45 protein-coding genes and 5 pseudogenes are annotated in these 52,167 nt (G+C 67.9%); 27 read left to right on the top strand and 23 right to left on the bottom strand.

The annotated features are described in order from the left end of the window. Nucleotides 1-312 precede the first annotated feature (312 nt). The gene (locus tag ACIRU3_RS42245) at nt 313-1,425 is read right to left on the bottom strand and encodes an NAD-dependent epimerase/dehydratase family protein (RefSeq protein ID WP_404068737.1); all 1,113 of its coding nucleotides are present in this window, start codon (nt 1,423-1,425) and stop codon (nt 313-315) included. Between ACIRU3_RS42245 and ACIRU3_RS42240 the strand changes: the two genes are divergently transcribed. Continuing rightward, nucleotides 1,406-1,861: a MarR family winged helix-turn-helix transcriptional regulator gene (locus tag ACIRU3_RS42240; RefSeq protein WP_404068734.1), complete on the top strand. Its 456-nt coding sequence runs from the start codon at nt 1,406-1,408 to the stop codon at nt 1,859-1,861. The two genes, ACIRU3_RS42245 and ACIRU3_RS42240, sit on opposite strands and share 20 nt — an antisense overlap. A 355-nt stretch (nt 1,862-2,216) precedes the next feature. Here ACIRU3_RS42240 and ACIRU3_RS42235 read toward each other — a convergent pair whose 3' ends face one another. Then, complete coding sequence (locus ACIRU3_RS42235; RefSeq protein ID WP_404068731.1) at nt 2,217-2,735, bottom strand: hypothetical protein; 519 nt, start codon at nt 2,733-2,735, stop codon at nt 2,217-2,219. 7 nt (nt 2,736-2,742) lie between these two features. After that, nucleotides 2,743-3,051 carry a hypothetical protein gene (locus ACIRU3_RS42230; RefSeq protein WP_404068728.1) on the bottom strand — a complete coding sequence of 103 codons (309 nt, stop codon included), beginning with the start codon at nt 3,049-3,051 and terminating at the stop codon, nt 2,743-2,745. Between the two features lie 576 nt (nt 3,052-3,627). On the opposite strand from ACIRU3_RS42230, the gene ACIRU3_RS42225 reads away from it, so the two are divergent. Beyond that, on the top strand, nt 3,628-4,347 hold the full coding sequence (locus ACIRU3_RS42225) for a DinB family protein (RefSeq protein WP_404068725.1): 720 nt from the start codon (nt 3,628-3,630) through the stop codon (nt 4,345-4,347). Between the two features lie 251 nt (nt 4,348-4,598). Here the strand turns inward: ACIRU3_RS42225 and ACIRU3_RS42220 are convergent, their stop codons facing one another. From ACIRU3_RS42220 to ACIRU3_RS42200, 5 genes are all read right to left on the bottom strand, one after another. Continuing rightward, nucleotides 4,599-5,717, bottom strand: coding sequence for a sensor histidine kinase (locus tag ACIRU3_RS42220; protein ID WP_404068722.1), 1,119 nt, complete (start codon nt 5,715-5,717; stop codon nt 4,599-4,601). Nucleotides 5,718-5,719: 2 nt separating this feature from the next. Further along, nucleotides 5,720-6,433: a response regulator gene (locus tag ACIRU3_RS42215; RefSeq protein WP_404068719.1), complete on the bottom strand. Its 714-nt coding sequence runs from the start codon at nt 6,431-6,433 to the stop codon at nt 5,720-5,722. A 589-nt stretch (nt 6,434-7,022) separates the two neighbouring features. Further along, a complete protein-coding gene (locus ACIRU3_RS42210) occupies nt 7,023-7,598 on the bottom strand; it encodes a TetR/AcrR family transcriptional regulator (protein ID WP_404068716.1) in 576 nt (191 codons plus the stop codon). Between the two features lie 110 nt (nt 7,599-7,708). Further along, on the bottom strand, nt 7,709-8,503 hold the full coding sequence (locus ACIRU3_RS42205) for an alpha/beta fold hydrolase (RefSeq protein ID WP_404068713.1): 795 nt from the start codon (nt 8,501-8,503) through the stop codon (nt 7,709-7,711). A gap of 285 nt (nt 8,504-8,788) precedes the next feature. After that, the gene (locus tag ACIRU3_RS42200; RefSeq protein ID WP_404068711.1) at nt 8,789-8,947 is read right to left on the bottom strand and encodes a hypothetical protein; all 159 of its coding nucleotides are present in this window, start codon (nt 8,945-8,947) and stop codon (nt 8,789-8,791) included. A gap of 372 nt (nt 8,948-9,319) precedes the next feature. Between ACIRU3_RS42200 and ACIRU3_RS42195 the strand changes: the two genes are divergently transcribed. Further along, entirely contained in the window at nt 9,320-9,868 is a 549-nt protein-coding gene (locus ACIRU3_RS42195; RefSeq protein ID WP_404068709.1) for a DM13 domain-containing protein, read from the top strand. A gap of 665 nt (nt 9,869-10,533) precedes the next feature. Further along, nucleotides 10,534-10,674: pseudogene (locus tag ACIRU3_RS42190) on the top strand (IS5/IS1182 family transposase); the annotation flags it as partial. A 7-nt stretch (nt 10,675-10,681) separates the two neighbouring features. Here ACIRU3_RS42190 and ACIRU3_RS42185 read toward each other — a convergent pair. Further along, complete coding sequence (locus ACIRU3_RS42185) at nt 10,682-12,190, bottom strand: DUF4246 domain-containing protein (RefSeq protein ID WP_404068706.1); 1,509 nt, start codon at nt 12,188-12,190, stop codon at nt 10,682-10,684. 462 nt (nt 12,191-12,652) lie between these two features. Between ACIRU3_RS42185 and ACIRU3_RS42180 the strand changes: the two genes are divergently transcribed. Then, nucleotides 12,653-13,201, top strand: coding sequence for a hypothetical protein (locus ACIRU3_RS42180; protein WP_404068703.1), 549 nt, complete (start codon nt 12,653-12,655; stop codon nt 13,199-13,201). 303 nt (nt 13,202-13,504) lie between these two features. Here the strand turns inward: ACIRU3_RS42180 and infA are convergent, their stop codons facing one another. Further along, nucleotides 13,505-13,729 (bottom strand): translation initiation factor IF-1, encoded by a 225-nt coding sequence (infA, locus tag ACIRU3_RS42175; RefSeq protein ID WP_188182509.1) that lies wholly within the window; start codon nt 13,727-13,729, stop codon nt 13,505-13,507. After that, nucleotides 13,726-14,517, bottom strand: a complete 792-nt coding sequence (locus ACIRU3_RS42170) for a GNAT family N-acetyltransferase (RefSeq protein WP_404068700.1) — start codon at nt 14,515-14,517, stop codon at nt 13,726-13,728. The genes infA and ACIRU3_RS42170 overlap by 4 nt, the downstream gene beginning before the upstream one ends. Before the next feature lie 561 nt (nt 14,518-15,078). Between ACIRU3_RS42170 and ACIRU3_RS42165 the strand changes: the two are divergent. Together ACIRU3_RS42165 and ACIRU3_RS42160 are read left to right on the top strand one after the other, a co-directional pair. Continuing rightward, nucleotides 15,079-15,333 (top strand): annotated as a pseudogene (locus ACIRU3_RS42165) (CoA transferase); the annotation flags it as partial. Between the two features lie 70 nt (nt 15,334-15,403). Then, nucleotides 15,404-15,550, top strand: coding sequence for a hypothetical protein (locus ACIRU3_RS42160; protein WP_404068697.1), 147 nt, complete (start codon nt 15,404-15,406; stop codon nt 15,548-15,550). Nucleotides 15,551-15,663: 113 nt separating this feature from the next. Here the strand turns inward: ACIRU3_RS42160 and ACIRU3_RS42155 are convergent, their stop codons facing one another. Then, nucleotides 15,664-16,638 carry an asparaginase gene (locus ACIRU3_RS42155; RefSeq protein WP_404068694.1) on the bottom strand — a complete coding sequence of 325 codons (975 nt, stop codon included), beginning with the start codon at nt 16,636-16,638 and terminating at the stop codon, nt 15,664-15,666. An 829-nt stretch (nt 16,639-17,467) separates the two neighbouring features. On the opposite strand from ACIRU3_RS42155, the gene ACIRU3_RS42150 reads away from it, so the two are divergent. Next, the gene (locus ACIRU3_RS42150; RefSeq protein ID WP_404068691.1) at nt 17,468-18,076 is read left to right on the top strand and encodes a DJ-1/PfpI family protein; all 609 of its coding nucleotides are present in this window, start codon (nt 17,468-17,470) and stop codon (nt 18,074-18,076) included. A gap of 323 nt (nt 18,077-18,399) precedes the next feature. Further along, complete coding sequence (locus tag ACIRU3_RS42145) at nt 18,400-19,266, top strand: enoyl-CoA hydratase/isomerase family protein (RefSeq protein WP_404068688.1); 867 nt, start codon at nt 18,400-18,402, stop codon at nt 19,264-19,266. A 377-nt stretch (nt 19,267-19,643) separates the two neighbouring features. On the opposite strand, the gene ACIRU3_RS42140 is transcribed toward ACIRU3_RS42145, so the two are convergent. The 3 genes from ACIRU3_RS42140 to ACIRU3_RS42130 all read right to left on the bottom strand — a co-directional run bounded on the left by ACIRU3_RS42140 (nt 19,644) and on the right by ACIRU3_RS42130 (nt 21,440). After that, on the bottom strand, nt 19,644-20,045 hold the full coding sequence (locus tag ACIRU3_RS42140; protein WP_404068685.1) for a tautomerase family protein: 402 nt from the start codon (nt 20,043-20,045) through the stop codon (nt 19,644-19,646). A 79-nt stretch (nt 20,046-20,124) separates the two neighbouring features. Next, nucleotides 20,125-20,907, bottom strand: coding sequence for an alpha/beta fold hydrolase (locus ACIRU3_RS42135; RefSeq protein ID WP_404068682.1), 783 nt, complete (start codon nt 20,905-20,907; stop codon nt 20,125-20,127). A gap of 107 nt (nt 20,908-21,014) precedes the next feature. Next, nucleotides 21,015-21,440 (bottom strand): nuclear transport factor 2 family protein, encoded by a 426-nt coding sequence (locus tag ACIRU3_RS42130; protein WP_404068680.1) that lies wholly within the window; start codon nt 21,438-21,440, stop codon nt 21,015-21,017. A 274-nt stretch (nt 21,441-21,714) separates the two neighbouring features. Between ACIRU3_RS42130 and ACIRU3_RS42125 the strand changes: the two genes are divergently transcribed. The 8 genes and pseudogenes from ACIRU3_RS42125 to ACIRU3_RS42090 form a co-directional block, all read left to right on the top strand. Then, nucleotides 21,715-22,182, top strand: a complete 468-nt coding sequence (locus ACIRU3_RS42125; protein ID WP_404068677.1) for a winged helix-turn-helix transcriptional regulator — start codon at nt 21,715-21,717, stop codon at nt 22,180-22,182. 114 nt (nt 22,183-22,296) lie between these two features. Continuing rightward, on the top strand, nt 22,297-22,911 hold the full coding sequence (locus ACIRU3_RS42120) for a CGNR zinc finger domain-containing protein (RefSeq protein WP_404068675.1): 615 nt from the start codon (nt 22,297-22,299) through the stop codon (nt 22,909-22,911). Between the two features lie 382 nt (nt 22,912-23,293). Then, a complete protein-coding gene (locus tag ACIRU3_RS42115; protein ID WP_404068672.1) occupies nt 23,294-24,025 on the top strand; it encodes a flavin reductase family protein in 732 nt (243 codons plus the stop codon). A gap of 153 nt (nt 24,026-24,178) precedes the next feature. Further along, nucleotides 24,179-25,072 (top strand): alpha/beta hydrolase, encoded by an 894-nt coding sequence (locus ACIRU3_RS42110; RefSeq protein WP_404068669.1) that lies wholly within the window; start codon nt 24,179-24,181, stop codon nt 25,070-25,072. A 130-nt stretch (nt 25,073-25,202) separates the two neighbouring features. Beyond that, entirely contained in the window at nt 25,203-25,922 is a 720-nt protein-coding gene (locus ACIRU3_RS42105) for a hypothetical protein (RefSeq protein ID WP_404068666.1), read from the top strand. 181 nt (nt 25,923-26,103) lie between these two features. After that, a pseudogene (locus ACIRU3_RS42100) lies at nt 26,104-27,631 on the top strand (IS3 family transposase). A 454-nt stretch (nt 27,632-28,085) separates the two neighbouring features. Next, on the top strand, nt 28,086-29,306 hold the full coding sequence (locus tag ACIRU3_RS42095) for a hypothetical protein (protein ID WP_404068663.1): 1,221 nt from the start codon (nt 28,086-28,088) through the stop codon (nt 29,304-29,306). A gap of 358 nt (nt 29,307-29,664) precedes the next feature. Next, nucleotides 29,665-30,069, top strand: a pseudogene (locus ACIRU3_RS42090) (IS6 family transposase); the annotation flags it as partial. A 296-nt stretch (nt 30,070-30,365) separates the two neighbouring features. On the opposite strand, the gene ACIRU3_RS42085 reads toward ACIRU3_RS42090, so the two are convergent. Beyond that, the gene (locus ACIRU3_RS42085) at nt 30,366-30,827 is read right to left on the bottom strand and encodes a GNAT family N-acetyltransferase (protein WP_404068743.1); all 462 of its coding nucleotides are present in this window, start codon (nt 30,825-30,827) and stop codon (nt 30,366-30,368) included. A gap of 435 nt (nt 30,828-31,262) precedes the next feature. Next, nucleotides 31,263-31,700 carry a cytidine deaminase gene (locus ACIRU3_RS42080; RefSeq protein WP_404068660.1) on the bottom strand — a complete coding sequence of 146 codons (438 nt, stop codon included), beginning with the start codon at nt 31,698-31,700 and terminating at the stop codon, nt 31,263-31,265. A gap of 252 nt (nt 31,701-31,952) precedes the next feature. Between ACIRU3_RS42080 and lanL the strand changes: the two genes are divergently transcribed. From lanL to ACIRU3_RS42065, 3 genes and pseudogenes are all read left to right on the top strand, one after another. Beyond that, on the top strand, nt 31,953-34,520 hold the full coding sequence (gene lanL, locus ACIRU3_RS42075; RefSeq protein ID WP_404068658.1) for a class IV lanthionine synthetase LanL: 2,568 nt from the start codon (nt 31,953-31,955) through the stop codon (nt 34,518-34,520). Nucleotides 34,521-35,011: 491 nt separating this feature from the next. Beyond that, the gene (locus ACIRU3_RS42070) at nt 35,012-36,130 is read left to right on the top strand and encodes a lanthionine synthetase C family protein (RefSeq protein ID WP_404068655.1); all 1,119 of its coding nucleotides are present in this window, start codon (nt 35,012-35,014) and stop codon (nt 36,128-36,130) included. A 182-nt stretch (nt 36,131-36,312) separates the two neighbouring features. Continuing rightward, nucleotides 36,313-36,417 (top strand): annotated as a pseudogene (locus ACIRU3_RS42065) (IS5/IS1182 family transposase); the annotation flags it as partial. 19 nt (nt 36,418-36,436) lie between these two features. Here ACIRU3_RS42065 and ACIRU3_RS42060 read toward each other — a convergent pair. Continuing rightward, nucleotides 36,437-37,423, bottom strand: coding sequence for a hypothetical protein (locus ACIRU3_RS42060; protein ID WP_404068740.1), 987 nt, complete (start codon nt 37,421-37,423; stop codon nt 36,437-36,439). Nucleotides 37,424-38,146: 723 nt separating this feature from the next. On the opposite strand from ACIRU3_RS42060, the gene ACIRU3_RS42055 reads away from it, so the two are divergent. Both ACIRU3_RS42055 and ACIRU3_RS42050 read left to right on the top strand, forming a co-directional pair. After that, nucleotides 38,147-38,302, top strand: a complete 156-nt coding sequence (locus ACIRU3_RS42055; RefSeq protein WP_404068653.1) for a hypothetical protein — start codon at nt 38,147-38,149, stop codon at nt 38,300-38,302. Nucleotides 38,303-39,045: 743 nt separating this feature from the next. Further along, complete coding sequence (locus tag ACIRU3_RS42050; protein WP_404068650.1) at nt 39,046-39,780, top strand: hypothetical protein; 735 nt, start codon at nt 39,046-39,048, stop codon at nt 39,778-39,780. Nucleotides 39,781-40,036: 256 nt separating this feature from the next. Here ACIRU3_RS42050 and ACIRU3_RS42045 read toward each other — a convergent pair whose 3' ends face one another. The 5 genes from ACIRU3_RS42045 to ACIRU3_RS42025 all read right to left on the bottom strand — a co-directional run bounded on the left by ACIRU3_RS42045 (nt 40,037) and on the right by ACIRU3_RS42025 (nt 45,248). Beyond that, nucleotides 40,037-40,945, bottom strand: a complete 909-nt coding sequence (locus ACIRU3_RS42045; protein WP_404068647.1) for a 3-hydroxyacyl-CoA dehydrogenase — start codon at nt 40,943-40,945, stop codon at nt 40,037-40,039. Beyond that, on the bottom strand, nt 40,945-41,934 hold the full coding sequence (locus ACIRU3_RS42040) for a 3-hydroxyacyl-CoA dehydrogenase NAD-binding domain-containing protein (RefSeq protein WP_404068645.1): 990 nt from the start codon (nt 41,932-41,934) through the stop codon (nt 40,945-40,947). Before ACIRU3_RS42040 ends, ACIRU3_RS42045 begins: the two co-directional genes overlap by 1 nt. Before the next feature lie 70 nt (nt 41,935-42,004). Further along, nucleotides 42,005-42,787: a crotonase/enoyl-CoA hydratase family protein gene (locus tag ACIRU3_RS42035; protein WP_404068643.1), complete on the bottom strand. Its 783-nt coding sequence runs from the start codon at nt 42,785-42,787 to the stop codon at nt 42,005-42,007. Beyond that, nucleotides 42,784-44,016, bottom strand: coding sequence for a CaiB/BaiF CoA transferase family protein (locus ACIRU3_RS42030; RefSeq protein ID WP_404068640.1), 1,233 nt, complete (start codon nt 44,014-44,016; stop codon nt 42,784-42,786). The genes ACIRU3_RS42035 and ACIRU3_RS42030 overlap by 4 nt, the downstream gene beginning before the upstream one ends. Nucleotides 44,017-44,021: 5 nt before the next feature. Beyond that, nucleotides 44,022-45,248 carry an acyl-CoA dehydrogenase family protein gene (locus tag ACIRU3_RS42025; protein ID WP_404068637.1) on the bottom strand — a complete coding sequence of 409 codons (1,227 nt, stop codon included), beginning with the start codon at nt 45,246-45,248 and terminating at the stop codon, nt 44,022-44,024. 738 nt (nt 45,249-45,986) lie between these two features. Here ACIRU3_RS42025 and ACIRU3_RS42020 point away from each other — a divergent pair. From ACIRU3_RS42020 to ACIRU3_RS42000, 5 genes are all read left to right on the top strand, one after another. Next, nucleotides 45,987-47,183, top strand: coding sequence for an exo-beta-N-acetylmuramidase NamZ domain-containing protein (locus ACIRU3_RS42020; protein ID WP_404068634.1), 1,197 nt, complete (start codon nt 45,987-45,989; stop codon nt 47,181-47,183). 281 nt (nt 47,184-47,464) lie between these two features. Beyond that, complete coding sequence (locus tag ACIRU3_RS42015; RefSeq protein WP_404068632.1) at nt 47,465-48,445, top strand: GNAT family N-acetyltransferase; 981 nt, start codon at nt 47,465-47,467, stop codon at nt 48,443-48,445. Then, entirely contained in the window at nt 48,442-49,824 is a 1,383-nt protein-coding gene (locus ACIRU3_RS42010) for an ABC transporter substrate-binding protein (RefSeq protein WP_404068629.1), read from the top strand. The genes ACIRU3_RS42015 and ACIRU3_RS42010 overlap by 4 nt, the downstream gene beginning before the upstream one ends. Beyond that, nucleotides 49,818-50,777: a carbohydrate ABC transporter permease gene (locus ACIRU3_RS42005; RefSeq protein ID WP_404068627.1), complete on the top strand. Its 960-nt coding sequence runs from the start codon at nt 49,818-49,820 to the stop codon at nt 50,775-50,777. Before ACIRU3_RS42010 ends, ACIRU3_RS42005 begins: the two co-directional genes overlap by 7 nt. Further along, entirely contained in the window at nt 50,774-51,643 is an 870-nt protein-coding gene (locus tag ACIRU3_RS42000; protein WP_404068624.1) for a carbohydrate ABC transporter permease, read from the top strand. The genes ACIRU3_RS42005 and ACIRU3_RS42000 overlap by 4 nt, the downstream gene beginning before the upstream one ends. The last annotated feature ends 524 nt before the right edge of the window (nt 51,644-52,167 follow it).

The raw sequence follows: 52,167 nt of genomic DNA, 5'->3' as shown, positions 1-52,167 counted from the left end.
CGGCGGTACTTCGGGCACCACACCACGTGCAGTCCCAAGTCGTACACACCGCCGCAGTACCGGCGAACCTTCCGCGTCACAGTCACCACGATCACCATAGAGGTGACACACATCTAGCCAGCTGGGTTCAACGTGCAGATCCGCGCGCAGAGTTGAGGTCAGAACAGCCCAGAGAACTGATTCCCCCCACACGTAGACGCGCGGGTCCCCTCGCTAGATGGCAGATGGAGGCGTGGGCACTCGTTCCGTCATCCGGTGCCGGCGCAAGGCACGTGCCTGACGTGCGTGCCCGAAAGATGGCGCGCCAAGCGGTCAGACGCTCCCGCCGACGATGAGGCTACGCGCGGCGTCGAGGATGGAGTGGTCGGCTGGGCGGGAGCGCCACCCGAGGAGCTTTTCGGCTTTGGTCGCGTCGAGGTGGTCCTTGCGACCCAGCAGGGGCGCGATCTGAGCCATCACCGGGTTGGCTCGGGCACCCAACCGCACGACGAGGTCGGGGACCCTGCGGGTGGGGACCTTGGCGGCGTCGTCCCCGAGGCCGTTGCGCAGCAGTTCGGCTATGTCGCGCAGCCACAGGAACTCCCCGGCGCCCAGGAAACGTTCTCCGGCCGCCTCTGGAGCGATCATGGCCCGGACGTGCAGATCCGCGAGGTCACGGACATCGACGATGTTCCAGCCGATGTTGGGGACAGCGGACATCTTGCCCGCCAACAGCTGCCGCACCACGTCGACTGAGGAGCCCTCGCTGATCTGCCCCAGGACCGGCCCCTGGATGAAGGCCGGCAGGACGGTCGTCAGCTCCAGCGCGACGCCGCTCGTACCGACAAACGTCCAGGCGTCGCGCTCCGCCAGGGTCTTCGAGCGGGCATAGAGGTCTGCGGGCTTGTCGGTCGGGCTGGCCCAGACGGTTTCGTCCGCCACGACGCCGTCGTCATCCGGCAGTGCGGCCACGGCCGACGACGTGAGCACGACGCGCCGGACGCCGGCCTTGTCGGCTGCGCCGAGGACATGGCGAACACCTACGCGGGCGGTACGGACGAGATCCTGCGAGCGGTCGGTCCCCAGCGGGGAGGCGACGTGCTGAACGAAGTCGACACCCTCCATCGCGGCGTCCCAGCCCTCATCGGACAGGAGGTCGGCCCGAACGAACGAGAGCTTCACAGGGTCGACCCGCTCAGCGACAGCCTGCCGGACACGGTCGGCGCGAGCGAGGTCACGGACAGTGGTCCGGACTCGATAGCCGCGTACCAGCAAGTCGGCGATGATCCACGTCGCCAGGTACCCGCTGCCGCCCGTGACCAGCACACAAGAGGGCTGACGCCCACCGATTCCATCGCTCACCCGCATCACATCCTCCAGAAAGTCATTGAAATATTCATTGATTTGCAGACAGTACCATGGCCTCGTGAGGGATTCAGAACGCACCGTCGACCAGGACCGAAGCGATGACGTCGAGGAGACGGTCAGACTCCTACGGCTTTTCACCGAGGTCGCGGACACGACCACGGCGGTGGTCGGCGACGTACTGACGGAATTCGACCTGACCGTGTCGTCCAGCGGACTCCTTTGGGCGCTCGATCCGCATGGGCCGCCCCTCACCATGCGAGACCTGGCCACCCGTCTGAACTGCGACCCGTCGACCGTCAGCCTGGCTGCCGACAAGCTTCAGGCGGCTGGTCTGATCGAACGGCGTCCCCATCCGACCGACGGCCGAAAGCGCACCCTCGCTCTCACCGAGCAGGGTCATGACGTCTGGACCGCGCTCAGCCGCCGCCTCTTTGAGACGTCCACACTCGCCGCACTCGACCCCACAGAGCGCCGAACCCTCAACGCCCTGCTCATGAAGGCGAAACTGCGCTGACAAGTCCTGCGTCCCGGGCGCGGCCTGACGGTAAGGAATCCACCCGCGTGCCGTGCGGGTCACCTCGGACGATCACCGAGGCAAAAGTCCCGTCACATGGGCCGGCGCGTCAGCGCCGAGCCGACGAAAGTGGGTGAGTAACCGGCGCGGACGGCGCCACAACCTCGCAGGCTTCGGCTGCGGCACCTGCCGGGGCATCACGGTCACCCCAGGGGCACTCTACGAAGTCCTCGGCCGGCGCCGGCGGTAGGCGGAGCAGCGGCCAGTCGCAGCCCGCGGAGCCCGGACTCGCGGCGAGCGGCGCTCCGCTCGCCGCGAGGGCAGTCGATGACTACTTGTCGGACCAGTTGTCGGACTACTTGCCGAGTTCTGCGCGCTGGCCTTCGATCCTCAGCGCGAGGTCACTGCGCTCCCTGCGGGCCGCGTCCGCCTCCTCGCGCACCTTGTCGAGACGGTCCTCGAGCTGAGCGACCCGCTCGCGGCAGCGTTCGAGCTCAGCACGCACGAACTCGGCGTCAGCAACCTGCTGCGCGGTCTCCTTGCGGATCTTCTCCTTCTCCTTTTCGAACCGCTGCTTGGCGTCGTCGAGCTCGGCGATTGCCATCTCGGCGGCCTCTTCCGCCAGCGCGGTGCGCTGTTCGGCGGCCAGAGTCCGCTGAGCCGAAGCCTTGGTCACGGTCTCGATGCGCGCCTCGGCCGCAGCTGAGTCCGTGATGATGGCCAGCTCTTCGATGTAGACAGGCAGGTCCCTGGCCAGCTGCGACATGAGTGCAATGAGATCGTCGCGGCCTCCAGACCCGTCCTGCACGGCTTCCGCCGCCTCCTCGACCTGGGGAGAGCCCGAGTCAGGCGCCTGGACTTCGGCCGGAGCCATGGTCAACTCAACGGGGGGGCTGAACAATGGCCGCCGCCTTGACCGCCTTCTTGGCCTCGGATGCCTGGCGCTTCTCCTCCTTGCGCTGCTGCCTCTTGGCGCGGAACTTACGGAAGGCGCCCAGCGCGTTGTGCTCGGGATGAGCGCAATAGCGCGGAGCCGGCGCACCGGGCGTCGGCGCTACAGGCAGATTGGTGCACTCCGGGTAAGCGCAGACCGGAAGCGTCTCAACAGTCATCTTCTTGCCTTTCCAAGGATATTCAGGGTCTTCCAGGCCGAACCGGTAGCCGGCGCAGATTGCGCCGACCGGTCGCACACGGGGATTTACCGATCACGCTAGATGCGGACGGGCCCTTGCGGGCTTCATGCGGGGTGGTCGTCAGCAATCGGTAAGGTCGCACTTCCGGCCCGGAGTTGCGATGGGTTCCCCAGCGGGCGCACTGCCCGCTCGAGTCGCGGCGGTACCGGTGGCCGGCAACGAACTGCCAAGCGGACGTGTTCGCCACGGCGTACTCCGCACGGCCTATTCCGCCCATGGCGCCGACTTCGCGCACGCGCCGCCGAAGGACTGAGCAAGGGTCCTGGACTGCGCCCTTGGCGTCGTTGTGGCGGCCCCTCCCAAGGCCGACCACCAGAGTGCTCTCGTGCACCGTTCTCCACATGGCCGGCTCAACACCAACGCGCTGGACCGGACGACTGGGTGTAGCGATGGCGATTGTCCGAGGCGATCCTCGCCAGTTCCTCGCCAGTCCCTTGCCGGCGACGGAGCCAGGACCACAACGCGTCGCGGACCGGTGGCCGAGGGCGCGGAAATCCCATCGCGTCCCGTGCGAGCGGGCCGTTAGCCTCCACCTGAGCATGGCGAGGTACGTGACCGCGAAAGGGGCCAGACATGGAGACCGAGCGTGGGCGGACCAGCCGTCTGGGCTTGCTGCTCGATCAGTTCGACTGCGCCAGGGAGAAGGCCGAGGTACGGCTGGCGGGACTGGGCGACGAGGAGTATCTCTGGGAGCCGGTGCCCGGTTGCTGGTCGATCCGGCGCCGGGCCGAGGCGGCGACACCGAGGGCGTTCGGGCCCGGCGACTGGGTTCTCGATCAAGGCGCCCCGGACATCCCGGCAGGCGAGTACGCGGAGGTCGCCCGGCAGGCCGCCGGCGGTATGACCGTCGCCAAGATCGCCGACGACTGGGGAGTGAGCGTCGAGCGGGTCGAGCAGGTCCTCGGCCACACCGGCCCGCCGGAGCCCGACGAGACCCCGGTCACCACCATCGCATGGCGGCTGGGGCACCTGCACTCCTGTTTCGCCGGCGGATGGGAGTGGGCCTTCGGTGAACGGCGGCAGGAGCCGAAGGTGCTGGTCGACTTCACCCCCTCCGCCGCTTTGGCGGTCGAGCGGTTCTGGGCGCTGATGGACCGGTGGCGTGACAGCGTCGCCACCGTGACCGACGAGCAGCTCGACACGATCGGCTTCTCGCAGTATCCATACGGCTCCGACCCCGACGATCCGTTCGTCGCCGTGCTGTGGGGGTCCAACCTCGAATTCATCCACCACATGGCCGAGATCGCGCTGCTTCGCGACCTCTGGCAGGCCCGCTTCACCACTCACGGATAGGCCCGGGCTCGCCGCGTCACGTCCGCCATGGCGCTTCCGATCCACAGGACGGTGAGTGTCCGAACCGGTCGGGCGAGCCTGCCAGTCGAGCTCACCGAGCAGCCAAGCCCCTGGTAGGGGGCTCTCGACGACGAAATCCCTCTCCACCAAAGGCTTTGCCCTCCCCCGGCGGTGTCTCGTGGGAGAACCCGGCCGGGGGGTCTCTTCACCGTCGCCCCGATCGCCTCATGAGCGACGGTCAAGATGCGGCCTCAGGTGGCGGCTTTGGGCAGGGCCACCTCGAAGCGGCAGCCGTTGGTGACGTTGTGTACGGTGGCGCGGCCCGCGTGGGCCTCGACGATGCCCCGGACGATCGCAAGGCCGAGGCCCGCGCCGCCGGGTGGTGTGCGCGCCGCGGTGCCACGCCAGCCGGTGTCGAAGACCCGGGGCAGATCCTGCTCGGGGATGCCGCCGCACCCGTCGGTCACCGAGACCACCACTGTGTCGTCCGCCCTGGGTTCCGCCGCGATGACGACGGTTCCGTCCATCGGGGTGCGGTGCAGGGCGTTGGTGAGCAGGTTGTACAGGACGCGCGTCATCTCCTTGCCGTCCACCTCGATCGGCATATGTGCCACCTGGTCCCCGACGAGCCGTACTCCGAGCTTCTGCGCGAGTGCGTCGACACTGGCCAGCGCCTCGCCGACCAGGTCGTACGTCGAGATGCGGGTCGGCATCAACGAGAGTGCCCCCGCGTGGATACGGGACAGCTCGAAGAGCTCGCCGACCATGTTGTTCAGTCGCTCCGTCTCCGTCCGGATCTGGCGGTAGTACCGATCGGGATCGGGGGCGACGCCGTCCTCGAGTGCCTCCGCCATCGCCCGTACGCCGGCCAGTGGGGTCCGTAGATCGTGGGAGATCCACGCGACGAGTTCTCGCCGGGAGGTCTCCAGCGCCCGCTCACGTTCACGTGACTCGTTCAACTTGGCACTGGTGATGGCCAGTTCCCTGCTCAGAGCTTCCAGTTCTGCGGTTCCGGCCTCGGCCGGCGCCGCGAACGTGCCGCCTTCGCCGAAGGATCGGGCCGCCTGGGTCAACGCCTGGCTCCGGGCGACCACCCATCTGCCCAGGAGAAGGGTCACGGCGAAGGAGACGACAGCTGCCGTGGCCACGACCATGGTGACCACGAACAGGTCGTGCTCCGACAGGAACATCGCCCAGGCGACACTGAGTGTTCCGGCCAGCATCGTTGTCACCGCGACGGCCGCGACGACAGCCAGGGAGACCGCCGTCGAGCGATGTCGTACCGAACGCAGGACCCCGGCCCCCAGCGCACCGGCCACGAGCGCGCCGCCGAGAGCGTAGAGGATGATCAGAATGATGTCGCGGACCACGGTCAGTTTCCCTCCGCAGCGGAATCGAAGCGGTAGCCCACTCCCCAGACGGTCTGGATCAGCTGAGGGTGCGCAGGATCCTTCTCGATCTTGGAACGAAGGCGTCGCGCGTGAACCGTGACGGTGGACAGGTCGCCGAACTCCCAGCCCCATACCTCTTGCAGGAGCCGCTCCCGGGTGATCGCCTGCCCCCGGTTGCGCATGAGGTGCACGAGCAGATCGAACTCCCTCAGCGTGAGGGGAATTTCCTCGCCGTCCCGGACGACCCGGCGGGCGGCGGGATCGACCACCAGGTCCGCGGCGGTGAGCAGACCGGTGGTGGGCGCGACCGCGACGGCGGCCCGGCGACGAAGCACGGCCCGCGCCCTCAGTGCGAGTTCGCGTGGGCTGAAAGGCTTGGTGACGTAGTCGTCAGCGCCGACTTCCAGGCCCAGGACCCGGTCCTCCTCCTCGCCCCGTGCCGTGAGCATGATGACGGCGGGGGCCGGTGGGTTCCGGTTCAAGGCGCGGCACACGTCGATGCCGTCCATGCCCGGCAGCATGAGGTCAAGGATCACCAGATCGGGACGTGTGCCGGCGACGCACGCCAGGGCCTCGGGTCCGTCAGCGGCGTTGTCGACGAGCAGGCCGGCATGCCTCAGATAGCCGGTGACGACTTCTGTGACGGTCGGGTCGTCATCGACGACGAGGACCCGATGTGGAGGTTCAGGTTGCATAGCGCAAGCCTCGCATGTCCGTCCGCCCGCTTCAGCGCCTGCCCTCGCAAGGCGCGGCCAGGGTTCCGGCGAGGTGTCGTCACTGTGGACCGGCGGCCACACGGACACCGAGGGCTCTTCCGGTATGCGAAGAAGTGACATGTGGAGTTGGCGGTGGCCGAGTTTCCGCGCCCCTGGTGAGCAGCAGAGCCGCGATCCTGGCCCCGCTCGGCGACAAGGATCCGGCATGGGCGCAGCACGCATCGCCTCGGACGATCTCCGGTGCTACAGCCCAGTCATGTCGTCCAACGCGTCAACGGTGGGCCTGCAATGAGGAGAACGATGACGGGCGCCGAAGGCGCCGGTCATCGGCATCGCCGTCCCGTGCAGAACGGCGTACTTTCCCGAGATCATCCAAGGCGCCGAGCAGTCCGTCGAACAGCTCGGGCTTGGCCTGGTCCTGTCCCTTCACTCGGGCGGACGATCAGGTCGTCACCACGCCGGATCAGTCACCATCCACGGCTGGTGATCAGGAATCCTGCGGTGGCCGGCAAACGACGTCACCCGCCGTGAAGCGGGGCGATGAGGTCACTCGGGCAGGACCGGCGCGTCAGCGCGGTGTGGCACGCAACCCTCCGAGCAGCGTGGCCAGGTAGCGTTCGGCGGTGGCGAGACGGTCGGCTCGGCCGGGGCTGTGGACCTGCACGGCGTAGGCGACGCCGCACATCAGCGGGACCAGGTCGGCAGAGGCAAAGTCGGGTCGGATGGTCCCTGCCGCGCGGGCCCGGTCCAGCAGTGTGTTGCCCACGGAGCTCAGCGACTGTTTCAGTTCCGTGGTGCGCGGCAAGGTGTCGGACGCCGCGGCTGCGACGGTGGACAGGGAAGGATCGCTGACCTGCGCTTCCACGGTGCGCAGGAGGAAACCCTCCAGCGCTCGCCAGGGGTCCGTGTCGGACAGCGCCTGCTCGCCGTGGGCGACGAGGGCCTCCAGGGATGGGGTGGCGACCGTCTCCAGCAACGCTTCGGCTGTGGGAAAGTGCCGGTAGACGGTGCCGACCCCGAGCCCGACACGGCGGGCGACGTCGTTGAGCTGCAACGGCGTTCCCTCGTCGACCAGGTCACGGGCGACGGCGACGATCCGTTGCCAGTTGCGGGCAGCATCCTTGCGCAGCGGCGTGGTCGTCATGTGGGCAGTCTAATTGCGTCGGTGAGTCATCACGTGGCCCTGCCTTCGGCCATGGGCAAGCGCTCCAGGTGACGCGCCTGCTGCGCCGGCCGACTGGTGACCGCGGCCCCTCAGTGCCGGTCCTGCTGCCGGCCGAGGAAGTCCGTGATCAGCCCCAGCCACTCCTTCGGCTGCTCCACGAAGGGCAGATGCCCGGTGCCCAGCTCGGCGATTTCCGCTCCGGGGACGGCCGCGGCCAGCTGGTGCTGGAGGGTGGCCGGGATCAGGGAGTCGGCGGCGGTGACGATGACCAGGGTCGGCACGGTGATCGCGGCGAGGTCTTCGCGCACGTCGGCACGGCGGACCAGGTCGACCTGAGCACCGGTGCCCGCAGGGATGACTGCTGCAGTGTGCTCGGCGGCGGCACGTACCTGAGCGGGAGCGAGGGAGTTCAGCACCGGCGCGCTCAAGGCCAGCAGGGTCAGGTACTGGGCGAGCAGGACGTGCTGTCCGGACTCGTGGAGCGCGTGCCAGATGTCGGTTGCCAGCTCGGTTCGGGTGTCCACATGGGCGAAGGTGGCACTCAGCACGAGAGAGGTGACGCGGTCCGGGTGACGGACGGCGGTGCGGGCGGCGACCGGGCCGCCCAAGGAGTACCCGGAGACGGCGAACGTGTCGAGGCCTTCGGCGTCTGCCGCCGCGACAAGCTGGTCCACCAGCACATCGAGGTCCAGGGGTGCCTCCGTGGCCGGGGTTTCCCCCGAGCCCGGGTAGTCGACCCCGACGACTGTGTGCTGCGCGGCGAGCCCGTCCATGATCGATCCGTAGTTGGCCTCGATGCCGCCGCCCGCACCATGGGCGAGGAGGAGGCCGGGACCGGAGCCGCGGACGGTACGGGCATAGGAGATGGGAGCTGCATCGGTCATGGCTTTGTCCTTGAGTGCTTGATTGGCTGCGTGAGCTCGGCCGGCCACCGACCGGCCGGAGCGATCGGCACTAATGGGTGGGCGCGTGGCGTCGAGGCGAGGCCGTGTCCCGGGACCTGGCGGAGAAGCCGTGCGGGCGTCTGCGCGACGGTCACCCCATGTCCTCCGTGGCGGCTTCGCCCTTCCGGGCGGAGGGGGATCCGTGGCTCCGGCGGAACGGGGCAGAAGGGGGTATCCATCTCAACGTCTGTCTGGCTCAGCCAGGCTTCCAGGGGTGCCTCGTGTTCAGCTGAGCCGGTGTGCGGCCCGGTCGATGCGAGTCGCCACGCGGAACGGCACGATCGTGCGCGTGCGGGCAGTGAGGGCGACACCCGTCCTACCGATCAGCTCCGCATCGCAGGCGGCGACGTCCGAGGCGCCCGCCCGGCCCAGTCGCGCGGCCACGTCATACGCACCGATGTTGGTCGGAACGGACGCACCAGCGCCCCACGCCCGCCGTAGCTGCCGTCGTGGCCAAGGCTTCCCAGCTTCATGAATCACGACCCCATTCAGCGATTCGGATAGTTCATCCGCTTCCTATGGCTGGATCGTAGCACGCATCCGGATTACCTATCCGGTTTGGTTCGGGGCGGTCCACGGCGGCCAGACACGAAGGGCAGGCATGAAGGCCAGGCAGCAACTGGCGGCGGCGAATCCGACGAACCGCCGATGAGGTCGGGCGCCGTAAGAGTTCCGTCATCCGGATCCGGGACGCGGAGCCGCTGCGCTGCCGTTGAATCGATCACGGCATCAACTGACGTGACCCTGGAGGCAGACATGCGTGTACGACGAAGGCCGAGTAGGCGAGCGATCACCGCCGCACTGCTCCTCGGCCTGACGGTGGCAGCAGCGGCCCTCTACTGGTTCCAGCCATGGAAGCTGTGGACCGACGAGACCGTACGGGAGGCGCTGCCCGCCGCGGTCACCCCGGCGGCGGGCGAGGCTGCCTCGGGCACCAAAAGCGGCGGGCTACGAACGCTCGCCCAAGGCCAGTTGATCAGCCACGAACACTCCACCCGGGGCACCGTACGCGTCCTCGAACTGCCCGACGGATCCCGGACGTTGCGCCTGGAAGGCCTGGACACCAGCAACGGGCCCGCACTGCACGTCTGGATCACCGATGCCCCGGTCAAGGAAGGCGCGGGCGGGTGGCGGGTGTTCGACGACGGGACTCACGTCGACCTCGGCAAACTCAAGGGCAACAAGGGCGACCAGAACTACGCACTGCCTGCGTCGGTCGACCTCGACAAGCTCAACAGCGTCTCGGTCTGGTGCGAGCGCTTCAACGTGTCCTTCGGGGCGGCACAGCTGCGTCCCGCAGGTTGACCGGGACGAATTGGCGCTGGACAGCGGGACGTTGACTACCCAACTTCCCGGGTCGAGTGGGCAGGCATGCCGAACGGCAGTGGGGGACCTTCAGGCGGCTGCCGCGAGGGTGTCCGGGACCACCCCGGTGCGGCGGAGTAGCGGAGAGCCGCACCCAGGGCACAGCCGATGCCCGGTGCCATACTCCGCGTCCACAACCAGCCTCAGCCGAGGCGTCCCTGCCCATACAAGCACCGTACGCATGGTGTCAGGTGGCGCCCACTCCACTGCTTCGGGCCCATCCGGGGTTGAGGAATTGACGACTGTGGGAGCTCTGTGCGGCGCTGCTGCTCGGGCGTCCGAGAAGGGCATGGGTGTTACCAGGGGGGCGTCCCCCGGGCCGCCAAGGACCTGGGACGCCCCCCTCTGTCACGGCCCGGTCGTAACTCGGTGTGCAGGACACGGGGAATGGCCTGCCGAGCCGCCGCACGTGCCGGGATCAACGCGCCCAGTGCGGCGATCGCGCCCCCCGCCAGTGCCGGCAACATCATGGTCCCGGGGTGCCACACGTCCAGCATCCGTGCCGGGAAGGTTAGTTGGGTGGGGTGCTCGGTTTTCGGGATCACCACGTGGTAGGCCGAGACTCCGATTGGCAGCACCAAGCTCCTGCCGACGAGCCCACGCCCCGGCCGCGAGTTCCTGGAGAGCGTGCCTTCGCACGGCTGAAAACCTGGCGACTGCTCCGGCGGGCCAGATGCTCCACCCGCCGCATCGGCACCATCGTCCAGGCTGTTCACACCCTCCTGACCTGTACGTCTTCAGGATAGAAGAGATTCAGTGCTCGCACAGGGAGAATTCTCGTTCGTAGAGCTGCTCGTTGTGTTCGTTGACGAAGAACTTACGTTCCTGCATGAGTTGTTCGCGGTAGTTCTTGGCCTGTTCGAGCGTCATGGTCGAGGAGTCGGACCATGGTTGTTGTGGTGGCACATCGGATGTCGAGACGATCTCTTCCGACGGGTCGACCAGGAAGAACGCGAGAATTTTGCGATGTCCCGGGCGGGTGTGGTCGATGAGGCGGAATGAGCCGACGCGGTGTTGCAGGATGTTCGGGAATGCCAGGCAGCGGCCCGCTGGGGTCGATGCCGATCCCAGCACCTGGTTCAGTGCGTCTTCGTCCTCCAGACCATAGACCTCACGCAGACCGTTGTCGTCGCTCTGTTCGTAGTGCGGGTCGTCGAGTGCCGCCCGAAAGCTCAGCCGGCTTTCGGTGATGTTTTCGCTGTCCCAGTAGTAGATGCCGGTCGAGACGATCCGCTCGTTCAACATCCCCTCGACATGCCAGGAACCGCCCGTGTACTCGGGCTTGTCCGGGGTGAGATGAATGGTGGCGAGCTTGACGATGACCTGGAGACGTCGACCGCGCAGGTCGACTCGGGCGGTTTCATCGGGCAACTCGGGCGGGGTGAAGGCCGGGGCGTCCGGGATGGCCGGGCGGCGGTTTTCCCACCAGTCGTCCTGAGCCTCGTCCCATGCACGGACGGCTTCTGCGTAGGCCTCATCATCACTGTAGGAGGACTTGTCCGGATACTCCGGCTCCGAGTCGTACCATCCGAAAGGATCGGCCTCGATCCGCAGGGGCCGCGGATGGTGCAGATCGGTGAGCACGTTCTCCAGCAGAGGGCGCAAGCGCGCGAACAAGTCTGGTAGGACGGAGGCTAGTTCGCGATGGGTCTCGGGGTGGACGTTGTTGACGTACGAACGGAAGGCGACATCGCCGTCGTCACTGACGTCGACGTCCGTGGGCAGCCACTGGAATTTCTCCGAGAATTCGTACCTCGAGTAGCGGTCCGTCGGGTTCTGCCAAGCCCGCTCGGGCGCGCCACTCACCTCTCTCACCAGGCAGAACAGTGAGGGATGAACCAGATCCAGTACCCGGCCGTCGGATCCGGGATGCCAGTCCTGTGCTGCTTCGGGGACCTGTTCCAGAACCCGAACCGCCTCGCGCAGCCGGGATCTGAGTTTGTCGTCGACCAGTGTGTCCGACTGCCACACCCCGTCGACGGCGGACACCTCGGCGCCGGTTCGTCCGTCCCGCAGCGCGGCGTAATGCACAAGTTCGGCAAGCACGTAACGAACCTGCGCTTCGGTGAGGCCTTGGGCGACCGCTTCTTGCGTCCACCTGCCGACGATGTCGGCGTCGTTCATCTTGTCGAACCACCCGGGCTTCGCCCGAATGTGTGAGCTGCACTGCATCATCTGAAGTTCCCGCAGCGTTCGGGGTGTCGCGAACGATATGGAACGGGAAGCATGAAAGGGCAGCGGGAAAGCAGGCAGGCCAGTCAATTCTCTTGGTCCCCCCAGTCGGTGTGCGGTGGTTGGAAGGATACTTCAGCAGACTGACACCACAGCCGTGGCCCCTGTCATCGCTGGTCCGGGAGCCAGGGCTCCAACGTGGTCGTGTGATGCCTCGTCTGACCACAGTCCAGACTCACGAACGATCGCGCCGTTCTCCCTCATTCGCGGCAGGTGGTAGTACACGGCGGCTGAACTGAGCAGTTCCATCCGCTCGCCGATCCCCCTCTGCGATACGGGACATGTCGAAGCTCATTTGTCGCGGCATCCTTGCAAGCTCCTCCTTGATCGCGTCATCCAGCTCCATGCGACACGGCGCCACTCGCTGCCTCCAGTATTCAGAGCGCCGCGCCACGCTCCAGTCCGAATGGAGCAGCGCACATGCTTCATGCACGCTTCAATGGCAGATCGAGTCCTGGTGCCCGTCACCATTCTTGACGCGTGGTATAGCTCATGGATATCCCAACTTGCGTCAGCCATGTCCTGCTGCCTGCCATCGTTTGCCATTACGTGGCGCCGCATTCGGTCGATCGCGCTTTGAAGCTGGTTGTAGAGGTCTCTGCGCATAACCCATCGCAAATTGGAGAATTCAGTATCTGCCTGGAGTTGCGCCAACTCCAACGCACGTTGATGGGCTGCGTCAGCCAACTCCATCGCACGCTGATGGGTTCCGTCAGCCAGCTCCAGGGCACTCCGATGCGACGCTTGCGCAACTTCCAAAGCTGTACGATGACTTGCTTCGGCCTGGGCAAGTGCGGTGCGGTGGCTCGCTTCAGCCTGAGCCTGACCAGCGCGATGATTCGCCTCTGCCTGCTCCAGGGCGGTGCGCATCTGCCAGCGCGCAACGACGACGGTAACTGGGATTCCCGCGAGGGCGCAGAGCGCCGCAATGCCAGCCAGGTCCATAGAACCCATGATGCCTGGCAGGAGGCTCTTGAACGCACCGAATCGAGATCCGCTGGACGTCCTGGCCAACTGCAGGTTGTGACCGCGCTTCCGTGATGGCTACGAACGCTGACGGAGTTGTGTCGGCTTTGCGCGGCGACAGAAGCCGTCACGCAGACGGGACCGGCGTCTCCGGCGGGGCGGGAAATGGCCTCCAGCGTCAACGCGTGCTCGGACGACCCACCATGTTTCGCCTGGCAACTGCTCCCCCTGGAACTGAGGTTCGGCTCGGGCCAGACCTGCTGGCGGCGGCTGGAGCGGTGGCCGCAGCGGCCGTGCGAGCCATCATCGGTGCCCCGGTCACGGAAACGCCGTGACCGGGGCCCCAGGATCAGCTACCGCGGAAGGTGCCGAACGCCGCTAGTTCCGGTACCGGAACACGATCCGGCCGCGCGTCAGGTCGTACGGCGGGAGCTCCACCAACACCCTGTCTTCCAGCATGATCTTGATGTAGTTCTTGCGGATCTTCCCGCTGATGTGCGCGAGCACTCGGTGGCCGTTCTCGAGCTCCACGGTGAACATGGCGCTGCGCAGGCACTCGACGACCTTGCCCTCGACTTCGATGACGTTCTTGTTCTTCGTCATCGCACCAGCTCCAGGTTGCTGCTCATCGGCCGGGCGCCGATGCCCTCGAACAGCACCGAGGCTGCTTGGTTGGACTCGTGGACTTCGGTCCAGGCCGCGGCGGACCCGGAGCGGTGCAGCGTCCCCAGCGCGTGGGCCAGCAGCGCCCGCGCGATACCGCGGCGCTGCTCGTCGGCCCGGACCGCGACCAGCCCGATGCGCGGCCGGTTCCTCGTCACCACCCGGATCAGACCCAGGTATCGGTCCGGCGCCGCGGCCACCGCGTACGTCGACGGGTCGACGATGGTGTCGCCTTCGGGGCGGGGAATCACCTCCGCGGGCATCGACTGCCACCCGACGGTCGCGTCGACTTCGTCACGGATCGCGCGGTCCACCGCCCGCAACAGGCTCTCGTCCGCCTGACCGGCGGGCACGATCGTCACGCCCGAAGGCGGCAGTACTGCTTCGAGCCCTGTGACCCGCGGGTCGGTCGGCACGACGTACTCCCACTCGCGGCGCCGGATCGTGAAACCGGCCCGCCGCCAGCCGGCCGTCAGCTCGACGTCGGCTTCGTCGACCACCGTGTGCAGCGGCACTGGCAGGACCGCCAGCATCGCCTCGGCGAGCCGGTCGAAGGCGGCGTCGTGCCAGGCGTCGATGCTGACGAACAAGCGTCCGTCGGGCCGGTGCTCCGCATGCCCGCGGCCGACCACCAGGTCGTCATCCAGTGCATGCCATTGCCTGTCCGCGACGCGCGTGATCATCACCGCGTTCTCGCTCAGGCCAGATATGAAAGGCTTCGTGTTCATCGGAGTCTCATTCCAGGAGTGCCTCGATCTCAGGCGCTCCTGGCGACACCGAATGTCAGCCGCCGGACCGTGACGGGTTGAGGGAGCGCCCATGGGTAACTGTGTTCACGGGTCTCACCTCCATACGACGACTTCACGGTCCACAACGAAAGTAGCAGCGGGGCGCCGCCTCGCTCAAACCCTTTCCTGCGAGCGCGTGACGCGACCTTGATCCGGTGTTCATGAGGCGTCTCCAGCAGCTGAGCTGCAAGCCAACGAGAGGACGGAGTCGGGGAGTTCGTTGACGTGGGCGGGGTCGTGATGACGTGCAGCGGAGCGCCGTAGCCCCCGCGGATCAGGTGGTCTGCTGCGCCTCTTCCGCCGGTCGACCGGTGACGGACCGGTCGCGGCTCCTCCCTTTCGCGCGCACGTGGGAGCCGTCCGCGCACACAGGGGTCCAGTCGAGCTCGCCAGCCGCGTTGAGCTGGGCGAGCAGGATGCACACCGTTCGAGCTGCACGACCGGAACGCGCCGGTGAACGCGCTGACCCACCCCTACCAGACCGCGGACGGCCAGTGGTTCATGCTGGCCACCTCACGCCGGCAGTGGCCGGGACCGGCGCGGGCCATCGGGCACCCCGACCTGGTCGATGATCCCCGTTTCGCCGACCTCGAAGCCATGGCCGAGAACGCCGCCGCGCTGAGCGAGCTGCTCGACCCCGAGTTCCGCTCCCGGCCCTTGGCCCACTGGAAGGACGCCCTGGCTCGGGAACGCATCACCTACAGCCTCATCCGGACACCGGAGGAGGCCGCGCGGGACCCGCAGCTGCGCGGGAACGACATCGTCGTGCCTCTGGAAGGAGTCAGCGGGCCGGAGTACACCATCAGCAGCCCGGTCAATCCGAGGGGTGCCGAAGATCCCGGCCGAGCGGGCGCCGGACCTGGGCGAGCACAACGACGAGATCCTCGTCGAGCTGGGATTCGGCCCCGCCGAGATCGCCGGGCTGCGTGCCGAGGGAGCGGTCCCCGGCACGACGCAAGCGGAAGCGGCGTGATGGGCTCGGCACGGAACGGCCGTACCGCCTTGGTCCTGACAACGGGCCGAGCGCATGGCCCGGTGGTGGGCGACTGCGAACATCACGACAGCCGCGCGCCCGGCACGGCTGTCTCAGAACACCGTCCGTATCTCGCCCACCTCCCGTCCTCCGCCCAGCAGGGGCAGGCGTCCGACGCGGTTGATCACTGGTGCCGTCACGCCGAGCAAACCAAGTGCGCGTGCCAGGACCGGCCCGAGGGCCCGGGCGCTGCCGTCCTCGATCTTGAGGGCCAGCGCACGGCCGTCGGGCAGAGCGACCGCCTGGACCGCTTCCGCTCCCACCTTCGACAGCAGGCCCGGTACCTCCCGCATGAGCCAGGTGTCGTGGCGGCGGGTGCCGGCGACGTACTCGGGGTGGGCGCGCATGGCATCGGCAACCTGCCGCTCGGGCGTGCCGGGCACGGCGAGGACGAAGGAACGGAAGGCGCGCGCGAGGCCGCACAGGCTGATCGCCATCAGCGGCGCCCCGCAGCCATCCGTGCCGATGGCGGCCACGGGCTCGCCGGCCGCCTCCTCCACCACTGTCCGGATGAGCCGCTGCAGCGGATGGTCCGCGTCGAGGTAGGACTCCAGCGGCCAGCCCCGCAGTGCGGACGCCGCCAGCATCGCCGTGTGCTTGCCGGAGCAGTTCATGGCCACCCGGTCGCGACCCGCGCCCACTGTCAGGTAGGCCTCCTGCTCCTCCTGGTCCAGGGGGAGGGCGGGCGGACACTGCAGGTGCTTCGGGCTCAGCCCGTGCTCGTCGAGCATCGTGCGCACCAGGTCACGGTGGAAGGCCTCGCCGGAGTGGCTGGCGGCCGCCAAGGCCAGCCGTTCGCCCGCGAGTTCCAGGCCTGCCCGCAGCACGCCCGCCGCCTGCATCGGTTTGTTGGAAGAACGCGGAAAGACGGGGGACGTCACATCACCGAGTGCCAGTTCCACCGAGCCGTCCGGGCCCAACAGCACCAGGCTGCCCCGGTGGCGCCCCTCGACGAAACCGGAGCGGACGACCTCGGCCAGGACCGGGTTGGTGACGGTGGCGGCAACGGCTGCGGCGGGCTGGGGCATGACTGGTGACCTTCCGGACGCGGACCGGACCGACCTGCCCGGCCGGCCGGAATTGCCGAAGCCACCGGTCCGGTGAGCAGTCGTTCCCGTGGGTTTGCACGCCACAGTACCGGCGGGGGATCTCTGCGCCGCGGCCGTCCCGCCGCGTCAGGTCTGCAGTCACGCAGGCGGGAACCCTGTCGTGGCGGGACTGATGGAACTGGTGGCACACCTTGCGTTTCTCACAGCAGGCCAGAGTTGGCCAAGCGCGGCCGTCGACTGTCCGGTATGCCCCCCTATTGCGGGTCATCACATGGGCACCGCTGATCGGCACCCGGCCGTCTCCGCCCGAGGAGGAGTCCCCGAGGTACTCGCCTTCGCGCAGCGGTCGGCTGCCCGGGATCGAGTCGGGCACGAGGCGCCGGGCTGGGCCCGCGTGGTGGGCGTCGACTGGACACGGACGCCGGGTCAACCGGTCCTTGGCAGGGTCCATGGGCGCTTCCTCGCCGTCGAGGGGCAGCGTGAGCCGGTCGCCGACGCGGGTACCGATCGGAACGTGGTCCGCCGCCTCCGTCCCGGGCGCGCGATGCAGGACGACGCTGGGCACCGACTCGCCCTCGACGGTCACCTCGTCGTGCCCACGTGTCCAGAGGGATCGCGATCGCACCGACGTGGTCGTCGGCAGCGACGCTCTCGGGGAGTGCCTGTTACTCGGGTCCGTTCTCATCCTCCGCATACTGCTGGGCGTCGGGAGCTGCGACAGGCATGCCACCAACCACTGATTGGCCCTCGATCCGGAACGGGGCGCCAGGGAGACTGGGGACCTGATGCCGTACGTGGAGGAGTTGTGATGCAGGTAGCCGTGGTCACCTTCGACGGGTTCAACGAGCTCGACAGCTTTATCGCTTCCGCGCTGATCAACCGTTGCCGCAAGGACGGTCTGGAAGCGTTCATCACGACGCCGACGCCGGTGATCACGTCGATGAACGGTGTCGAGGTGACCGGGCAGCGCCCGATGGAGTTCGCGTCCGAAGCCGACGTCGTGCTGATCGGCAGCGGAGTGAAGACACGCGACGTGGTCGCCGACGACCGGCTGATCTCCAGGCTGCCGCTGGACCCTTCGCGACAGCTGATCGGTGCGCAGTGCTCCGGCGCGCTGGTACTCGCCCGGCTCGGGTTGCTCAATGGCATGCCGGCTTGCACGGACATGAAGAGCCGGCCCTTTGTCGAGGCCTGCGACGTCACCGTGCTGGACGCGCCGTTCCACGCCGAGGGGAACATCGCTACGGCGGGCGGTTGCCTGGCGTCCCAGTATCTCGCCACGTGGGTGATCACCCGAACGCTCGGGAAGGACGCCGCGCGCGGTGTCATCGACTATGTGGCTCCGGTCGGTGAAAACCAGGAGACGGTCGAGCGCGCCATGCGTGCCGTCCACGCGGGCGAGGTTGCACTGCACTGACGCACCGCGATCACCCTTTCAGGGCCGCCCGGAGTCGTGGCGACGGCTTCTGAACGCACATGAGCGCCCGCTGACGTCCCCTCCCGACGATCGCCTGTGGCAGCGGGGCACGGTGGCCTCGCGCGACCCCAGCCTGTTGCGTTGCTCCAGAGGGGTCACCGGCGTCATCACACGCAGCAACTCCGCCACGAGATGAGCGCAGCCACCACCCCGCCCGGTGACACTGAGGCTCGCGCGCCGCGCCGCCGTCATCACCTGGTCGCATGCATTCATGATGACGCGGACGTAGGCCGCAGCAGGGCCCTGCGCCGTGGAGGAGCGAAATGTCTGCACATGCACCGACGGGACTTGAGACCATCCTCACGCGCGCCGACGGCGGGGTGCTGCACGCCACGTTCGACGCGCCGCCGATCAACCTCATCGGCCCGGAGCTGGTGCGGGACCTGGTGGAGTTGATGCGGATCCTGGACACCACGTCCGAGTTCGGGGCCGTGGTGTTCGACAGCGCAGATCCGGACTTCTTCATGCCTCATGTGGATCTGACAAAGGTAGCGGAATACACCGCGGAGGCCGCGAAGGCCGGCGGTCCCGGGGATGCATCACTCGGCATGCTGTTCCAGCGACTGAGCCGGCTACCGGTGGTCACGATCGGCAAACTGCGTGGCCGGGCACGAGGAGCGGGCAGCGAGTTCCTGCTCGCCTGCGACGTACGCTTCGCCTCGCGTGAGCGCGCCGTCCTGAGCCAGCCCGAGGTGGGTTTCGGCGCTTCGCCCGGCGCCGGCGGTGTCCAACGGCTGGCCCGACTGATGGGAGCAGGTCGCGCCCTCGAGGTACTGCTCAGCGCGGATGACTACTGCGCCGAGCTTGCCGAGCGGTACGGCTGGATCAACCGAGCGGTTCCCGACGCCGAACTCGATGCCTTCGTCGACCGCTTCGCCCACCGCGTCGTGCGCTTCCCGGCCGACGCCGTCACCTCGATCAAGTCCGCCGTCGCGCGCGCGACCGCGCCCGCCGACGATGAACTCCGTGCCGCCGCGGTCCTCTTCCAGCACTTCGTGCGCGAGGGAGCAGTGGGCCCGCGCACAGCGCTGCTGTTCGAGCGCGGACTCCAGACGCGCGGCGCGACGGAGCTCGGTCTCGGCGAGGTGTTGGCCACCCTTCCCTCTGACCGCTCGCACAGCAGGACGTAGGGCCGAGTGCCCGCGGTCGGAGAGCCGGCCCGGGGCTGAGGTGCCGTTCCGGCGGACCCTGTCCCACGCGTCGCTCGTCCGGCTCCCGGTGCGAGCCGACACCGCAAGGACCGACCGCTGTTCCGAGGTGCGACCGCCTCGGGACCGCTTGCTGGATCGCGGGGCCTTCCGTTCACGGATTTCGGGCCCCGACCGGAAACCGTCCTGATCTGGCGCCGTGACCGAGCCACTGACGGTGACCTGGATGAAATCGTCGAAGCGGCCCGTGAGGTCCTCGCCGATCCGCTTCACCTTTGAGCCGAGCGGCTGCCCGTGACAGGACGCTGCACTCGAGCTCGTCGCGGACGGCCTTGGGGGTACGAGCCGCATTCCGCGGCTCACCAGCGAGGGGCACCGTCGGCGAGCTGGAGCTCGCCCCTGCCGAACGAGAAGTTCTCGTTCGGCACCGGAATCAACGCGACGAAAATGTCGTCGGGCGAGACACCGAGCGCCTCGACCACCAGCTTGTTGATGGCCGCAGCCACTGCCCGCTTGTCCTCCAGAGGCCGATGAGCTCCGAGGAGTACCGTGATGATCATCGCGTCGCTACTGCGCCGCATGCCCATGAATGTCGGGTCCAGGAACAGCTCGTTCTCGCCGTGCTCGCTGATCATGATGAAGCGGTCGCCCTCGGGAATGCCGAGTCCCTGCACCAGTGACTGGTTGAGGGCGTCGGCGAGTGCCCGCTTCTGTTCCGGAGAGAAGCGGTCGGCCGGTACATGGGCATTGAAAACAGGCATCAGATTCTCCTTCGAGAGCTGCGGTTCCGGTTCAGATGCAGGGGGTTCCGGGACGTCGGGACGACCGGGTGGGCAATGCTCAGTTGCTCAGCTCTTCGGCCCCCATCAAGAGGTGCTCCTCGATGAGCGCCACGGTGCGGGCAGGGGTTTCCATCGGGGGTAGGTGGGCCGCACCGTCGAGGACGTGGCTGCGCACGTCGGTGTACTGGGGAACGATTTGGTCCTTGGCCACAGCAGCGCTCAGAACAGGATCGTGCCGGCCGGTGAACACCACGACGGGCCGCTGATAGCCCTTGACCTCGCTGGACACATCTTCCTGGGTCCAGGTCCGAAGATAGGCCCGCATGGGCGCAGGTGCGACCGTCCTGCGGGACACCTCGTTCATGCGGCGGACAAATCCTGCTCCCAGGCGACCGCCGGTCACTGCTGAGATGACCGTGGCCAGCGCGTCGCGATCGTCCGTGGCCGCCTCGAACAGCCTCGAGCCTTCCGCGTCGAGCGGGAAGGCGCGGCTAGGTACCGCGCACAACAGCACCAGGCTGCTCAGGCGATCACGGGCTTCCGGCCGCCCGGAGATCCACTGCGCGGCTTGGCCGCCCATGGAGTGACCGACCAGGTGGAACTCGTCCCATCCCAGCGCGTCGGCGACGTCGACGAGATCCCGCCCCATTTCCGGGACGGAGAAGTCACCTGCCAGCCCCCGGGACCGCCCGTACCCGCGGAAGTCGGGAAAGGCCCACGTGAACCGCTCGGTATCGAGGAAGGGAATCATGCCGTCATAGCCTTCATGGCCGGCGAGCCATGAGTGGGCCCAGATGACCTTCGTCGCTCCGCCGCCCACTGTGTTGTATCCGAGAGTCATGTGAGGTTTCTTTTCCTCGGGTCGAGAGCAAGAATTCGACGAATCAGGATGCGGACGGGTTTCCGGCGGTGGAGAACGGCGCAGCGCTCTCTGCCTGGACGGGTGACTCAGGAGGCCGCCGAGGGGAAGATCTCGAGGCCCTCGATCACGTCACGCCCCTTGGCGGTGTCCGCGTACAGGCGCGCCTCAGTGATCAGTCCGTCGACCACGGTGAACATCAAGCAGTGTTCGTTCTCCATGGTGCGGCCGTTCTTCGCCTTCGCCCTGGCCCGGACGGGGACCACGACGTGCGACCCGGCATCGAGGACGGTGTGCGCATCGTAGTCGAAGTACTCGTAGTAATGATCGAAAAGGTCCTGATAGAAAGCGGTGAACCCTTCCCTGCCGTGGAATGTCCCGCCATAAGGAAGAGACGTGGGGAAGTGGAATATCACGTCGGGCGACATCAGTGCCACGAGATCGGATGAATCGTTGTTCTCGAATCCAGAATAGGCTCGCCGACAAGCATTCACGATCGCCTGGTTGTGCGACATGCTTCCTCCATGGTCAGAGTTGAAGCGGTTATGTGAAGGACACCGTTCCGGCCTGTACCGAAGCGTCTCCGGAGGTGCTCGAAAGGACTGGAGGGTACGGCGACGGATCCTGAGCTGTGATGCCTGCACGGCGGCCTCAGAAAGCCGGTCAACCCTCTACCTGTAGTCAGACCCGGCGCCCCTGGCCCAGCGGGCCTCTGACCTAAGTGTCCATCCGGAACCCAGGTCCGTCAAGGCTGGGTTCCGAAAAGAAACCTTGGAGTACTCTGAGGTCATGGAGTGGCGAGAACTCGACTTGGACAACTGCAGCGTCGCCGCGACCCTGGACCTGGTCGGCGAGCGATGGAACCTGCTCATCCTGCGTGAGGTCTTCGCGGGACTTCACCGCTTCGACGAGATCATCGACCACCTCGGGATCTCTCGTCGCGTCCTGACAGAACGGCTTCAGCAGCTCAGCGGCGCCGGCCTGCTGGAAAGCCGGAACTACCAGGAACCCGGACAGCGCTCCCGCCGGGAGTACCACCTGACACCGCGTGCACATGACCTGCAGAGGGTTCTCGCGGCGCTCCTACAGTACGGAGACACCCACCTCGGGGACACGGCCCGCGCGCCCGTGCTGCTGCAGCACGCCGGTTGCGGCGGTCATGTGCAGGTTGAGCTGCGCTGTTCCTGCGGGCACGAGGTTGCCGGCTCCGAAGTCGAGCCGACCCCGGGCCCCGGTGCCGTCTGGATGTCCCGCTGACGGGCGAGGAGGTGCTCGTGATCACCCGCTGCTGTTCCTCCGCGGAACAGGCTTTGGCTCCCGGCTCCCGGCTCTGATAAGAAGTGACAGATAGATGCTTCTTTCGCTACCCAGATGGCCCGCAGCCGTGGGGATGTGATTCGAATGAGCTGGTCGGCCACGGTTCGCTACGGCATGGAGCCTGCACCGGAGGGACTTGGCTTCGCGCAGGACCTCATGAACACCATCTCCGCAGGCAAGCCGCGCACAGGAGACCTGCTTGCAGACCCTGACGAGGCTCGTACCTGGCTCGCCCAGGCACTGGCGCAGTGGAGCCGGTCCACCGGAGCCCCTGCAGCAGGGTTCGAGCTCGACCCGGACGGCCACGAGGATCTTCGCGCCTTCCGTGACGATCTGCGCCGCGCGGCGGAACACGGTGGCACTGACGCGCTTCCCTCGCTGCACACCGCAGCGGTCGCGCTGCAGCTGGGCGGGAACGGGCAGGTGCACTTGGAGCCCCGCGGCACCGGGTGGCGGCGAGTTGCAGCGCTCGCCCTGATCGAAGTCTTCCAAGCGCAGCGGGCGGGCACCTGGGAGCGCCTGAAAATTTGCCGCAACGAGCGGTGCGGGGTGGCGTTCTTCGACCGGTCACGCAACAACAGCGGCGTCTGGCACGACGTCAAGGTCTGCGGCAACGCAGCGAATCTGCGCGCCTACCGGGCACGGCAACGAGCACGGAGCGCAACGTGAGCACTGACTCTGCCGCACGACAGGTGAGCAGGACGGCCCAGTTGCCCTCGACAGGACCTCCCGGTTGACCCCTCGGCGGCGTCGCGGGGTCAAGCGCATTCCCCAGGACTGGCATGCACGGCTCAGCGACGCCCGGCAGAGGCACGCAGCGGCGTAGAGACCCGACATCCGTTTCATCCACTCGTACCCCCCCTTTGGGGAATCAACTGCGGCATCGCAGTGTTCGAAAGAAGCAAAGTACATACGCCCATGTCGTGCGTGGATGGACAGGGCGGCGACACCGCTCCTCCGTCCTCTCCCCGCACGAGCCACTCCTCCGGCCATGGGCGTACTCGGCGCAGCGCCGTCCCCATGCTGCCCTTCACCTGATGGAGAGTCTCCGATGATCATTGATGCTGCGGAGCTGGATGCCACTCACGCCTACAAACTGCTGGTCGGAAGCATCATTCCGCGCGCCGTGGCCTGGGTCAGCACGGTGTCCGCCGAGGGCGTCGCCAACCTCGCGCCCATTTCCTTCTTCACCGCGGTCGGGCGGAAACCGCCCATGGTCTCGCTCACCCTGCAACCACAGGCGGACGGCGTCACGCTGAAGGACACCCTGGTCAATATCCGTGACACCGGCGAGTTCGTCACCAACCTGGTGACACTGCCGCAAGCACACGCCATGCACGATTCGGCGTTCGCGTACGACCGTGATGTCGACGAGTTCGAGGCACTGGGCCTGGGCAAGGAGCCGTCCCAAGTGGTGGGCGCGCCCCGCGTCAAGGGTGCGCCGATCTCGTTCGAGTGCGTGGTCGACCGGATCATCCCCGTCGGGGACGCGAGCGATCACGTGGTGTGGGGCCGCGTCGTGCGGTTCCACGTCAGAGACGACCTGTATCTGGAGCGTGGACGGATCGACACCGCCGCGCTGCCGGCCGTCGGCCGCCTCGCTGCCGAATACACCCTGGTCGACAACGTCTTCTTCACTCCCCTGGACGAGGAGTTGCTCGCCACCCGGCAGGGTCACAGGATGCAGCGCCTGGACGCGCGGCCCACCGACTGGTCGCCGATCGACACCAAGGAGTGGTCCCCCTCGGGTGCGACGTCCGCCCCGGACAAGCCGACTCAATGATGAGAACGGTACTCACCGCGGTGTTCGTCCACGGCCAGGATGACCCGTGTGTGGGACCGATTTCTCCGCGGAGCTGCATAAACAGCTGCATGGCGTGATCAACGCCATTCACTTCCACCGGGGTTGAGTCCGGTGTCACCTAGGAGGTTATGCATGGTCGAGCGCCAGGATGTTGAGTTCGAAGCAGACGGTGGTGTCACGCTGCGTGGTTGGCTCTTCCTTCCGGGCCGGCCGGGTCCGCACCCGGCGATCACGATGGCCCATGGCTACGCAGCGGTCAGGAACCACGGGCTCGAGCTTTTCGCCCGAGCCTTCGCCGAGGACGGTTTCGTCGTTCTGGTGCACGACCACCGCACATTCGGAGCCAGCGACGGCGAGCCGCGGCAGGACGTGGACCCCTGGCGGCAGATCGCCGACTGGCGGCGGGCCATCTCCTACCTGGAGAGCCGATCCGAGGTCGACGCCAACCGGATCGGCCTGTGGGGCACCAGCTACGCCGGCGGACACGCCGTCGTACTGGGCGCGACCGACCGTCGGCTGCGGGCCGTGGTCTCCCAGGTCCCGACCATCAGCGGATATGAGCAAGGACTGCGCCGCGTCGCTCCCGATGCCGTGGCAGCCCTCGAGGAGTCCTTCACCGAGGACGAACGGGCACGGTTCCGCGGTGAAGCTCCGGGCACGCTTGCCATCGTCAGCAGTGATCCCGCGGTGTCGGCGTCGTACCGGTCGCAGGACGCCATCGACTTCTACCTGCAGCCGAAGCCCGACGGTGTGTGGGAGAACAAGGTCACGGTCCGCTCCAGCCGCGCGGCCCGTATGTACGAGCCGGGAATCTGGATCACGAGGGTCTCCCCCACACCGCTGCTCATGGTGGTCGCTCTCGGCGACACGGTCACCGTCACCGACCTGGCGCTCGCCGCCTACGAACGTGCGCTGGAACCGAAGCGGCTGCAGCTGATCCCGGGCGGCCACTTCGACCCGTACGCCGCCCAGTTCGACCAGTCGTCCGCCGCCGCCCTCGCCTGGTTCCGTGAGCACCTCACCTGACGGCGAACACGCCCACGGGGGGGCACACCGTGCCGCCGCCCGGTCCAAGCGCGTACCGGCATTGACCCATCCAGCCGAATCACCGGCTCCCCGCAGGACCAGCCGACGGGAAGCGCGGAAGGAAACCAAGGTGAATGAACTGCTTACGGAGGCCATCGAAGCCCATGGCGGGATCGAACGCTGGCAGCAACTGGCCCAGGCTCAAGCCACCATTGTCAGCACCGGCGACCTGTTCGCCATCAAGAGCCTGCCGCAGGATCCCACGCCACGCACGATGACCGTCCGGCTCCATGAGGAGCACGCCTCGGTACAGCCCTTCGGGGCTCCCGACCAGAAGACCGACTTCACGCCCGGACGAGTAGGCATCGAAAAGCTCGACGGGCACGTGGTGGCCGAACGCAGCGGCCCTCGAACGTCATTCTCCGGACACACCCTGAAGACCCCCTGGGACCCGCTGGACCGCGCCTACTTCAACGGCTATGCGTTGTGGACCTACCTCACCACGCCCTTCCTGCTCGCCATGCCCGGCTTCACGGTCGCCGACATCGATCCATGGCGGGAAAAGGACGAGATCTGGCCAGGGCTGCGCGCCACCTTCCCACCCCAGATCGCCAGCCACAGCACCCACCAGGACTTCTACTTCGGGCACGACCGGCTCCTTCGGCGCCACGACTACCACGTAGACGTGGCCGGCGGGTTCGCCGCCGCGCAGTACGTCTACGACTACACAGAAGCGGACGGCATCGCGCTGCCCACCAAACGCCGGGCCTACCGCCGCAACACAGACGGTCGCCCGCTCGTGGACCAAGTCATGGTCTCGATCGACCTCAGTGACATCCACTTCAGCTGACAGGGCCTTCGGTCGGAGGCCTCCGTCTGCCAGCGGGCGCGGCGCCGGTGCCGGATGGCCCTTTTGTGGATCGGTCTCGGGAGGGGTGCCTCGCGGAACGCAGAGGGCGTACCTTCGCGAGTGGTCGATTGATGGTCACCGAGTAGGCCACCGTTGCACCGCAGGTTGGGAAGGCACGCCCGTGCTCAGCGTAGTCAACAACGACGGAACCACCGAGACCGGATCTCTGATGAACGACATCGTCCGCGAGGGTGCCCGGCGAATGCTCGTCGCGGCCTTGGAGGCCGAAGTCAACCAGTACATAGCCGAGTTGGCCGGTGAGCGGGACAAGGCCGGCCACCGTCTGGTGGTCCGCAATGGCCATCATCGCGGACGGATGGTGCCCACCGCCGCCGGGCCGGTCGCGGTGAAGGCGCCCCGCGTGAACGACAAGCGCGTCGACGTGGAGACCGGTGAGCGCAAGCGCTTCTCGTCGAAGATCCTCGCGCCATGGTGCCGCAAGTCCCCGAAGATCAGCGAGGTCCTGCCCCTGCTCTACCTCCACGGACTGTCCTCCGGTGATTTCGTGCCCGCGATGGAGCAGTTCCTGGGCTCCTCGGCCGGCCTCTCGTCGACGACGGTGACCCGGCTGACGAAGCAGTGGACTGACGACCACACCGCCTTCCAGGCCCGCGACCTGTCGGATTCCGACTACGTCTACGTGTGGGCCGACGGCGTCCACCCCAAGGTCCGCCTCGGCCAGGCCCACCCCTGCGTCCTGGTCCTCATGGGCGTGCGCCCCAACGGCCGCAAGGAACTCATCGCGCTGGCCGAGAGACTCGTGAACCGCTTCAAGTTCAGTGAGGACCACCACCGCGCCTGGGGCGTGAAGCGGTTGTGTCACGTGCTGGAAGTTGCCCGCTCCAGCTTCTATAAATGGCGGGCCGGCCAGGTGGCCTGCGCCGCGCGTGAGCAGGCGGACGCCGCGCTCGCCGAGCGGATCAGGGCCGTGCGTGCCGAGCGGGACGGCACCTATGGCTGGCCGCGGATCACCGCCGAGCTGCGTGAGGACGGTGAGCGCGTGAATCACAAGCGTGTCGGACGCGTCATGCGCACATACGGCATCGCCGGGCTGCGGCTGCGCAGGCGCCAGGCCACCACCGTGCCCGAGCCGTCCGCTACGCCCGTGGCGGACCTGTTCCGGCGCGACTTCACCGCCCCCCGCGCCGAACACCAAGTACGTTGGCGACATCACGTACCTGCCGGTGGGTGACGGCGAGTTCCTGTATCTCGCCACTGTCATCGACTGCTTCTCACGCCGCCTCGTGGGTTGATCGATTGGCGATCACATGCGCACCTCGCTGGTCGCCGACGTACTCAAAGCGGCTGCCGCGACCCGCGGCAGTCTGGCCGGGGCCATATTCCACACCGATCACGGGGCGCAATACACATCCCGGCAGTTCGCCGACCTGTGCGGCCGGCTGGGTGTCGTCCGGTCCATGGGGGCGGTCGACACCAGCGCCGACAACGCCCTGGCGGAGAGCCTCAACGCCACGCTCAAACGCGAAACGCCGCGAGGCGCCCGCCGCTTCACCAGTGCCGACGCTTGCCGACTGGCGGTGTTCCGCTGGGCAACCCGCTACAACACCAGACGACGCCACTCCCGCCTCGGGCAGAAGGCACCGAACGCCTACGAACATCAGCGGGCTACCATGACGCTTGCCGCATAACGACACGAACAGGTGTCCACCTTTCGGGGACAAGGCCCGTGGGTGCCGCCCAGCGGACGGGCTTTGGTGAACGTCAGCTCGGCCGGCCCGGTCCTTGAGGCTGCCTCCCGCCAGGTTGCCCGTGGGGGCAGATCATTCGGGCAGTCATCTACTCGACGGCAGTCGAGGGAGCACAGGGCCTGGACACGGCTATTTTGCGCGATAAGAATCCAGACACTCGGCGATCGCCGGGACTGCTGTAGCTGTGTGCGAGACGGGTCTGAGGCCAGGGCAGAGGCCGCCGAGGTATCGGCCGCCCGGAAACGTTCCACGTCGCTGCTGCCCTTGCCGGTCATGCCGGGTTTTGCCGTCGCATGGCCGCAAGGACCGGTGTATTCAACCCGGGGCCACGGCCCCTTCACGTGCATTGTCGGGCGCGCTCAACCGCGCGCCCGGACAGGATGGGAATCCACCTATGAGAAAGCCTAGGTCAGCGGCACTGGGACGACCGCTCCTTGCCGCGCTGACGCTGCTCGGCAGTTCCGCGCTGACGGTCCTGCCTGCCACCTCCGCCCACGCCGCCGATGGCTTCACCACACCCACCTACTGCGTGAAGACATCCACCATCGATAACTGCTACACGAGCTTCACGTCCGCCGTGAGCGCAGCTACCAACAATATCGTCAACGACGCGCCGGCCACCATGCCGGCTACCTACACCTCCAGCTGGTCCACCCTACGGACACGTATGGAGCAGGCCAACTCCTCACTGTCGGGAATACTGTTCTCGGATGTCAATAATACGGGGAAGGGAGTTGCGATCTTCGCGCAGGGCGGCTGCCAGGCCGCGACCAACCCCAACTACGACCCCGCATGGAACAACTTCCTCATCAACGGTGAGCACCAGAAGCTCTACACCTACGCGGGCGTCAACCTCAATACCGTCATGGGTGCGCGCTTCGACAACAAGGTGAACTCCGTACTCGGCCTGAACAAGTGCGCGATCGGCCTCGCAACGGATCCGAATCACACCGGGTCAGTCTGGCCTGCTGCAGGCTATTGGAGCAACGTGCCCTTCAGCGCCTCCAATGGGGCTACCTCTATCCGGTTCTTCCACAGTCCCACGTTCGAGGAGGCCTCCAAGGCCTGCGACTACGCCGCACAGGCGAAGCGCGAGGGGTGGGCTCCCAATTTCCCACAGCTCGCCGTTTGCAAGTTTTACCCGGGCACCAAGCAGGTGGTGTTGAGCGATACAAGAATAGACGGTGGGGCGCAGGGCAACTGCACCCTGGATAACGCGCAGCGGACGGTCTGGATTGACCAGTCGGTTACGAACAGCGAATCGTTCCAGACCGAGGCGGGGCAAACGGTGAAAATGGAACTCGGATTCGGTGATCTCAAGACGGGTCTCGAGCTGTCCATGAAGGAGACCTGGGGAAGGACCTGGGCGACCACCTCCCGCGTAGCGACGCAGGACGTCATGACCGTACGTCCCGGCTACAAGGGCTGGGCCACCCTCCGCCCCAGTATAGAGAGATACACCGTCACCACGGGCGTCACCTACCCCGACGGCGGTCCGCAGCAGAACGTCCAGTACAAGATGGACTTCAACACTCCTTCCACTGAAATGAACACGCAGGAAGTCGGCCTCGTAACGGCGCTGATGACAGACGCCGACCGAACCCGCATGTGCTAGAATCCGGCGCCGACGGATTCCGGGGATTGTCGCAAGTCGTGATCGGTTGTGTCAGGCAGTGAGCACTTTATGCAGACGCTCGGCTAGGGTTTCCCAGCCGAGCGTTTTGCGTCAGGGCTTCTGCGTGTTCCTCGAGTGCGAATGGTTTCGGTCGCGCTGCGTGGCGACTCAAGGGGCCTGTGCGGCTGCCAGGCAGAGCGGAAGTAACTCTCTCTCTGAGACAAAGGAGCAGGCGCTCACGTCTCCCCTGGTCGCGTGTGCTCGCCCATGTCCTCAGGTTGAACTGACAGTGTCTGCAAGGCTGCTGACGGCTCCACGATCCCTGCGGGCACTGTCACGTTGTCCGGGCAGTGGTGGGATGGTCTCCGGGTCGTCTGTCTGGGGAGGGGCGGGGTTCGTGTCTTCTGTGGTGCCGTCGTTCGCGAACCACCGCTACCCCGTGGAGATCATTTCGCCCTGCGTGTGGCTGTACTTCCGCTTCCCGCACAGCTTCCGCGAGGTCGAGGAGCTGGTGCTCGAGCGCGGCGTCGTCTTCTACAAGACCATCCGGCGCTGATGCCTGAAGTTCGGCCAGGCCTACGCCAATGGCTTGCGCCGGCGGCGTCCGCGGCCGGGTGACAAGTGGCACCTCGACGAGGTGCTCGTCAAGATCAACGGCGTGCAGAGATACTTGTGGCGGGCCGTCGACGCCGACGGCAACGTCCTGGACATCCTGCTCCAGAACCGGCGCGACAAGACTGCGGCCAGGCGTTTCTACCGCCGGCCCTGGACGACGGAGGAGCTCTGGCAACTGGTAGCCACTGCCAAGGAGGATCCTTTCTCCGGATACGGCTGTGACGGCGACGAGCGCTGGACACCGCCGGTGCGAAACTCGGTTTCCTCTGCGGCCGGCCGCCGAAGTTCGACCGGCAGGACTACAAGGCCCGGCACGCGGTCGAGTGCGGAATCAATCGCCGCAAGAGGCACCGCGCCGTGGCCACCCGGTACGACAAGCTCGCGGTCCGCTACGAGGCGACCTTCCTCGTAGCGGCCATCAACGAGTGGCCACGACTGGCCGCGTCACGATGGCGCTGCGTAACAGCGGACGGCCACCGTCTGGTGCGGGCTCCACTGCTGCTCGACCGTAGCCATCAGCTTCCAGCCCAGCCGCTCGTACAGGGCTGCCGCGGCAGTATCGGATGTGACGACGTCGAGGACCGGATGCAGGCCACGACGCCGCGCTTCCTCAACTGCTCGGCCGATCAGCAGTGCACCGACCCGATGTCCCCTCGCCTGCGGAGCAACGAACAGTCTGCCGACCACGGCGGTCATACCCCGCGTCGCCCCGTTCCGCTCGCTCCACACCATCGGGGCCAGATCGCCTTCCCCGCCTTGCGACAAACTGACATGCCCCACCAGGCGGCCTTCGAGTTCGGCAACCCAGGAGCCCAGCAGGGGACCGCGTGACAGCCACTCCCCGGGCTGATCAGGCCAGTTCACCGGGTAGCCGTCAAGCTGATGGACCGCCGCGAGGACCCGCACGCACTCCTCAACATCGCCGTCAGCCCTCTGCCGGACGCAGAGGCTCGGCCTCTCATCAGGCACCTGGGAGCTTTCGATGTTCACTCCGGAATAGAAACACAGGCCACAGAGTCACAACCAGCCACTTTTAACGCAGGCCCGAGGCCTGTTCGGCGGATCATGCCGGAAGCGCAGGGTCTGGCACGCACTCCCCCACTGCCCAAAGGCCGTGGGGACACCCCCAGCCGCGTTGTCGTCACTCGCCGACTCCCCCACGATCGGCAGCGCTCGCGGGGGGACCCGATCGCGTCGACTCCTTCCTCAGCCTTGCCGCGGCACGCACCAGACCCCGCTCACCTGCGCCGATGAGGCGCCGTTGCCCGCAGGCAGGCCTGAACCGCCGGGCAGACCAGTGCCGCATCAGGGCAAGGTTCGCCCTGTTGTCGGCCGGCGGTGTCAGTCCGTGCTGAGTGGCGCGGCTTTCTCGGCCTCGAGCTGGTGGTCGGCCCAGACGTAGGTTTCGGGCAGCAAGTCGGTGATGAGGACGGTTCGAAGGCGATCGCCTGCACCGACGATGACCTTGAGGGCGGGGAAGTAGTCGAGGAGGACCTGACGGCACCGCCCGCACGGGGGAACAACGCCTCGGTCACGGTCGCCCACGGCGACGATCGTGGCCAGCTCGTAGGCGCCCTGGGCGGCTGCCGCGCCGATCAGGACCAGCTCAGCGCAGGGCCCTCCCGTGAAGTGGTAGGCGTTGACCGCGGTAACGATCCGGCCGTCCTGGGCCCGGGCTCCTGCTGCCATGGTGTGGTTGTCGCCCCGGCAGCGAGTGCGAGCGACGGCGGCCGCGGCCTGGATGAGTTCGTGGTCGACGTCGTGGGTTTGCGTGGTCATCTTCTCTGCCTTCGTCGGATGTCAGGTGACGTTGGCCCGCGTGACGACAGTACGCAAGCGAATTGGGCAAGCTCCACGTTGTTCGCCTCAGCCCAGTCTCCGAGCCGGATGATGTCCTTCGTGATGGTGCAGGACAACCTCTGGGGTCCTCTAGGGCCGTGCTCGACTGCACTGTATCGTTGGACCGTGACGGTGAGCTATCAGGCAATTACCATACGGGTACTGTCGGAGAGTTCGGCCTCAGGATGGACGTTGCGCGACGGCGAGACCTGGTGCATGGTCACCCCGCCGCATCACACACGCCGAGACCAGGGCTGGAAGCTGCACCTTTCCGCGACCCGGCCGTCCTCGGCGCAGGTCCTTGAGCACGCGGCGAGGGTCCTGGTGGCCCACGGGTGCGCGTTCAAGTTCGCCGTTTCACCCCGCATCACCGCGGATCTCAACTCCGTCCGGGCCCCGCGTGCTCAGTCGGGCAAGTTCCTCACTGCCTATCCCGGCGACGACGACCAGTTGCGCACCCTCGCCGAGCTTCTTCACGAGGCCACCCGCGGTCTGACGGGACCCACGATCCTCTCTGATCGGCGATACCGGCCGGACAGTCTGGTTCACTACCGGTACGGAAGCTTCGCGTCCACTCGCCGACTCAACGACGAGGGACTGTACGAGGGGCGGCTGCGGGCACCAGACGGGACGTTTGTCGCGGACGAGCGCAACCCGTGGTTCTCACCCCCGACCTGGGCCCCACTCCCGTTCGAGCCGCCCGCGTCCGCCGCATCCGGGCGACGGCGCGGCGACCGCGTACTCCTGGCCGGCCGCTACCGCGTCGAGGAGGCCATCCGACACTCCAACCGCGGCGGCGTCTACCGGGCGCATGACCGGCGCACCGGCGATGACGTGCTGGTCAAGGAAGCCCGTCCGCACGTGGGTGCCGACGCGTGCGGAAGGGATGCCAGGCACTGGCTGCGGCACGAGGGCGACGTCCTTGAGCGGCTCGCGCCACTTGGCATCACTCCGGCCGTGCGCGAGGTCTTCGAGGCCGCCGGGCACGTCTTCCTCGTGCAGGATCTGATCCCGGGCACGAACCTGGCACGGTGGTGCGCCGAACGTCTGGCTCGCGACGGTGGCCCGATCCCGACACCGGTCGCCTGGAGGGTCGCGCGCGAACTCACCCGGCTGATCGGCGCAACACACGCCGCCGGGTTGGTGCTACGCGACTTCAAGCCCGGCAACGTCATGATGACGCCCGATGACATGCCCGTCCTGGTCGACATGGAATGCGCGATCCGCTTCGGCGAGGACGCCCCCGTGGTGGGCACGCACGGGTTCACGGCACCTGAGTACCTCGACCACGGCGACGCCAAGCCGGCGCCCGCGCCCGGCCCGGAAGTGGACTGCTACAGCCTGGGGGCCACCCTCCTGCACGTGGCCTGCGGCATCATCCCCCAGCTCGCCGCGGATTCGCCCGCCCACCGCGGCGCCGGTGAACGCATCGGGGCGCTCGTGGACACCGCCGTCCCCACCTCGCCCGCACTGCGCGCCCTCGCGCCCCTCGTCCTGGGCCTGACCGCCGACCTCCCGAGCCGCTGGACGATCGAGGAAGCCGCCGCCTTCCTGCGTCGGGAACCCGGCGCCTCCGCCTCCGTGACCGCCGGCCCGGCCCTGACCCACGACGCCCTCCAGCGACTGATCCGCGACGGCTTGGCGCACCTGGCCGCGACGATCAACCCGGTCGACGAACATCTGTGGCCACGCCCCCGCTCGGCACCACCCGGAGACCCGTGCAGCGTCCAACTGGGCGCGGCCGGCGTCCTGTCCGTCCTCGACCGGGCCGTGCGCCACGGCGAACACACCGCCGGGCCCACCCTGCGCACCACGGCTCGCTGGCTGGACGAACGCCTCGCCGAGCCCGACCGGATCCTGCCCGGCCTGTACTTCGGCCGCTCCGGCACCGTCTGGGCGCTGCACGACGCCGCCCTCACCCTCCGCGACGACGAACTGGCCGACTCCGCACGCCGATACGCCCTGCGCATCCCGCTCGACGGCACCAACCCCGACATCTGCCACGGCCTCGCCGGCGCCGGCCTGGCACAACTACACCTGTGGCACACCACCAGCGACCCGCGCTTCGCCGAACGCGCCTCCCACTGCGCCGACCAGCTCCTGCACCTGACCAGCGGCGTCGCCGCCCGGGCCGCACACCACCAGAGCGGACCGTTCGGCTCCGCCCCGTACGGATTCGGGCACGGCACCGCCGGGAACGCCGCCTTCCTGCTCGCCGCGGGCCGTGCCCTCGACCGCCCGGACCTCGTCGACGTCGCGACCCGTGCCGGACACGCCCTGTGCGCGGTCGCGCGCACGAACGACGACGCCGCCGACTGGCCCAAGGAGCCGGGCCAGACCGAGCGCACCGACCTGAACTTCTGGTGCCACGGCGCCTCCGGCATCGGCACCTTCCTCATCCGGCTGTGGCGCGCCACCGGCGAGAGACGATTTCGCGAGTACGCCGAACGCGCCGCCCACGCGGCCTACCGCGACCGCGCCCGGCTGGGCCCCAGCACCTGCCACGGTACTGCCGGAAACGCGGAACTCCTGCTCGACGTCGCCGACGCCACCGGCGAGGACCGCTACCGCGAGTGGGCCGCCCAGATCGCCGCCTGCCTGCATGCCCGCACCACCCTGCGCGACGGACGGCTGCTGGTCCCGGACGACACCCTGCGCGAAGTCAGCGCGGCCTACAACGTCGGCCTGGCCGGCGTCCTGGATTTCCTGCTGCGACTCAAACACGGCGGGAACCGCTCCTGGCTGGTCGACATCGCCTGACCGCCGGGCACAACAAGAAGAGGAGACACCACCATCGACGCTCTCGAAGTCCTCGAACTCCAGGAACTGCCCGAAACCGACGAGCAAACACTGGAACCGATGATGTGCTGCGACACCGACCACACCTCGGGCCAGTGCACCGACCCGCCCCGCTGTAGCCCCGAGTAGCCACGGACAGAGCATAGGGAGATCCGTCGTGGGGGGGCGGGACCGCGCCCCGGCGCCCCACCACCGCAACCCCCCGAACAGAGTCACACAAAGTCAAACACAAACACAAGGGCAACCCCCCCCCCCCGTGGTCCCCCCGATTCCCCACGTACACACATTCGTGATCTCCGTGGTTTGCACCCGCCCCGGGCGCCCCAACACGACGCCAGGCAACGGAGGCTTCCCTGAGACAATGGGACACGCTGCTGCCTCGGGACACCGCCGCCGCGGCCCTGGATCTGGTCGCCACCCTGGCCGGGCGGCCCCGTCCCGCCCCCGCGTGCGTGCGGCCCGACCTCGACGGCGGCGGCCCGGGAATCGCCCTGGTCTACCACCAACTCGACCAGAGTCTGCCCGGACACGGCTGGGACGCCCTGGCCCACGGCTACCTCGCCGCCTCAGCCGCCGGAGCCCAACGCCTCAAAACCGCCTCCCCTGGCCTGTTCGGCGGACTCACCGGCCTGGCCTTCACCGCGTGGACCCTCACTCGCGACACGAACGTGCTCCCCACAATCCACGACACCCTCCTCCATGAGGCCACCACACGAGCGAACTCACTCGGCAACCACCCTCACGGCGTGCCCGCCCGCACCTTCGACGTCATCTCCGGGCTCACCGGCACCGGCGCGTACCTGCTGTGCCGCCACCACGAGCCACAAGCACGGCACGCCCTGCGCGCTGTGCTCACCGCCCTTGTGACCCTGTGCGGCGAACACACCGGAACACCTCACTGGTACACCCCCGCAGCGGAAATCCGAGACTCCGCCACACGCGAAGCCTTCCCCCACGGAGTGCTCAACTGCGGCCTGGCACACGGCATCGGTGGCCCACTCGCCCTGTTCTCCCTCGCCCTGTCCGCCGGCATCATCGTCCCCGGACTCCCACAAACCCTCGCCCGGACAGCGCACTGGCTCGCCGCGCAACGCATCGACGACGAACACGGCCCCGACTGGCCCGGACTGATCGCCCCGCCCGAACACCCGGCCGCCGTCAAGCCCCGCCCCGCCCGCACCTCCTGGTGCTACGGCAGCCCCGGCATCGCCAGATCCCTGTGGCTCGCCGCGACCGCACTCGACGATCCCACCCTGCGCGACCTCTCCGTGCAGGCCGTCAAAGCGGTCCACCGGCGCGCCGCCGCACGACGCCACCCCCACAACGCCCCGGGCCTGTGCCACGGACTCGCGGGCCTGCTCCACATCACCTCGCGCTTCGCCCACGACACCAAGGACCCGGAACTGACCCGCGCCGCGACCGAGCTCACCGAACACCTCCTGGCATCCGACGATTTCGTGGCAGCCGGCGGCCCCGGATTCCTCGACGGTGCCGCCGGCGTCACCCTTGCACTCTTGGCCGCCGCAACCGACACACCCCCGGACTGGGACCGGTCTCTCCTCCTGGCGTAGGGCGACCTGCCGAACACCGAACGATGAGCAGGCCGATCCCTACCGGGCCATCCGCTTGCCCCTGGGCCTCGGAACGCTGTCCCCGGACGATGCCCAGGCAACCGTCCATCCCCTTTGCCCCGGTGAGGTGCACGTCGTCCATACAGACGTACTGCGCGAGGACCCTGATGCGGGCGGTGCCCTCCAACGCACTCAAGGGGTTCCGCGCCATGGCCACCCGTGACGTCAAGAGAGCACAGGTCTTCCACGGCACGGTCACCCTCGCAGCGATTTGGCTATGGCTCCGAGGATCCCGCCGGACAAGTCCTAGTCGGCGAGGCCGCTCTCGGCGAACTCGGCATCACTCATCGCCGGACCGGCGAAGAAATCCTTCATGAGTTCGTTCAGGTCCAGCTCCGTGGCGCCGGCCGGCGCGCTGGGCTTGGCGCCATCGCCCATCCTCAGTGTCAGGCCCAGCTTCTTGACCTTGGCGTTCTCAGCCAGCTTGGCGAGATCCACATCCACCTCGGTCAGCTCACCGTTCTTGAGCGTGAAGTCCGCCGTCGCCGCGGTGTTCGGGGCGTCCTTCAGATCCTTGTCCGTCGGCAGCTCCATGCCCGGCGGAAGGTCCTTCGCCAGCGGGCGGATCTCGCCGAGCAGCTCAGTGATCAGCGTGCGGAAGGGGGCCGTGGCGGTGACGTGCTCGGTTCCGTCCCCACCGCCGGATGTCTTGAAGTCCACCTCACGGGCGATGACCTTGCGGAGGGCCCCCACGAGCTTCTTCTGCGTCTTGGCGTCAAGGGACGGGTCGGGCGCGGGGCCGCCCTGGGCCCCCTGGCCTTCGGCGGCGGCCTTCTCCATCTCCTTGGTGCTGAACTTCACCCACTTGCCCTCGATGACGTTCTTGATCGCCCCGGCCTCCGGGGGCAGGTCTTCGGCGGCGGGCACGGGGGTGCCCATCATCTTGCCGAGGACGTCGGTGTCGGCACGGACGTAGGCGTAGTCGCCGATCACCCGGTACTCGGCGAGGTCGCCGTCCTTGCTGCTGATCTTCATGGCCATGCCGACGAAGTCCTTCTCACCGGACTCATCGATCGGCTTCTTCGACTCCAAGGTGACAGCGATCTTCGCACCGCTGATCATCTCGGCGGCCTCATCCGGCATCTCTTCGCCGGGCGCGGGCTCGGACTCGGCATCCAGCGCCTTCAGGGACGCGACGTCGGTGTCCAGGTCGAGTTCGAAGGAGAGCGTCTTCTTCTTTCCGAGCTTCTCGAAGGCCCGGTCCAGCTTCTTGCCGGCGGAGAGCTGCTCCACCGTTCCACAGGCGGCGGAGCCCGCGAGGACGGCGCCGACGACGGCGGTGGCGGTCAGGGTCTTGCGTATGGCGTTGATGATGATCTCCTCGTGGGTCAGATCACAGCGTGATCGATCAGGAGACTCACAACCTGCCCACAAGGTTGCACGCCTGCCCTCCGGTCGCCGACGCACCAGCGCCGACGGCGGGAAGCAGTTGGACGCGCTGCGGGAGCCGGCCGGCCAGAGAGGCCGAGCCCACCAGATCTCCGCGGCCCGGTGCCCTCCGGCCACCGCGGAGAGTCGCGGTGTGCCGGTCGCTGCTCGGGCAGGTCGGCAGCGTACGCGGCGAACAGCGGCGTCGCGACTGATAGCCGTGCCGCCCGCCCGGCACGTTGAAGGCCGTCGCGGCCATAGGAGCGCCACCAGGGATCGCGTCTGATGATCACTGGGAGCGGAGCGGGCCGCTGCTGCCGGAGCTCGGACGGCCACTGCCGCCCGCTGTCCTTGGTCGTCACCGGCGGACAGCGGGCGGACTGCGCCCGGTCCCAGACGGTGCCGGGGAAGATCCGCGTTCCGCGGGTCGGTCCGGGCCGACCGAGCACGAAGTCCGACAGCATCGCGTCCGACAAGGGATACAGCAACGGCCCGTACCACGAGTACCTGCGGCACCGGGCATCCGGCACACGATGGCACCCTCCGCAGGACGATGTGAGAGGTGCTCAGGGCCTTCGCCTCCGGTTGATGAAGAGCAGGACGCAGGAGACGACGGAGGAGGCCAGTCCTGCGTACAGCAGGGGCGCCGTCCAGAACCACACCGCTTCGGTGCTGGGGCCGCTGGTCCAGTGGCAGGTGATGGACGGAGGGAAGCTGTCCACGCTCACCGATGTCAGCCCGTAGTCCCGCCCGACATCCATGTACAGACCGTCACCGGTCCTGTCCCCACACACGTCGAGCGGTGTCGACCACTCCGACCATCAGGCAAGGGAGCCATCGGGGCACCCTCGAGGGATGCCGTCTTGCCCTAACGGACGTAATGGGAACGGGTGTTGAGTGGCTGCAGGACCCGACCGCGTATCTTCACCCGTAGAGCACGGCCGGGGCACCACAGACGACCGCGACGGCGAGGTGACGACCATGACCACGCACTCCCCACGATTCTCCCACGGCCAACGTGGACAGGCTGACGGACCTGCGGCGCTCCGGCGGTTCTCGCTGCTGGTGTGCTGGGACGGCGAACGCTCAGTCCCCGGTCCGGCTCTCGCACGATAACGGCGTCCGGGTGAACACATGCGGCTGCTGTGCTGCCGTGTTCGGGAATGCGGAGGCCGCACAATGACCGCCGATGACGCGTCGTTGCAGAGCATCGGACACCGTCGTCGTCGGTGACGTGGCGGTTCTGGCGGGCGTCGACGGCGAGCGCCTCGGCGGCGCGAGGAAGAGCAAGGCCGGCATCCTCTCGCTCGATAGAGATCCTCACCGACGCGGCGGCAGCCGGTGCGGTGATGCCGCACCAACTCTGTCTGGTGCGGCCCACGTTGGCTCTCCGCAGGCCCCATCGGCCGAAACTGATCCAACATTGACGGAATTGACAATCGAAGAGACGCAGGCAGTGGGTCGCTGTCTCCGAGCAGGAGGTTCCCATGATCATGGTGCTAGCAAACGCCAACAACGAGGACAGCGGGTACTTCGTCAACGTCGCCGAGCTACCCAACCATGCGTGGTACATCGCGCAGCCCCCGCTGCAACAACAGCGGTTGAGCGCAATGGCAGCTGACCCAAACTCCTATCTGGACGTGGCGACGGCAGTCGACTTCGCCCGCAATCTCGTAGTCGCTGCGGTCGATGGCAGTGGCGGCCAGGAGGAGATAGATTTCCTGGCCGCCGCTTACCGTGAGCGTGGTCATCTGAGCGTCCATGACCCGGCCATGAACCCCAACTTCCTCGGCTTCCATCTGGCGCAACTAGGCGTCCCTCAGGACCAAAGGCTCACCCTGGTCACAGGATCAGTCACCGACTTCGGCCACCATGTACCAAAGACCGACCTGTTCATCCCGCATCCGGGCCCTGCATGGGTGGGCGCCCTGGACAATGACGTGGCGACCTGCATCGAGTATGTGCTCGGCAGGCAGAGCACCGCCTTCGTGCTGACCGATGCCGAGCCGACGTCCCCTCAGTCCACGAATTTGGCGAACAGGCTGGCTGCCATCAATCAAGCCAACGCAAACCAGACCGGTTATCTGCCTCTCGTGACCACGATTGAAGACCCTGTCGTGAGAAGGACCGAGACGGACAGGTTCGTGACATTCGGCGAGCCGGGGATGACCATACGGACCCACCACTCCCCGGAATACAAAGTAGTCCGGATTACCCGGTGAGGAGGCGTTGTCGACGTGGCGCCACGCCAACCGACTTGCTGCCCTTCTTCTGCGCCTGGGTGTCACCGACAGCGAGTGAGGCATCCGCGTCGCCCAGGTGCGTGGTGCCGCAATTGCGGACCGCGTCCCTCAGTCGGTCGGCAGTGAAAGACCTTCCCCTCCGTGGTGCGCCGGGCCTGTGCATTGTCTGGCCGCCGTGATCGAGATGCCGACGCCGTAGCCCGGCGCCCGGTCCGGCAGCACTCATCGTCCGATCTCACGGGTTGTGGTCAGTTCCCATCGGCAGCACGGCACGGGCAATGCCGGTGAGGTTGCCCTGCAGGACGAGGATCTCCCTCCGGTCAGATCCGTCGAGATCGGCGGCGTAGACGTTTCCGGCGAGGTCGGTCACGTACATGCGGCGATCGTCCGGATCGAGGGCGAGTCCGATGCCTTCCATCAGGTGGGTCAGGAGGATCTCGGGCGTCCGCCGCCCGTTCGGCGGGTCCATCGGCGAGCGGTTCACGCTGTTGCCGAGCGGCGGGTCCCCGCGATCCGTCCAGTACAGCATGCGTTCGCTGAGGTCGAGTTCCAGGTCGATCGGCTCCGGCAGCCCCTCGAACAGCACCTGGATGTCGCCACGTTCGACCGCGCTCTCCCCGGCGGGCAGGTCGATTCCGGCCCGTAGGATTTTCCCGAGTCCCGCGTCGCTCGGGCCCTTCTGCGTCCAGTAGAGGTGTCCGCCGGCCAGGTCGACGGCGACCCCCACGCACCACCTGGTCTCGTCACGGCGGTCGTCGTCCCCCTCACCCGTCTGCACAAGGGTCTCTACGTTCGTGCCGTCCAAGTCGCAGCGCATCACCCGCATGCCCTCGCGATCACCCCAGTACAATTTCCGGCCGGCGGCATCGAATTGGAGCTGCTTGGGCGTGTGCGTGCCCCCGCTGGGGACGATCGTGGTGCGGTTCCCCCCGTCCAGGTCAACGCGTTCGATCGAGCCGTCGTTCTCCGGGGGAAGGCCCATGTTCGTCCAGTAGATGTGTCCGGTCGCGGCATCGACGGCGATCCCGTCGGGGATCCGGCACCCGGTGACGACGACCGTCTTGTCGGAGCCGTCGGGGTTGACGGAGAACAGTCGGCCGCCGCTGCTGGCCTCGAGCACGAACAGCCTCTCCCGGCGCCGCATCACGGTCGCTCCTTCGCCGGACGGCCGTCCTCGGCGCCGATCGGGTCGGACGGGTCGTGCCGGGCGCGCACGGCCAGCAGGGCCGAGAGCATCGCGTCGCGGCGCGCGGCCAGTTCATCGACCGAGCGGCCGTTCGCCTCTTGCAGGACGCCGCCCACGATCGTCTTCGCGAGCTCGGCCGTGAACTCGGGGGTGCCCAGTTCCTGCCATGACGCCACCATCCGAGGCATGAGGGTGTCCATGAAGTGCTGGATTCCACCCTCTCCTCCGCCGAGATGCCACAGCAGATGGGGGCCCATGACGCCCCATCGGAGCCCCGGCCCCCAGGACACCGCGTCGTCGGAGTCCGCCACGTCGAGCACCCCCTGCTGGACCAGGTACACGACCTCGCGGTACAGGGCGGCCTGGATGCGGTTGGCGACGTGCCCGGGAAGCTCCTTCTTGAGGTGAATCGGTTTCTTGCCGATCGCGGCGTAGAAGGACATGACGTCCCGGACTGTCTCCGGGGCGGTTCTCGTCCCGCCGACGACCTCGACCAGCGGGACGATGTGCGGGGGATTGAAGGGATGACCGATGACGGTCCGCTCCGGACGCCGGCACTCGGCCTGGATGACGCTCATCGTGATACCCGACGAACTGGACGCGATGAACGCGTCCGGCGGCGTGGCGTCGTCGATGTCGGCGAACAGCTTCACCTTGAGCTCTGGGCGCTCCGGTGCGTTCTCCTGTACGAAGTCGGCGTCCGCGACGGCCTGACGCAGGTCCGTGGTGAAGCTCAGGCGCTGGGGCGAGGCTTCGGGCGCGAGCCCGATCGAGGCAGCCGCGTCCCATGCCGCCTCCACGTACGACCGCAGGGCCGCCTCCGCGGTGGGGGCGGGGTCGGTGGCCGTGACGTCGAATCCGCGGACGAGATAGTGCGTCGCCCAGCTCGCACCGATGGTGCCCGCGCCGACGATCACCACGCGGTGGACGGGCCTGTGCGCATTCATGGCTGGTCACTGCTCCTCGGGTGGGGTTGGGACGCGGGCTGTCGTAGTGGCGGGGGGCACGTGGCGGGCATCAGCGGCCGTGCCAGACGGGAGTGCGCTTCTCGGCGAACGCCCGCGCGCCTTCCTGCGCGTCCTCGCTGGAGAACAGCCCGCTCGTGAGCTCGTCCTGGCGAGTGAAGGCGTCACTCTCGTTCAGGCCCTGGGTTTCGCGCAGGACCTCCTTGACCGCCGCCAGCGCCAACGGTGCGTTCCGCGCGACGCGCCCGGCCAGCTCCCGGGCCACGTCCAGCGCGGCGCCCGGTGGGGTCAACTCATTGACGAGGCCATACTCCTTGCCCTCGGCGGCGGTCAGTGGCTCGCCCGTGAGCAGGACGCGCGCGGCGACGTGGTACGGAAGGCGGCGCGGCAGCCGGACGAGTCCGCCGGCTGCCGCAACCAGACCGCGGGTGACCTCGGGAAGTCCGAACCGGGCGTCTTCCGCTGCCACGATCAGGTCGCAGGCGAGCACCATCTCGAAGCCGCCGCCGAGTGCCCAGCCCTCGACTGCGGCAATCAGCGGTTTGCGCACCGCCGTACGGGTGAGCCCGCCGAATCCCCGGCCGGGAAGCACCGGCAGCTCGCCCTTGGCGAACGCCTTCAGATCCATGCCCGCGCTGAATACCCCGCCCGCGCCCGTGAGGACGCCGACCGACAGTGCCGGGTCCGCGTCGAGCAGGTCCACGGCAGCCGCGAGCTGCAGCGCGGCCCCGTGGTCTACGGCGTTCTTCTGGGCAGGGCGGTTGATGGTGATGGTCAGTACGCCGCCACGGCGTTCGTGGAGCACCCTGTCGGAGGCCTCGGACGCCATGCTCATCTCGGCGTCTCGGCTTGCGTCGTGGCGGGGATCGCTCCCTCGGCACGCAGCCCGGCGATCTCGGCGGGGCCGAATCCCAGCTCGGCGAGGATCTCGTCGTTGTGCTCGCCCAGGTCCGGCGCCCGCTTGGCCGGCACCTTCGGCACCCCTCGCACGTTGACCGGGCTGCTGATCGTTTCCTTCAGCCCGCTGACCCCTTCCAGGGGCACGACGATGTCGTTCGCGCGCAGCTGCGGGTCCTGGGCGGCCGCCTCCGGCGTCTGAATGAGGCTGTAGACGACGCGTTCCCGGTCCAGGATGTCCTTCCAGTGGGCGAAGGGCCGCGAGCGGAACTCGGCGTCGAGCAGCTCGGCCAGCGCGGCGGCGTTCTCGACGAAGCCCGCGATGTCCGCGAAGCGGGGATCCTCGAGCAGCTCCGGGTGCCCGATGGCCCGTGTGAGTCCGGGCCAGTGCCGGGGTGCGGCGACCAGCATGAGCCACTCGTCGTCCGCTGTTCGATAGGTGTTGATCAGCGGGTTCGCCGGCGCCTTGCGGTCGTGCAGCTCGAACGGCGTGCCACCGGCGAGCGCGCCGGCCACGAGCGTTCCCGTGGCCCAGACGCCCCCGGCGAGCAGTGACGTCCCCACGCTGGCCCCTTGTCCGGTCTGCTCACGGCGGTACAGGGCGGTCACGATCGCCGCGTAGATGGCGACGGCCGACATGTAGTCGCCGGCGCCCCAGACCGGCACCGTCGGCGGGACTCCCGCGTCCCGGGTACAGGCCAGCAGCCCGCTGCGCGACCAGGCGGCGGTCAGGTCGAAGCCCGGCTGTCCGGCGTCGGGGCCGGCATCCCCGAAGCCGGTGATGTCGGCATGGACGACCCGCGGGTTCCAGGCCGAGACCTCGTCGTAGCCGAGGTGCAGCTTCTCGCGTGTGCCGTGCGGGAAGTTGGTGATCACCACGTCGGCCCACTCGACGAGGCGCTTGAGGACCCCGACGGCGGCGGGGGACTTCAGGTCGATCACCATGCCGCGCTTGTTGCGGTTGGTGAGGTGCCAGCCGTAGTTGGACTGTGCCCGGGGGCTGGGCGGCACGGAGCTCAGCCGCCGCTGTGGGTCGCCCGTCCCCGGCGGCTCGATCTTGATGACGTCCGCTCCGAAGTCGGAGAGCATGGTGGCCGCGGCCGGTGCCGCGATGAAGGTCGACGCGTCGAGGACCTTCAGGCCGGTGAAGACGGATTCGGTGGTCATCTCCGTCACCTCACGAAGGCGCTCAGGCCGTCGGTCACGGCACGTCCGACGATCAGGGTCTGGATCTCCCGCGTGCCCTCGTACGAGTAGATGGCCTCGGCGTCGGCGACGAACCGGCCGATCTTGTAGTCGAGGAGGATGCCGTTGCCGGCCATCAGTTCCCGCGCCCACCCGACGTTCTCGCGCATCCGCATCGTGCAGTGGGCCTTCGCCAGGGCGGACTGCTCGTCCCGGTAGACGCCGGCGTCCTGCAACTGGGCCAGGCGCGTCACCATCCCGCACGAGGCCGTGGCGTTGCCGAGCATCTTCACGAGCAGGTCCTGCACGAGCTGGAAGCTGCCGATCGGGCGTCCGAACTGCTCGCGCTTCTTCGCGTACTGCAGGGCGATCTCGTAGGCGGCGAACATCACTCCCACCGCCTGCCACGCCACCCCGCTGCGCGTCTGGCGCAGGATCTTGGCGGTGTCCTTGAACGAGTTCGCATTCTGCAGCCGGTTGGCCTCCGGAACGCGGCAGCCGTCGAGCACGATGTCGGCGTTCTGCACGATCCGCAGGGCCATCTTGTTCTCGATCTTCGTCGCGGTGAACCCGGGAGTGTCCTTCTCCACGACGAAGCCCAGCACGTGCCGGGTCTCGACGTCGCGGGCCCAGATGACGACCAGGTCGGCGAAGGTCGCGTTGCCGATCCACCGTTTGGCTCCGTCGAGGATCCATGCGTCGCCGTCGCGGCGCGCAGTCGTCTGCAGGCCGCCGGCCACGTCCGAGCCTCCGTGCGGCTCGGTCAACCCGAAGGCTCCGATCTTCTCGAAGCGGCTCATCGCCGGCAGCCACCGCCGCTTCTGCTCGTCGGAGCCACAGGTGAAGATGGTGCCCATGGCCAGACCCGTGTGCACGCCGGCGAACGTCGCCACGGACGGGTCGACATGCGCCAACTCCAGCGCCATGAGGCCCGCGAGGAGGTTGCTCGGCCTGGTTTCCGGGGAGTCCGGGTCGGCCCAGTCCACAAGACCGAGCCTCCCGAAGCCCTCGACCAGCTGGAAGGGGAACTCGGCCCGGGCCCAGTAGTCGTCGACGATCGGGGAGACCTGTGTGCGGAGGAACTCGCGGACGGACTCGATCTTCTCCCGCTCCTTGTCCGACAGCAGTTCCTCGTAGGCGTAGAAGTCGGCGGGCAGCAGCCCTTTGTCCAGGTAGGGACCGGACGGTGTCGGCAGGGTCGTGGTGCCGCTCATTGCAGTCTCCTTCAAGCGGTGTGGGGCGTGGCCCGGAGATCCGCGCGTCCGTCAGCGCCCTCGACGCCCGGCGTTCGGTTCCCGGGCGCGATTAAACGCGGGCCCGGGGCCGGTCCCCAGGACCCGCGCCGCCCAGGGATGAGGTGTGGCCACGGACCACTCCATTGGCCCGTCGCCGCCGGTGCGGGAGAGGTGAGTCAGGGCTGCCGGGACTGACGGAACGTCATGCCGGTGGTCGTGCTGGAGCCGCTGCTGCCGGTCGATGAGCCTCGGGCCGGTACGAGCGACAGCTGATCAACGAGACGGTTCACAGGGAAGCGGCACCACGCGCCACGTACAGCCGCCCACCGCCGCTCCGCGCAGGGGCCGGACCGACCCGCCAACTTCTCACCCTCCGCGTCGACGTGCGGCACGGCGTTCTGAAGCAGGGACATCAGAGCGGGGACCAGACGCGTCCGGACGAAGAGCGCGTCGAGCATCTCGCGCGGGCGGTTCAGATTCGCTGGGCCCGGTGGGCGACGTCGGTGCGGGAGGCTCCGCAAGGGCGTGGAGCTTCGCGGGGCGGCGCCGGCGTGGCCCGGGACGCCGGCGAATCGGTGGGCTGTCCCCGGACGCCGCAAGAGGTCCCGCGGCCGTTCTCCGTACGAACTGTGATAAATCACTGCTAAATTCCAAGACCGGCACGTAGGCATGCTTACGACCACCGCTTCGAGATGTCACCGCAGACGGGGGCAGAGGATGAGCACGGACGACCGCGTCGCGGTGACGAGCGGGATCGCACGGCTGCACGCGTCACCCGGACTTGCCGGGCCCGGTCGGCTCGGTCTGGTGACCAACCACACCGGGGTCCTCCCCGACCTGCGCCCGGCCGCGCCCGCGCTGCTCGAGGCCGGTGCGCGGCTGGTCTCCCTGTTCGGCCCCGAGCACGGACTGCACGGGACCGGCCAGGCCGGCGAGGGCGAGCCCGCTCAGGCGGACCCCACCACGGGCCTGCCGGTCCACGACACATACCGGTGCAGCGGCGAGCGCCTCGACAAACTGCTGCTGGACAGCGGCGTCGACGCCCTGGTGTACGACCTGCAGGACATCGGGGCCCGGTTCTACACCTACGTGTGGACCATGTTCGACCTGATGGTCTCGGCGGCCCGTACGGGCGTACGGTTCGTGGTCGCCGACCGGCCGAATCCCCTGGGTGGACTCGTCAGCGAGGGCCCGTTGCTCGACCCGGCGTGGGCCAGCTTCGTCGGGCGCGCCGCGATCCCCGTCCGGCACGGCCTCACCTGCGGGGAACTCGCCCGGCATCTCAACGCAACATCCGTGCCCCAAGTGGCGGGCACTGCCGCAGACTTGACGGTGATCGAGGCTGTCGGCTGGCAGCGTGCCATGGACATGGAGGCCACCGGCCTGCCGTGGGTGGCGCCCTCGCCGAACATCCCGACACCCACCACTGCCATCGTCTACCCCGCCACCTGCCTCTTCGAGGGCACGAATCTCTCGGAGGGCCGTGGCACCACGCAGCCCTTCGAGATCGTCGGGGCCCCCTACATCGACGCGCGATTCGCGCCCACGCTCGCCGAGCTCGCCCTGCCCGGAGTGCACTTCCGTGATCTGCGATACGTACCGACCTTCCACAAACACGCCGGACAGGTGCTGCGCGGAGTCCAGCTCCACATCACCGACCGCGAGGCGTTCACTCCGGTACGTACCGCCGTCGCGATGCTCACCACGCTGCGTCGGCTGTACCCGGACCACTTCGCCTGGCGCACTGCGGACGGCGGAGTGGAAGGGGCCGACCACCGTCACTTCATCGACCTGCTGTGGGGGTCCGACCAGTTGCGACGTGCCGTCGACGTGGGAGACGACCCGCTGCCGCAGTGCGATCCGCCGGCGCCACCCGGCCGGTGGGCCGGCGACGACGTACTGCTGTACGCCTGAGATCGCCTGTCCCACCTCTGCGACCTGCCGTGCTGCCCCCGATAGGAGCTGACGCTGATGCAGACTCAACAGCCGCCCATGGACAGCCTGTCGCGCAGCCGAGCCGGTCGGGCCACTCTGACCCCCGGCAATCAGCGGAGCGCGGACCACATCCTGGCCGAGCCGACTCAGGGCTGCGTTCTTAGCGCCGTGACACAGCGCACTCCGCACCGGACCGAGACTGCGCTGCGGGCGAGGTCGAGTGCCGTCCGCGGCCGGCGTACGGAAGGACAACCCCGCCGATGACCGATCGCACGACGAGGTCCCAGGCCGAGATTCGTGGCTTTCGCGCGGGCGACGGCCCGCAGTTGGTGGCGGCGTGGCGCCGTAGCGCGCCGACCGACCCCATCACCCCCGACCGCTTCCGCTCCTTGGTACTGCTCGACGCAAACTTCGATCCGGAGGGGCTTCGGGTCGCAGTCAGCGGGGACAGTGTCGTCGGCGCCGCCTACGCGGTGCGCCGTCTGACACCGATGGCCGGGACCGACCTGGAGCCGGAGCAGGGCTGGATCCCGTTCTTCTTCGTCGACCAGGCCGCACGCGGGCGCGGCCTCGGCCGCCGGCTGCTCACCGACGCCCTTGACTGGCTGCACAGCCACGGCCGTACCCGGGTGGACTTCTCCTCGTACACCCCGAACTACATCCTCCCCGGCCTGGACGCCGAGGCGTACCCGGAAGCGGCCGGGCTCCTTGAGTCCCTGGACTTCCGCACTCTGTACCAGGCAGCGGCGATGGACCGCGGCCTGGTCGGCTATCGCCTCCCGGAGGATGTCGCGCGCCGCTCGCAGGAACTGACGGCGCAGGGCTACCGGTTCGCCACCCCGTCCGACGACGAGCTGGTGACACTTGTCGCGCTGGCCGGGAACCACTTCAACCCGGACTGGGCGCGCGCGATCCGGGAGTGTCTGGCCTCGGGCACGTCGCCCGACCGGATCGTCATCGTCCAAAACCCGTCGGGCCGCCTGGTCGGCTGGGCCATGCACGGCGCGTACGAGTCGGTGGACGAGCGGTTCGGCCCGTTCGGTGTGCTGGAGGAGATGCGTGGCACCGGGCTCGGCAAAGTCCTGCTTCACCTGGTCCTGGAGCGGATGCGGGCGCGCGGTGCGCACTCCGCGTGGTTCCTGTGGACCGGCGAGCAGTCCCCGGCGGGCCATCTGTACCGCAAGGCCGGTTTCACCACGACCCGGGTGTTCCGTGTGATGCGACGGGAGGCCGCCCGATGACGCCGGCACGCCGCACCAGGCCACCAGGCGGCCCGAGCCGTCGTCACTTCGCACTCGGGCTCCCCTCGGCGCTGCTCGCATCCGGAGCCTCCGGATGCGCCGCGCCGCACCAGGGCACCGGGCGCCCCGGGGATCCGATCGTCCTCACCCTGCTCTCCCACTACGCGAGCGGGGTACTCAAGGAGGCGCTGCAGGGGCCGGTCGACGAGTGGAACGCCACTCACGACCGGGTCAAGGTGCGGACGAAGGCCGTCCAGTTCACGGACCTGCTGACCACGTTCATGGTCCGGCAGGCCGCGGGCCAGGGTGCCGACATCATCCACCCGTACTGCCTGTGGAACGGCCAGCTCGTCCAGGCCGGCGTGCTACAGCCCGCTCCGTCCGAGCACGCCGCGGAGATCACGCGCGGCTACGGAGAGGCCGCGGTCGCCGCCTCGTCGGTGGGGGGCAAGGTCTACGGCTATCCCACCGAGGTGCAGACGTACGCGCTCTACTACAACAAGCGGCTGTTGCGCGAGGCCGGCGTCCCCGGCCCTCCGCGCACCTGGCGGGAGCTGGAGGAGACGGCCTACCGCACCGCCAAGCGCGACGGGTACGGCAACACGCTGGTCCAGGGGTTCGGGCTGTCGACCTACGACGACTCCACCACCGTCGGCCAGACGCTCGCCCTGCTCAACGCCGCCGGCGGAAGGTTCGTCTCAGCCGACGGCAGGAGCACCGCCATCGACTCGCCGGCCGGCCGGGCCGTGTTCGATCTGGAGCACCGCCTCGTCACCAAAGGTGCGAGCGTCCCCGGCGTCAACGTCTACAAAGCGTTCCAGTCCGGGCAAGTGGCCATGGTGGTCAGCGCCGGCTGGTGGACCGGCAGCCTCAAGGCTCAGATGGGCAAGGACTACCGCGATGTCGGCGTCGCACCCGTGCCGGTCCCGGAGGCGGGCGCGAAGCGGGCCACGCTCTCCACCGGCTTCATGCTGGGGGTCAACGCGGCCAGTGAGCACCCGCGCGAGGCCTGGGAGTTCCTGCGCTGGCTCAACACCGAGAAGGTGAGCGTGAAGAGCGTCCAAGAGGGGGCCGAGCAGAGCGCCAAGAAGGGCGCTGCAGCGACCCGGATGAGCTCTCTGCAGGTGTCGGTCGGCTCCCTGACCGGCCGCGCCGATGACATGCGGACGCTCCTGAGCGCGGGCAGCGATCCGAACCTGCGCCCGTTCCTGGACGCGCTGGCGTACGCGGTGCCGGAGCCGAATGTGCCGGGTGCGCAGCAGGCCAAGTCGCTGCTGCGCAAGAACATCGAGGCGTTGTGGACCGGTCAGCAGTCGGTCGACGAGGCACTGCGCACCACCCGCCGTCAGGTCGATCAGGAGGTGTCGCGCGCATGGTGAACACCCTGACGCCGGAGACGACCGGGCGGACGCACCCCTCGCAGCAGGCCGGCCCCGCTGTCGACCGCCGCAGCCGGACGCGGCGCCGACAGGCCGTCGTCGCTTATCTCTTCCTGGCGCCGACGTTGCTGTTCTTCGTGGTCTTCCTGCTCCTGCCGCTCGGCTTCGCGCTGCTGCTGTCGATGTCCCGCTGGGCCGGCTTCGACCTCGGGGACATCGATCCGGTCGGCCTGGACAACTTCACCAGCCTCTTCGCGAACGGATCGACGTTCCTGGCGCCGATCCTCACCAACACGCTGCTGTTCGCCCTGGGCACCGTGGCCCTTGCGCTCGCCGGCTCCGTGCTCGTCTCCACCTGCATCGACAAGCTGCGGTTCCAGGGTCTGTGGCGCACCCTGTACTTCCTGCCGATCGTCACGACCGTCGTCGCCGTCGGCAACGTATGGAAGTACATGTACGAGCCGGGCGGCCTGGTCAACGGCGTCCTCAACGCCCTCGGCCTCGGCTCGGTGGCGTTCCTGCAGGACCCGGACACCGCGCTGCCCTCGGTCGTGGTCGTACAGGCCTGGGCCTCGGTCGGCTCGGCGATCCTGATCCTGACCGCCGGGCTGAAGTCCATTCCCGAGTCGTACTACGAGGCCGCCGCGCTCGACGGCGCCGGGCCCGTAATCATCTTCTGGAAGATCACACTGCCACTGCTGCGGCCGTCCCTGCTGTTCGTGTGCATCACCCAGTTCATCACCGGCCTGCAGTCGTTCGCGCTGATCATTGTGATGACCATGGGCGGGCCGGGTGACGCGACCAATGTCGCCGCGCTGGAGATGTACCGGCAGGCCTTCTCGTACGGCGGCTGGGGCACGGCGAGCGCCGCCGCGTTCGTGCTGTTCGTGGTGGTCCTCGTGGTCACCCTGGTGCAGTTGTGGATCTTCCGGCGCAAGGGGGAGGACGCATGATCCGCCGCCGTTTCCCGTGGTTCTCGTATCTGGTGGTCGTGACCGGCGCCGTTCTCACGGTGGTGCCGTTCCTCGACATGGTGATGACGTCCTTCAAGGGGCCTGGCGAGTCGGGCACGCTGCCGTACCGGTTCCTGCCCGAGGCCTTCGACCTGTCCAACTACCGGGCAGCGATCGACCAGCTCGATCTGCCGGTGCTGTTCCGCAACAGCGTCATCGCCACCGCCATGATCACCGGATCGGTGCTGTTCACGTCGTCACTCGCCGGTTACGCGCTCGCCAAACTGCGCTTCCCCGGCCGGGACTTCATCTTCCGCCTTGTGCTGTCGACCATGATGTTCCCCCCGTTCGTCTTCTTCATCCCGCACTTCCTGATCCTCGTGCACTGGCCGCTGGCCGGCGGCAACGACCTGTTCGGGCGCGGCGGCGCGGGCCTGACCGTCAGCGTCGCGGCGCTCGCCATGCCGTTTCTCGTCAACGGCTTCGGGATCTTCCTGATGCGCCAGTTCATGGTGTCGATCCCGGACGAGGTCCTCGAGGCCGCTCGGATCGACGGCGCCGGCGAGTTCGCCGTGTGGTGGCGGATCGTCGTGCCGCAGACCAAGCCGGTCCTGGTGACGCTCGGGCTGCTCACCTTCGTCGACGCCTGGAACGAGTACATCTGGGCGTTGCTCATCTCGACGGCCAACCCGGACGTGATGACCCTGCCCGTCGGCATCCAGCTGCTGCAGGACTACGTCGACCCGACCCGCACGATGCCCATCGTCATGGCCGGCCTCGTCCTGAGCATCCTGCCGATCCTGATCCTCTTCCTGCTGCTGCAGAAGTACTACATCCGCGGCGTGATTCTCAGCGGACTCAAGTAGACGGGCGTGCTCGACGTATGAGGGGAGGAGCGCGGTCGCTGCTTCCCTCTTGCGGCCGCCGGGCGATCTCCTGGAGGCGCAGCGGGATCGAGGCGCACTGGATCGGTGTGAGGTCAGGGCCGTCGTCGGCGAGGTGATCGTCGTCGAGGTGATCGATCAACGGCGCCAGGGTGGTGAATGGCGGTTTGCCCCGAGGCCTGGCTCGCCGGCTGCCGCCGCCTCCACCCACGCTCCGAACGCAAAGCCGACCACTACCTCGCCTTCACCAGCATCGCCTGCACCCTCATCTGCTGCCGCAGGCTCTGCGGGGCACATTCAAGTCCGCCCACACACGGGCGTGGAACGCCTTCGCCGCCCCGCAGGTTGGCCACCCACTTGTCGTCCTGCGTGCGTTTCACCGGCCGCTCCTCCTTGGTCGCAGGACACTAGCGGTGGTTTGTTAGGTCGGGACGTAGGGGTTCAGGGGTCTGCCGCTGCCGACGGCGTTGATCAGTTCCTGGAGTGCTGTGGGCGGGGGTTTCGTG

The organism is Streptomyces sp. NPDC101151, from assembly GCF_044768335.1.
Lineage (GTDB): Bacteria > Actinomycetota > Actinomycetes > Streptomycetales > Streptomycetaceae > Streptomyces.
Note: the sequence above shows the minus strand (reverse complement) of the source record. Positions and strands in the feature narration are given on the sequence as shown.

What these genes read in the sequence shown, in the direction of transcription:
- ACIRU3_RS42235 (WP_404068731.1), bottom strand. Translation starts at nt 2,735, where the DNA reads ATGGCTCCGGCCGAAGTCCAGGCGCCTGACTCGGGCTCTCCCCAGGTC.
- ACIRU3_RS42225 (WP_404068725.1), top strand. Translation starts at nt 3,628, where the DNA reads ATGGAGACCGAGCGTGGGCGGACCAGCCGTCTGGGCTTGCTGCTCGAT.
- ACIRU3_RS42215 (WP_404068719.1), bottom strand. Translation starts at nt 6,433, where the DNA reads ATGCAACCTGAACCTCCACATCGGGTCCTCGTCGTCGATGACGACCCG.
- ACIRU3_RS42210 (WP_404068716.1), bottom strand. Translation starts at nt 7,598, where the DNA reads ATGACGACCACGCCGCTGCGCAAGGATGCTGCCCGCAACTGGCAACGG.
- ACIRU3_RS42205 (WP_404068713.1), bottom strand. Translation starts at nt 8,503, where the DNA reads ATGACCGATGCAGCTCCCATCTCCTATGCCCGTACCGTCCGCGGCTCC.
- ACIRU3_RS42195 (WP_404068709.1), top strand. Translation starts at nt 9,320, where the DNA reads ATGCGTGTACGACGAAGGCCGAGTAGGCGAGCGATCACCGCCGCACTG.
- ACIRU3_RS42180 (WP_404068703.1), top strand. Translation starts at nt 12,653, where the DNA reads ATGGATATCCCAACTTGCGTCAGCCATGTCCTGCTGCCTGCCATCGTT.
- infA (WP_188182509.1), bottom strand. Translation starts at nt 13,729, where the DNA reads ATGACGAAGAACAAGAACGTCATCGAAGTCGAGGGCAAGGTCGTCGAG.
- ACIRU3_RS42170 (WP_404068700.1), bottom strand. Translation starts at nt 14,517, where the DNA reads ATGAACACGAAGCCTTTCATATCTGGCCTGAGCGAGAACGCGGTGATG.
- ACIRU3_RS42155 (WP_404068694.1), bottom strand. Translation starts at nt 16,638, where the DNA reads ATGCCCCAGCCCGCCGCAGCCGTTGCCGCCACCGTCACCAACCCGGTC.
- ACIRU3_RS42150 (WP_404068691.1), top strand. Translation starts at nt 17,468, where the DNA reads ATGCAGGTAGCCGTGGTCACCTTCGACGGGTTCAACGAGCTCGACAGC.
- ACIRU3_RS42145 (WP_404068688.1), top strand. Translation starts at nt 18,400, where the DNA reads ATGTCTGCACATGCACCGACGGGACTTGAGACCATCCTCACGCGCGCC.
- ACIRU3_RS42140 (WP_404068685.1), bottom strand. Translation starts at nt 20,045, where the DNA reads ATGCCTGTTTTCAATGCCCATGTACCGGCCGACCGCTTCTCTCCGGAA.
- ACIRU3_RS42135 (WP_404068682.1), bottom strand. Translation starts at nt 20,907, where the DNA reads ATGACTCTCGGATACAACACAGTGGGCGGCGGAGCGACGAAGGTCATC.
- ACIRU3_RS42130 (WP_404068680.1), bottom strand. Translation starts at nt 21,440, where the DNA reads ATGTCGCACAACCAGGCGATCGTGAATGCTTGTCGGCGAGCCTATTCT.
- ACIRU3_RS42125 (WP_404068677.1), top strand. Translation starts at nt 21,715, where the DNA reads ATGGAGTGGCGAGAACTCGACTTGGACAACTGCAGCGTCGCCGCGACC.
- ACIRU3_RS42120 (WP_404068675.1), top strand. Translation starts at nt 22,297, where the DNA reads ATGGCCCGCAGCCGTGGGGATGTGATTCGAATGAGCTGGTCGGCCACG.
- ACIRU3_RS42115 (WP_404068672.1), top strand. Translation starts at nt 23,294, where the DNA reads ATGATCATTGATGCTGCGGAGCTGGATGCCACTCACGCCTACAAACTG.
- ACIRU3_RS42110 (WP_404068669.1), top strand. Translation starts at nt 24,179, where the DNA reads ATGGTCGAGCGCCAGGATGTTGAGTTCGAAGCAGACGGTGGTGTCACG.
- ACIRU3_RS42095 (WP_404068663.1), top strand. Translation starts at nt 28,086, where the DNA reads ATGAGAAAGCCTAGGTCAGCGGCACTGGGACGACCGCTCCTTGCCGCG.
- ACIRU3_RS42080 (WP_404068660.1), bottom strand. Translation starts at nt 31,700, where the DNA reads ATGACCACGCAAACCCACGACGTCGACCACGAACTCATCCAGGCCGCG.
- ACIRU3_RS42055 (WP_404068653.1), top strand. Translation starts at nt 38,147, where the DNA reads ATGAAGAGCAGGACGCAGGAGACGACGGAGGAGGCCAGTCCTGCGTAC.
- ACIRU3_RS42050 (WP_404068650.1), top strand. Translation starts at nt 39,046, where the DNA reads ATGATCATGGTGCTAGCAAACGCCAACAACGAGGACAGCGGGTACTTC.
- ACIRU3_RS42045 (WP_404068647.1), bottom strand. Translation starts at nt 40,945, where the DNA reads ATGCGGCGCCGGGAGAGGCTGTTCGTGCTCGAGGCCAGCAGCGGCGGC.
- ACIRU3_RS42040 (WP_404068645.1), bottom strand. Translation starts at nt 41,934, where the DNA reads ATGAATGCGCACAGGCCCGTCCACCGCGTGGTGATCGTCGGCGCGGGC.
- ACIRU3_RS42035 (WP_404068643.1), bottom strand. Translation starts at nt 42,787, where the DNA reads ATGAGCATGGCGTCCGAGGCCTCCGACAGGGTGCTCCACGAACGCCGT.
- ACIRU3_RS42030 (WP_404068640.1), bottom strand. Translation starts at nt 44,016, where the DNA reads ATGACCACCGAATCCGTCTTCACCGGCCTGAAGGTCCTCGACGCGTCG.
- ACIRU3_RS42025 (WP_404068637.1), bottom strand. Translation starts at nt 45,248, where the DNA reads ATGAGCGGCACCACGACCCTGCCGACACCGTCCGGTCCCTACCTGGAC.
- ACIRU3_RS42020 (WP_404068634.1), top strand. Translation starts at nt 45,987, where the DNA reads ATGAGCACGGACGACCGCGTCGCGGTGACGAGCGGGATCGCACGGCTG.
- ACIRU3_RS42015 (WP_404068632.1), top strand. Translation starts at nt 47,465, where the DNA reads ATGACCGATCGCACGACGAGGTCCCAGGCCGAGATTCGTGGCTTTCGC.
- ACIRU3_RS42010 (WP_404068629.1), top strand. Translation starts at nt 48,442, where the DNA reads ATGACGCCGGCACGCCGCACCAGGCCACCAGGCGGCCCGAGCCGTCGT.
- ACIRU3_RS42005 (WP_404068627.1), top strand. Translation starts at nt 49,818, where the DNA reads ATGGTGAACACCCTGACGCCGGAGACGACCGGGCGGACGCACCCCTCG.
- ACIRU3_RS42000 (WP_404068624.1), top strand. Translation starts at nt 50,774, where the DNA reads ATGATCCGCCGCCGTTTCCCGTGGTTCTCGTATCTGGTGGTCGTGACC.